This is a genomic window from Bacillota bacterium (assembly GCA_012842395.1).
GTDB lineage: Bacteria > Bacillota > SHA-98 > UBA4971 > UBA4971 > UBA6256.
Window position 1 is genome coordinate 1 of sequence record DUSX01000001.1, and the last position, 57,671, is coordinate 57,671.

Consider the following 57,671-nt stretch of genomic DNA (forward strand, 5'->3'; position numbering starts at 1 on the left):
ACCAAGGATCCCAATGAATTCGACTGCGAATCCCTCTGACCCAGTAAGAAGGTTGGCCCTCCCACCGGGCATCTCCTCCTGGTTCCAAGATACAGGTGAATTCCGTGATTGTCCCGTGGGTGAATTCCTTGACGCTTTTGCGTCTCAGATGGGGGAATTACTTGATTGTCGACACGGCCCGGAGCGTTCTTAGCCTACCTATGAGGAATGGAAACTAGACCGGCCTGAGGACCAGAAGCCCTATGCGGAGACTCGTTCTTAGCCTACCTATGAGGAATGGAAACATGCAGGAAGCGGAAGAGAGCAAAACAGGAGAGCACGTTCTTAGCCTACCTATGAGGAATGGAAACCCGCCCTGGAAGCCGCGGGCGTGTCATACGATGAGGGTTCTTAGCCTACCTATGAGGAATGGAAACTGTTGTTCTGCAATATCTGATACTGCTGGCTCTCCGGTTCTTAGCCTACCTATGAGGAATGGAAACTACCGGAAGGTCGCGACATTGAGCTTGCCAGGGTCAAGTTCTTAGCCTACCTATGAGGAATGGAAACACACCCAGGTCGAAGGCAAGAGCACCGGGACGATGCAGGGTTCTTAGCCTACCTATGAGGAATGGAAACTCCGAAGTCCGGAAAGGGTAGGTTCGTGCTGCACGAGTTCTTAGCCTACCTATGAGGAATGGAAACCGAATTCCGCGCTTCGGTGGGACATCGAGCAGGCCATACAGGTTCTTAGCCTACCTATGAGGAATGGAAACCCTTGGTCGGGAGTGCAGGACCCCACGCCGCGACCCATAGTTCTTAGCCTACCTATGAGGAATGGAAACACGCGCCACACTACATACCTGGGGGCAACCTCAAGACCGGTTCTTAGCCTACCTATGAGGAATGGAAACGCGCCGGTGCGAGGTTGCGAACCGGTCCGGCGCGGCGTTCTTAGCCTACCTATGAGGAATGGAAACCAGGACATAATCCGGGGGATCCTCCAGGACGAAGAGGGTTCTTAGCCTACCTATGAGGAATGGAAACAGCTGCTCCCCGCGGCGATAAACGAGCGACCCGAAGGGTTCTTAGCCTACCTATGAGGAATGGAAACTGCGCCCTCACCGTCTTCGCCCTCGGCTGCCTTGCGGGTTCTTAGCCTACCTATGAGGAATGGAAACCCTGATCCACGGCGTGGGACTCTATCTCACCTGCCAGTTCTTAGCCTACCTATGAGGAATGGAAACATTCCCGCCTCGCGTCCGGACTGCGGGCGGGCGGCCGGTTCTTAGCCTACCTATGAGGAATGGAAACTCATCACGGGCGACCCTTACGCGGACGATCTTGACCGTTCTTAGCCTACCTATGAGGAATGGAAACTACGGCCCGCCGCCGGAGCCGGAGGCGAAGGCCGACGGTTCTTAGCCTACCTATGAGGAATGGAAACAAGGCGACGGGCCGGACGGCGCTCGTGGAAGTCAAGGTTCTTAGCCTACCTATGAGGAATGGAAACGCAGCATCCTCAGCCCTCCTCTCCCGCACCCATCTCGGTTCTTAGCCTACCTATGAGGAATGGAAACTTCTTCCCCGAAGATGTCCTCCACCCTACACTGCAAGGGTTCTCTTGTTGGAGGTGAGGATGATGCTCCCGCGGGTGTATCGCGCGCTGACGAGTCGGAAGGACAGCGTTGCCCCCAGCGAGTCCATTGTAAGGTAGCCCAGCTCGTCGATGATGAGAAGCTTCGGTGCCGTGGAGAGTCAACCGTGCGGAGGCGAAACTCGCAACCTCGCAACAAAAGCTCCGCGTGGGGAATCATAGAGGAGGTGATCTAGAATGCTGAAAACCATGAACAAGATCCTCGACCTCAGCCTCGGGGCTCTCCTGCTGACAAAAGAGAAGATCCAAAAGGTCGCGGACGAGTGCGTAAAGCGTGGCGAGCTCGGTCGCGCCGAGGCAGAGAGACTCGTCTCCGAGCTCACGACAAAGGGCGAAGAGGGGCGCGCGCGTCTCAGCGAGCTGGTCTATGGCGAGGTTCGCAAGATAGTCGATGACCTCGGCCTCGCTACGAAAAAGGACCTCGCCGATCTCGAAGCACGGCTGCGCCACCCGCAAGGCTGACCCTGCCTTGGGCCCAAACCGGGAGAGCAGGCTCAGGCCGCCGAGGCACGCGAACCGCCCCGGTCGCCCGGGGACACACCACAAGCGGAGCACGCGCGCCGGCGCCGCTTGAGCCTCACCTCCTCCGGGGGGTCTCGACCTGATGGGAATTCTTCGGAGCTACGCGCATCTGGTTCGCTACCGCGAGATAGCCCGCGTCGCTGCACGCTATGGGTTTGGCTTTCTGGCCGACCTTGTGGGGCAGGCCGCTGGCTTCGCCTTCCCGCGGCAGCGGCTCGAGCCTGCCCGCCCCGGCGTGTACCGACTGTCACGCTGGGGACGTGTGCGCTGCGCGCTGGAAGAGCTCGGTCCAACCTTCGTCAAGATCGGGCAGATCCTAAGCACCCGCCCGGACATTGTGCCGCCCGCCCTCGCCGCAGAGCTTGAGAAGCTCCAGGATCAGGCAACGCCTTTCTCGTTTTCCAAAGTGGAATCGGTTGTAGCCAGCGAGCTGGGAGCAGTCCCTGACGAGGTTTTCTCCACCTTTGATCCGGAGCCTATCGCCGCCGCGTCCCTCGGTCAAGTCCACACGGCCCGCCTGAGAACCGGTGAAGAGGTTGTAGTGAAGGTCCAAAGGCCGGGTGTGGAACGCGTGGTCCGCACCGACATTGAGATCCTCAGGGAAGTGGCGTCCGTGGCTACCCGCCGCTCCCGGCTAGGACGCGTGTATGACCTCGTGGAGATCGTCGATGAGCTGGCAGCCACGCTCTTTCAGGAGCTCGATTACACAGCCGAAGCCGCCAATGCGGACCGCCTCGCCCGCGCCTTGAGCACGGACCCGCGCATCGTCATACCTCGATTATACTGGGAATACACCACGAGGCGCGTCCTCACTATGGAGCGAATTCACGGGACGAGGCTCACGGAATTGGGCGCAGCGAAACATGCGGCGAAGCCCGGTGCCGACACCGAGGCCGCCGAGGCCGCCGGTCCGCCGGAGGCCGCCCGCACGGGACCCAAGACGGCGGGTGCGCCGAGGAGGGCCGGGGAACCGCAACTCGACACGCGTGCCATATCCAGAGCGCTTGCCAATACCATCCTTGAGCAAATCCTGGTCCACGGGGTGTTCCACGCGGACCTGCACCCTGGGAACGTGGTAGCGCTCCCTGACGCGCGAATCGCCCTCCTCGACTTCGGGATGGTGGGAGTTGTCCCGGACGATTTGAAGGAACAGTTCGGCGGCTTTCTCCTCGCCGTCGCGGCCCGCTCACCCGCGCGCCTTGTGGCGGTCCTCCTGAAGCTGGGTCTCGCGCCGGCCGGAGTAGACACAGGGTCGCTCACACGTGACGTGGACGCGCTCTTGCGAAGGTATTACGGTGTGCCCGTCTCCCAGCTCTCAGTCGCCGAGCTCACAAAGGACGTGCTCGATGTATGCGCCAGGCATCACATCAGAGTCCGACGTGACTTCGCTTTAGTCCTGAAGGCCCTGACCGCAGTTGAAGGAACCGTTCGCTACATCGACCCATCGTTCAACCTGGTGGAGGCGGCCGAGCCTTTCGCGAAGCGTCTCGTGCGCGAGCGGATGAAGCCTGCATCTGTTCTGAAAACCCTCGGTAAGGCGGGTGCCGACTACGCAGAATTCCTGGCGCACCTGCCCACAAGACTTGATCGAGTGCTGGACCTTGCGGCAAGCGGACAGCTCAAGGTCAAGTGGGAGTTGGAGGGCGCGCGCAGGGTTTTCAAAGAACTGACCCTCCTGGTCAACCGGCTCGCCCTGAGCGTGGTGCTGGCGAGCATCATCGTCAGCACCGCTCTCATCGCCCAGTCCGCGCCTGCGGTGCTGATATGGCGATTTCCTTTGGCCGAGGCAAGTTTCGTGCTCGCTCTAGTCTTCGGGGTTTGGCTTGTTGTGTCCATCCTGCGGTCGAGACGATTCTGATGCCTGTCCCCCTCTGCCCTCGCTCCTCGTCCGCTTCTCATGCGCTCATGACGCTCTCCTCAGGGTCTGGGATGAGTTTCCGGGCGAAACATCCGATAATCCATGTCAATTCCCCTGGACATAAAGAGTATAATCTTATATATTTATATTGTAGCCGTTCTCTCATTCAGCGATGACGGCATGGCACTCTTGAGTTTTCCCACATCGTTCATGTGGACCCGGACCGGTTGAGACTCCAAAGAGCGTCGCCGCGCCGCCGCCGCTGCAGGAATTGACGGCTGCTCTTAACCGGCGTGCCTCTCGCCACAACGAGAGTCCTTGCTTGACAGAGGGGGTTCCAGTGTGGTTCACCCGGGCATCGACAGGGCAAAGCCCGTGCCCCTATATCATCAGTTGAAAGAGTCTCTTCGCGAGCGAATAGAGGCCGGGGAGTGGTCTCCGGGGTCGCAAATCCCCACGGAGAAAGAACTTGCCGCCGAGTATGGCGTGAGCCAGATAACTGTGAGGCAAGCCCTCGCGCGCCTCGTCACGGAAGGCCTGGTGGAGAGGTGTCAGGGGCGGGGCACATTTGTGTCACAGCCTTCGCTCGTGCAAGACATCCTGGACCTTGGAGGTTTCTCGGCGGGATTTGCCAGCGCCGGCGTAGGGATCGAGACCCGGTTGCTCGGTGCCGGCATCGTTCCTGCAAGCGAGGGCGTCGCCAAGCACCTGAAGCTGAACCAGGGCAGCCCCGTCATCGAGGTCCGTCGCCTCCGGCTCACGGGCAACGGTGTGCCCATATCCCTCCAAACGTCTTACATGCCCAGCGACCTCTGTCGCCCCGTCCTGGAGCGCGACCTTGCGCGTGAGTCTCTCTTCACCCTTCTCACCGACGTGTGCGGTCTTGAGCTTGCGCGGGCAGAAGAGGTGCTCAGCGCGGTCGCGGTCGACGAGTACGAGGCGAAGATCTTGCTCGTGGCCCCTGGGAGCCCCGCCTTCTTAGTGCGAAGGACGACGTTCGACAAGAACGGAACCCCGGTTGAGTTCGTAAAATCCGTGCTGCGAGGTGATAGATGCAAGTTTACAGCGACGCTGACTCCGAGGGCAAACGGACGAGCAAGCGGAATGCGGGTGGAAACGGGGATGAGCGCGAGCCCCGCGGAAAGAGGAGAGCAGACGATCGGGATCAAGACGCAGGTATCCTGACAGTATTCACGTTTCGGCATGTTAACCTTTCGGTCGGTTCTGACGCAATGCCCACAAGGACAAGGAGGAAAGGCCAATGGGAACGAACCCCAAAGTTGAAGGTGACCTGCGCAAGACTTACTGGACTCCTAGGCGTGTCGCTCGGATGGCAATATTCGTGGCGCTGAGCGCCGTAGGCTCAATCATCAAGATTCCGAGCCCGACCGGCACGGTAGCGCTTGACTCATGCCCCGGCTACTTCAGCGCAGTGTCTTTCGGCTGGCTCGAAGGCGGGATCGTCGCCGCGATCGGGCACATCTTCACGGCAGCCACGACCGGCTTCCCGCTCAGCGTGCCCGTTCACATCCTGGTCGCCGTTGAAATGGCCGTCTTCGCCGCAGCCTTCTGGTGGATCAACAAGAGGCTTGGCATCATACCTGCGATAATCGCGGCCACGTTCCTGAACGGGGTGGTGGCTGCCTTCGTGATGGTCCCGATCGGCGGCATGGGGCTTGCGGTCGGGCTCCTAGCACCGCTCACGGTGGGGTCCGCCGTCAACATCATCATCGCAGCCGTGGCGTACGCGATCGTCAAGCGCAGCAACATGATCTGACGAAGCATTCGGCCACAAAACGAAATACGTAACGGCGACAAGCACGATGCAATTAGCGGTACTCGAACTAGCGGTATTCGTAGGTGACAAGAAGTCATGCCAGAATCAAGTCCGCGTGAATTCGAAATGTCTCAGATAGAGCGAGAGCTGGCAGAACTGGCAGGGTTCGCCGGGGCAGGCCCGAGAGACATCGACCTGCCCCCGGATTCTTCGCCCGAAGCGGCAGGAACGATCCTTCGGCACCGCGTCGCGAAGTGTCGCGACCTGACGCTGGTTCGGCTTGCAGGTCCTTATTACATGGTGATCGCGTGCGACTCGGACGGCGGGATAGGCCCGAAACCGCACGACACGGTGAAGGTACCGGGCTACCTCGTCGGGCGGTTCGCGGCGCGCGTGCCACTCATGGAGATGCTCGCCAGCGGCGCGCGCCCGCTGGTGATTGTGGATGCCCTGAGCGTAGAATTGGAGCCTACAGGCAGGGAGATCATCGGAGGCGTGAGGTTCGAAGCTAGTCTTGCAGGAATCGAAGGCGATGGAGCGGTCACCGGTAGCACAGAAGACAACGTGCCCACGGTCGCAACAGGCGTCGGGGTTACGGTCATAGGACTTGCCGAGGAGCGCCGCTTGAGGCCAGGCACTGGTCTCCCAGGCGACATCGTCGCAGCTGTCGGGATCCCTAAGAGTGCACCCGGAGATGCCGTGACGGTCGATGATCCTGAGATCGCAGACGTCCCCACAGTGATGAAGTTGGCACGCTTGGCGCAGGTTCACGACATCCTGCCTGTCGGCTCCAAGGGAATTGAGTATGAGGCGCGCCAGATGGCGGCATCGGCCGGCCTTTCCTTGGTCATGACCCCAGACCCCGGCCTGAATACAAAGAAATCCGCGGGTCCCTCCACGTGCGTCCTGGTATCAGTCGCCGCCAGCCGTGGCGGGTACGCGCAGATGAATACGGACATGGATACGGACGCGCACGCGGAGGCGGAAGCGGAGGCAGAGGCAGAAGAGGCGGACGCGGAACGCGCGGCGCTCCGTGAGATCGCCCGGGCGGTGGGGAAGCCCGTGGCCCTTGTCGGCCGTCTCGTTCGTACCTGACCGCGCGTGAGCGTCCCTGAGTGCACACGAGTGTGCCGTCGTGCTCCAAGGTGCGTCTCAGTACGGCACAGCGCGCGCCAGAGCGCCGGCGGCAAGGCGGCAGGGCCGACGCGCCGACGGCATCCGAGGGCTCGGCGGGCCCGGCCCGGGGAATCCACCCGGCCTCCACGCAAACTCACACCAGGCTGGGCTTGCCCGGGGCGTAGCACGGCAGGTCGCCGCCCAACACGAGGATTGGGGAGTGTATTGCAGCACATGCCAGAAGCAACGATCACGCAAAGCTCAGGGTCAGGGATCGTCCAGGTCGAATCCCTTTCGTACAAGTATCCGAAGGGCAAGGCCCCTACTCTCAAGGGCATAACTTACGGAATCGATTCCCCGCGCTTCGTCGCCATCATGGGCCCGACAGGCGCGGGCAAGACCACGTTCGCCATGACGCTGAACGGCCTGGTCCCCCAGCTCTTTGAGGGCGACATGTCAGGCCGCGTCGCGGTAATGGGCATGGACACGCAGAGATTCCGCATCCAGACGCTGGTCTCAAAGATCGGGCTCGTTATGCAAGACCCCGAGACACAGATCTTCGGTATCACGGTACGAGAGGATGTGGCCTTTGGCCCAGGCAACATGGGGCTTCCTCCCGCCGAGATCGAAGCGCGGATAGCTGAGTCTCTCGGCGCTGTCCGCCTCGCCGGGTACGAGGGCCGATTCACGAGCGAGCTCTCGGGAGGCGAGAAGCAAAGGCTCGCGATAGCCGGGGTGCTTGCGATGCGTCCGCAAGTGCTCGTGCTGGACGAGCCCACGTCAGAGCTTGACCCGCTGGGTCGGGACGAGATCTACGCAGCCGTCGACCGGCTGCGCCGCGAGCGACACCTTACCATCCTAGCGGTGGAGCACTCCAGCGAGGATATAGCCGAACGTGCGGACGAGGTAATCGTCATTAACAAGGGCGAGGTGGTCTGGCGCGGGCGACCGCGCGACCTTTTCTGCGACGTGCCGCTCACGATGCGCTTGGGCATCAGGCCGCCCCAGGTATGCGAGTTCGGGTGGCGCCTGCATGAGGCGGGGCTCATAGGCGCGGGCGACGTCCCTCTCACCGTCCGGGAGGCGGCGGGCCTCGCAAGACGCATCCTGCGAGGGCGAAGGATTCCCGCGGCGCATAAGGCCTCGAGCACGCGCAAGACGTCGAGCGACGACGGCAAGGCGCCAGTAAGCCCGCCACCGTCGACGTCGAGCCCGGACGTTGCGCATAGCGGGCCAGACGCCGCGTCTGCATCTCCCATCGCGATCAAGGTCGTGGGGCTCGAGCACAGCTACGGCCCGGGCACCCAGGCCCTTCGAGGCGTGGACCTCGAGATACGTCGCGGCGAGTTCGTGGCCCTCGTCGGACAGAACGGGGCAGGCAAAACCACCCTCGTCAAGCACTTCAACAACCTTCTCAAGCCCACGAAGGGCCGCGTCGAGATCGATGGCGTCGATACCAGGGGCGAGACCGTGAGCAGCCTCTCGCATCGCGTGGGATACGTGTTCCAGAACCCTGACCACCAGATATTCTGCTCCACGGTGGAAGAGGAAGTAGGGTATGGCCTGCGCAACCTCGGGCTTGCGCCCGACGCGGCACGCGAGCGCGTTCGCGAGGTGCTGAGCTTCGTGGGCCTCGAGGATGTGGCAGACCGCCACCCGTTCATGCTGGGCAAGGGAGAACGCCAGCGTGTGGCGGTGGCGTCCGTACTGGTCATGAAGCCGAACATCCTCGTCATCGACGAGCCCACCACAGGTCAAGACTGGGCCGGAGCTGAACAGATGATGCACCTCGTCCGCGACCTCCATCGGGCGGGACATACCATCGTCATGATCACGCACGACATGCGGATCGTTGCAGAATACGCCGAGCGGGTCGTCGTCATGCACAAGGGGAGGATCGTGGCGGATGGCACGCCGCGAGAGGTCTTCCGCCAGCGTGACGTGTTGCGCTCAGCATATCTCGCGCCGCCGCAAATATCGCTGCTTGCGGAGGAACTGGGCGACGTGGGCATGCCTGCCGAGGTGACCACGGTAGACGAAGCGGTTGGGCTCGTCATGGCGGCTCTGGGACCGCTGGGACCGGCGCCTGCGAATACCGCAAGCCCGGACGACCGCAGCCGCGACCGCGCCTGCGACCGCAGGCCGTAGTCCAGCGGTCCGTGCGAAACGCTTCAAGGCACCCGATGCTCGTCTGATTCCGAGGTTGGCCATCGATAAGGACCCACATTCACCCTTTCGATGGCGGCGGCAGCCGGCCGCACCTAAAGAACACACCTAAAGAACACATCGCAGGAGGAATCACATGTTTCTCGAGTACATCCCGGGCCAATCAATCGTCCACCGCCTCGACGTCCGAACCAAGGTCGTGGCGTTCATATGCCTGATGGTAGTGCTGTTCCTATTCAGGAGCCCTATATACAACGCTGCTCTCGTGCTCGTCGTGGCAGGCGTCGCGGTCGCAGCGCGCCTTCCCGCGCGGAGACTCTGGGGGGTGCTGGGCCCGCTCATGCCGGTGTTCGTCATAGTGATGGTCATTACCGGCTACACGTACCCGGTCTCGGCCTTCACTACCGATGCCGCGCGCAGGGTCCTGTTTTACTCGTGGCCCGGAGGCCACCTGCCCGTGTCCGTGGGGGGCGTCCTGTACGGCGTGACCCTGCTCCTCCGGATCCTTACGATGGTGGTTGCATCGTCAGTTCTCACGCTCACGACGCCGTTGGACGACTTCCTTCAGCTTCTTCGGGCCATGCGGGTTCCGTATGAGATGTCGTTCATAATCACAACCGGGATCCGTTTCGTGCCCACGATGGAAAAGAAGGCGGCGATGGTCCTCGACGCGCAGAAAGCACGCGGCGCAATGGTGGAGACAGGCGGCATGATACAGCGCATCAAAGCATACGTTCCGGTCATGGTGCCGATGATCGTCGACTCGATCCGGATGTCAGAAAACCTCGCGTGCGCCATGCTCAACCGTGGTTACGGAGCCACGCGCAGCTGGACGACCTTGCGCAAGATGATGATGCGCCCACGCGATTACGTCGTCCTCGCAGTGTGCATCGCCCTCACCGCGGCCGCCGTCGCGGCAGCGCGAGCCGGTTATGGAGCACTTTGAACTTGGAGCCGATAACTACACAGGAGGTTACTTCGATGAATCACGCTCTATTCGAACGCGCATACGGATGCCTCATGGGGGTCGCTGTAGGCGATGCGATGGGAATGCCCTCCTCGCTGATGACACCGCAAGAGATCGCAAGCCAGATAGGCCGCATAGACCGCTTCCTTCCTGCCCCGCGCGGCCACGTCATCCACGACGGTCTCCCGGCCGGAAGCACGACCGACGATACCGCGCAGACCGTTGCGGTGGCTCGTGCCATCATCGGCGATGGCGGCAAGGTGGTGCCTGAGAGCGTGGCACGGGAGATCCTCGCCTGGGCTGAGTCCGTCGGGGCCCTCGACGAAGGAGCCATGGTGCTCGGTCCCAGCTCGCGGGCGGCCCTGGCGCTTCTGCGCGCTGGCGTTCCTCCCGCAGAGGCCGGGAAGTCCGGTGAGACCAACGGCGCGCCCATGCGAATTAGCCCGGTCGGCATCATTCATCCGGGCGACCCCTACGGCGCGGTCGCCGACACCGAGCTGGCCTGCCTACCGACCCACGGGACGAGCATCGCCATCTCGGGTGCGGCCGCGATAAGCTGCGCCATTGCGTGCGCCATGGGTGGCGAAACCACGCTCGAAAACGTGGTCCGCGCGGCGATGTGGGGAGCCGATCTCGGGGCTGCCCGCGGGCGGCTCGTGGCTGCGCCATCTATCGCGAGGAGGATTGAGTGGGCCGTGGACCTCGTTCTTTCAGCACGTGACGAGTCGCGGGCGTGCCGCGACCTGTACGAGCTCGTGGGAACCTCCGTCGCCACCGCGGAGACTGTGCCGGCCGCGATCGCACTCTTCGTGCTTGCCGGAGGCGACCCGATGAAGACCGCCATCCTCGCCGCGAACACCGGCGGAGATTGCGATACCGTGGGTGCCATCGCAGGCTCGGTGGCCGGCGCGTTCGCGGGAATCGCGGCTTTCCCAAGCGATGTGATCGAGACCATCGAGCGCGTGAACAGGCACAACCTGAAAGCAGTCGCAGCCAGCCTCGTCGAGACCATGAGGTCCTGACCGACGCTCCCGCCCGCATGGGTGTCATCCTCGCACGGACCTCGTGCCAGCCACGCGCCAAGCCAGGCGGCAGCTCTTCGACAGACGGAGGCAACTGCTGCTTGGAGACCTCGCGCCGGCCATACCCCAAGCCACACCACGGCCACATCTGCCGCGCGGCCCCTGCCGAACGGGGCCGTAGCGGCTCTGCGGCGCCGTGACCACGCTGTGCCTGCACAATACGTCACAAGTGCGGGCGGCCGCGCTTCAGGCCTTTAGCCCTCTTTTAGTCCTTTCGGGAGACCACTCGGGAGACCACCCCGGCAAGCCGCTCGAATGCCGGCTTGAGCCACGGATAAAGCGCCCGGTACAGGTCATGGTACTCGTCATAAACGGCTACCACCGGCGGGTTGGGCTCGGTTACGCCGTCGGTCTCTATTGCCAGGTCACATGCCTCGGGCACGCTGGTGAAAACGCCCGTTCCCACCCCGGCCAAGAGTGCTGCGCCGTACGCGGGGCCTTCAGCGACCTTCAGCATTACGAGAGGTGTCCCGAGCACGTCAGCGATGATCTGCCTCCACAGCGCGCTTCTCGCTCCGCCGCCGGAGACCCGTACCTCCCCCATGGAAACACCGAGGGCCTTCACAAGCTCGAGGCAATCCCGCAGGCTGAAGGCCACGCCCTCCATGACTGCCCGCGCCATATGGGCCTTCGTGTGCCGCAGCGAAAGCCCGAAGAACACACCCCGCGCATTTGGGTCAGGATATGGCGTCCTCTCGCCAGCCAAGTACGGAAGGAACACGAGTCCCTCGCATCCGGGCTCTGCCTGTGCGGCTTCGGCCGTGATGAGCTCATAGGGGTCGATGCCAGCACACCGGCCCACCTCCATTTCGGATTCGCACAGCATGTCACGGAACCACCGCATCGAACCGCCGGCCCCGAGCGTGACCCCCATCGCATGCCACTTGCTTGGGACGGCGTGGCAGAACGTGTGGAGCCGCCCCTCGGTGTCGAGGGCGGCCTCGTCCATATATGCAAACACGACGCCGGAAGTGCCCACAGTCACGGAAATCGCTCCGGGCCTGACTATGCCGCTGCCGACGGCCCCGGCAGCCTGGTCGCCGGCTCCCCCAACCACCGGCGTGCCCTCGGCAAGGCCGGTTTCGCATGCTGCCTCCCGCGTGACCCGCCCCGTGACTTCCGGGGATTCGTAGCATCGCGGGAGCCAGTCCTCGGGGATCCAGAGCGTGTTGAGGACATCCCGCGACCACCTGCGGCCCCTCACGTCAAACAGGAGGGTGCCCGAAGCGTCCGAAACCTCAGTTGCATATTCCCCGGTAAGCTTGAACCTGATGTAGTCCTTGGGGAGAAGGATCTTGCGGATCTTCCCGTACAGCTCGGGCTCGTGGTCTCTTACCCAAATAACCTTCGGCGCCGTGAAGCCGGTCAGGGCGGGGTTGCACGTAAGCTCGCGAAGACGCGCCGCCCCACCAACCGCCTCGGTGATCCGTCGACACTCATCCGCCGTCCGCTGGTCGCACCAAAGGATGGCCGGGCGAAGGACTTTCCCTTCCCTGTCGAGCAGCACGAGACCGTGCATCTGTCCGGTGAGCCCCACGCACCCGATGTCGGCCGGCCTCACGCCACCGCTCGCGCATGCGCCGCGTATGGCGGCGCAAGTGGCGGCCCACCAGTCGTGCGGGTCCTGCTCAGCCCAGTTGGGATGCGGGGTCTGAAGGGGGTAAGTTTCCGTCGCCGAGGCCACGACGCGCCCAGCCTCGTCCGTGATGATGACCTTCGTGGCGGAAGTCCCGATGTCGATGCCCAGCAACAGGGGCAAGACTCACACCCCCATCCTCTAAGCAGCATTACGTTTGAGTTTGGTTCTCATGAGTTCAGTCCAGTTACCACTCAGCAGTTCATTTCTGCCGGCACAGTCTCACAGGCTCTCTCAGGCGCTCCATGGTTGGCCTTGTGACGGCCCTCCGCTTGCCGGCTTTGGCACACCAACCATCCCACGTCGTCCGATCGGCCCAAGCCCGTACCACTGGGGGCATGGCGATCCCCCGCACCTCCGGCTACCTGGGGTGACGACGCTTGTGTCCCGCAGGGAGAAATCGCCCACCTGCTCTTGAAGACCAACGGAGCTTCGAGATGAAAACCAGGTCCAGCGTGATAAGCCCGAAGCTTATAGCTACCTGATGGCAAAAGCGCTCGTTTTGTTCAGTAGGAACGGCCTGTAATAGCCTAGTATGTCGGACATTGGCAAGACATCGTCAGCCAGCCCAATCCCCAATACGTCCTGCAGGTAGTGCCGGCGGCGCTCAAACCGCGTCCATACACTCGGGAACTTGGCCTTGAGGACTGCTCGTAGTTCCTCATCAGCCAAAACAACACCATCTTCAAGGTTTGCTCCGAAATACGGAGGTTTGGGACAGATGATCAAGTCATACTGAATGTAGTTGCCGCTTTGCAGCCTTACACTAGACCCTTCCATAAACGGCGTTGACACCCATTCGTCGGCTGCAATGAAGTGGCCAGGATTTAAACTCCATCCAAACTTGGACCTAGGCAAATGAGTTTCGACCATATCCCAAATTCGGCTGCCTTCAATGCCGATCCGCACGGTTTGAAACCATCTGACCGCTGTAGCAAAATAGGGTATTGCTATCTTCTCCAGCCAATCATGAGCATGAGGTGGAATATCCCTCTCATCACGGGCGATGTACGCGGCCCTACACGAGAGTGCGCCTTCGATCCCGTATGCTGCTGTCAGAAACTCTCCCAGTTTCACCTGCCTGTCCGTGGGACTGACAAGTCCGAAACGTGCTTTTTCTCCCGTGGAAAGCATTGGATGAACAGAAAGGGGCACTCCTCGATTCTGAAACTGGGCGGCAAGTTCTAGCTCTGTCTTCCCTAAGTCTACGCAATCCATAAGGGCCAACATCGAGCGGGCAACGAGACACGCCGCGTACTCAAAGACGACGATCTGTTCTGGCTCCAGCACTACCCGCAATCCACCATAGGGCGACATAAACAGTGATGTGGCATTTTTGACCCGGCTACCTCTATCTGCTCCACAGCTGTCGCACGAATCCTCTCCCACCACTTCCCATATAGCTTCAACTACGTAATGGGGTATCTCTATAAGGTCAGCGCCGCGCCCTTCGTCCGCCTCAAAGCACTTCCAGCCCACGGTTCCTACTGTCATCCCGTGTTGCAAACCAGCGGCCCTTAGGATTTCCGTGAGTGACTTAACGTCCTCCCGTGGTTGACCAATTAGGCTAAAGCTCGGGAAATGAACGCCTTCTAGGTCTACCACTGTGTATCTGATCATGTCGATGTTTTCGTTTCCCAAGACTGCTTGGGGCGTGCCGGACAGACCCACGATGAGTAGTGCCTCTTCAAACCGGGGGCCAAATCCTGCCAGATAGGCGAAATTGGCCGCATGCTCCCGGTCGGCATAGACAATGACCTTATCAAGCCCCAAGTCTTTCATTTTCCCTCGTAACCGCTGAAGCCTTGCTTCATAGACCTCTGGACGCAACTGAGGAAACCCGACGGGGATTGCACTGACCGGTGGCTTCAATTCAAGTAGCTTTACCTCAGTCAACACGCTGTACCACACCCCATAGTACAGTCCATGGTATGTCCACGCGTGACTAACGCAGCCAAAGTTCGCTGTACGTGCTAAGGAGAGCCGCACGCCAACCCGCAAGCTGGGCTTCCCGCCACAGACTCGTCGTGCTTTACCATTCGAATTGAAACAACCGCCTGGATTTCCTATCTGGATTTGACATCCATCAAGACCGCTACCATTAAAATGAGACCCTTGATGATCTGTTGCCAGAACGCCTCGACATTGAGCATACTCAACCCATTATCTATACTTGCCATGACAAGCGCCCCCAGCAAGGCGCCGGGAATGCTGCCGGAGCCTCCTTGAAGGCTCGTTCCGCCAATAACACAGGCGGCTATGGCATTGAGTTCAAACTGGTTTCCTGCATTGGCGGTAGCTGCATTGAGTCGCGCAGTCAATATGACCCCTGCTATGCCGCTCAAGGCTCCCATCAAGGCAAAGATCTGTACTATTACACGCCGCACATTGACACCTGATAGACGTGCAGCTTCTAGATTGCCTCCGATGGCGCAGGTATAGCGGCCCAATTGGGTCCTCTTGAAAACGAACGAACACAACGCCGCCATGATGATCAAGAATATCACCGGAAGTGGTACCCCACGATAGCGATGCATAATAACGACAAATCCGACAACCAGTACGCAATAGATCGCTGTAAGCAGGGCCTCTGACCACAATGGCCTCGCCGGGAACCCATACTTGATCTTGTTTCTCCTCGATGCAACGGTGAACCAGACGATCAGGGCCACGGCCACAGCAGCCAAGGCTATACCGGCGGTGTGTGAGAGATACGCCTGACCAAGGCTTTGAAAGCTTGGGTCCATGGGCCCGATGTTGATCCCTTTCGTGATACCCAGAATAGAGCCCCGGAAGACCAGAAGCCCCCCTAAGGTGACAATAAATGCCGGAACCTGGCCGTGGGCGACCCATACCCCTTGCCATATGCCAATCATCGTACCTATTATCAGGGCAGCCGCAACGGCAATGAGCGTTGAGGGCCAGCCCGGCTGCAACCATGCAACTCGAACATGTGCGCTCAATGCCGGTAGCCACTTGATCTGCAGCATTGCAGCGATTGCACCCGTCAGCCCTGCCAGTGCCCCCACGGATAAGTCTATGTGGCCAGCGGTAATAACGAAAACCATCCCGATAGCCAGATATCCGTTGATGGCTGTCTGCCGAAAAAGATTCGACAGGTTGCGCGGTTCCAAAAAAGTACCCTGTGTGGCAATAGCCAGGGTCACCCAGATGGCTAGGAGTGCAAAGACCATAGTATATGCCCGGAGATTGTCTTTGATCTTGCGTCTAGCAAGCTGCTCCGAAAGAGTCACGCCTACACCGATCTGAGCTCTCTCTAACTGCGCCCTTTCCACTCTACCACCGCCCCCTGTCACGAACTGCTAGTTTACACTTGCCCTAGCTCCCATGGTGGCCAGCGACATAATCTTCTCAGGACTAGCTTCTCTCGCCTCTACTATCCCCGCCATTCTACCTTCATGCATCACTAGGATTCGATCACTCATCCCTAGGATCTCCGGCAGCTCAGATGAAACCATGATAATCGCCATCCCAGCAGCGGCGAGTTGGTCCATAAGCTCGTATATTTGATACTTAGTACCTACATCGATCCCTCTAGTAGGTTCATCGAGCATAAGTATGCGTGGATTCGTCATTAGCCATTTGGCGACGGAGACTTTCTGTTGATTGCCACCACTTAGGGTCTCGACCTTAGCCTCGATCGATGGCGTCCTGATGTTCAGCTTCTCGACTAATTCCAGAGCAGAAGCGAGCTCTAGACTTGCGTTGACAACAGGACCGTTGCTGAGGTTTGGTAATGACGGGAGTGTCATGTTATGGCTGACAGAATGGATTGTGATCAGGCCCGTGTTCTTCCTGTCTTCCGTGACAAGACCCATTCCCAAAGCAATCGCGTCACGGGAGGAACTAATCCTACATTTTCTCCCTTCGATAATGATTTCGCCTGACGGCTGAAACCCATATTCACCGAACAGACTCTGCAGAAGCTCCGTTCTGCCAGAGCCCATCAGACCAGATATGCCTAGGATTTCCCCGGCCCTGACATCGAACGAGATATCACGAACTGCATAGAGATACTTCTTGTCGGGCTTTCTCACTGTCCAGTTTCTGACGGAAAGAACTACCTTGCCGGCTCTCCTAGTTTTCGGAGGAAACCTGCCGGTCTGGGCGCGGCCTACCATCATAGCTATGACTTCATCCTCGGTCAAATCGCTGGTTGGCTTTGTCCCAACGCACCTGCCGTCCCTAAGAACGGTGATCCGGTCAGCAATCTCAAAAAGCTCCCTGAGCTTATGGGATATATATATGCACGTTACACCGCTGTTTTTCAGCTCTCGTAACGTGCGCATGAGGTTCGCGACCTCCGCATCGTTCAAAGCTGAAGTGGGCTCATCTAGGATTAGAAGTCTGACGTGCCCCCGCAAGGCTTTAGCAATTTCTACCATCTGTTGCTGTCCTACCCCTAGGCTTCCCAACACAGCACTCCCAGGGATGTTCGCTCCTATCCTGTTAAGCAGCTGTCGAGTTTCGCGATGCAGTTTCATTTCATCGACGATTCCGTATTTAGCCGGTTCAGCGCCCAGGCAAATGTTCTCGGCCACGGTCAACTGCTTAACCAAGGCCAATTCCTGATGAATGATACGTATGCCTTCCGCCTCTGAGTCCCGTGTCCCCAAGAACCTGACCGGCTTGCCCTGGAAAAACACTTGACCTTCATAGGTTCCGTACGGATAGCTGCCGCTGAGTATCTTCATGAGTGTGGTCTTGCCCGCCCCGTTCTCGCCACAAAGCCCATGGATCTCTCCCTCCCATACTTCCATGGAGACGTTGTCAAGGGCTCTGGTCCCAGGGAAATCTTTGGTTACACTGCGGACTTCGAGAAGCGTGCTGGGTCGTTGTTGCACCGCTCTCCCCCCATTCCCAAAACGCCCCTACGAATCACCCCACATGAACCACTGGCTGCTCAGGCCACCTGTCAAGACAAAGACCGACTAGGGCCCGCCCTGTCGTCCACGGCAGGCTCCTAGCGACCCTCAAACAATCCTCACCCTCGGCCCGTCGCACGGGTCAGCCAAATCACAGACCACTGCTACGACGCCAGGGGTGTGGCACAGGTACCCGCAAGCCTTTGGCCGCGTTTCGAAGTGCTTTCAGGTACGCCTTTCAGTCGATCGTGGGGCGGCTCCTTGACGGCTGCCTCTTTCCGTATCCATCTCAGGGAAGTCGCCTGCTTCAACTCCGCGCTCATCTATCTTTGGGTTGCCGCGCCTTTCCCTCACATAGCCTACGAATCGGATTCGCGAGGAAAGGCGCGGCACCCCTTCTAGAACGTCTTATCCTTTCGGCCACTGATCCTTAGGGATATTGCGGTAGACATCCTCTAGCTTGTGGAAACCACCTTTGACGATGACTTCATACAGGTTGTCTTTTGTAACAGGCACCACGTCTACAAAGATGGCATCCTGTTCAATACCCTTCTTCTCATTGACATACTTACCATTGATTTTGGAAGGACGCTTCCCCTGTGCTAGCTCCATGGCGGCCTCTATGGCAGTAGAGGCCAATATCCGTACATCCTTGAATATCGTTACGGTCTGAGTTCCTTCTGCGATTCTCTGACAAGCTACGAGGTCAGCATCCTGACCACAGGTGGGCACCTTACCGGCAAGCCCCTGTTCCTTGAGTGCCTGTACAGCACCGCCGGCCGTGCCATCATTGGAGCATATGATAGCATCTATCCGGTTACCATGGGCAGTAAGGGCGTTTTCCACATGCTTGAGGGCTTCCTCCGGGCTCCATGCGTCGCACCACTGCTCTCCCAATAGCTGAATATCTCCCCTATCGATCAGAGGCTGCAGCACTTGGAAATGGCCCTTGCGGACAAGATAGGCGTTGTCGTCTGTAGGAGAGCCACCTATCCAGAAATACCGGCCTTTGGGGACGCGCTCTACAACAGCCTTGGCCATCTCATAGCCGACTCTCACACTGTCGAAGGAAACGTATATAGCATGAGGATGGTAAATTGCGACATCATATGCAATGCAGGGAATGCCCTCTTTGGCCGCCATCTCGACACCGTTGGCTGCCACATCACTATTTCTAGCGATGATGATCAGGACATCAACACCCCGGGCAATCAAGTTTTCGATCTGGGAGTTCTGCACGAATTCATCGTTATTGGCATCGGTGAAGATGATGTCTGCCCCGAGTTTTTTCGCTTTCTCCTCCATGAGTACTTTCTCTCTTGCCCAGCGCTCCTCAGAAAGACTTCGGATAGAAACCCCAATGGTCACCTTCTTGGCAGCAAACGCCGACCCGGTGTTGACCAACATCATTGAGAGCAAGAAGACGAGTGCCAAGCCACCAGTTACCAGTCGCAAACCTCGCCTAACCGTCATTCTTGTTCCCTCCCCATATTGGGATTTAGACTGACCGTTTTCTCCCACCGGAATGCTCACGACCACCACCTGACCATCTGGAAGCCGGCATGGACGACTCGTATGAAGGCGGCCTCACCTCCTTATCAGCCCGCACCTACCAGGCTGCAACAGCCACCCGTGAGAGTCTCCGAAGTTACCCAGGCCATCATAGGATACGTGGCACATCATGAGCTCTTTGACACACCGTCTCCGGGCTCAACGCTGCTTTGTGGGACAGTAGTGCTTTCGCTGCAGCTAAGTTCACGTTCCGCAACCCAATGCCGGTGTCTTGGCCTCGGCAGTTCTCGGTTTGCAGATCGTTCCCATCTATCGCAGTCGGGCCGGGAGCCGTTATCCCATATCCCACGAACTCCTAGGCATTCTCAGCGTTCTAGGATGCGCGCGCCCAAGAAACTGTGGCCTAGCACGTTCTTGCCCTCTCCACCTTACGCAGCCCGACCAGTCTTTCCTCAAACTCCTTGTCAAGGCCGAGCGCCTCGAATACCAGCTCGTAGCACGTCACAGCGTCATTCCGGCACTGAGCCTCTCGCAGCCTCCCTGAGTCGATTCTCTCGGCCAGTGAACAGATGAACTCCCAGTGCAGAATGCTCCGGCGTACCGCCGCAACTTGGTCCTCAGTATAGGGGAAGAGGTCAAAGCCTATTCGTTCGCCATTCCTGCCATAACCCACACGTTGCAGCTCCTTGGCAGCCGCAAGAGTTTCAATAAACACGAGTGCTCCGACCATGTTGTCATCGTCGAACGTGCCCCAACCACTGTTGGCATGCTGATGCCCGAGAAGGCCTTCCTTTGCAAGTATCGCAACGTACTCAGCCAGGTTTTCCCCGTTCATGATCAAGTGCTGCCAGTCCATGTTCAACTGAAGGAGAGAGGTATTGTAACCCATCTCTCTCAGCTTGTTGACCACATATATGGCCATCCCCATATTGCGCATGAGGATCTTCATTGCCGGCTCGCTATTCTTGTGCTCAAGAAACACCTTCACACCCTTCTGGGCTGCATAGTCAACGACTTCGCCAACTCCCTCCAGGAAATGCTGCCACAACTCATCGTACGCAGCCTGAAACGGGTAGTTATAGCCGTCGCCTCCTGGCCAGATTATGAAATGAGCACCAATGTCCGCCGCGAGATCAACGCCTGCCTTGGTGATTCGGATTACCTCCCTGCGTTTCGCAGGATCGGGATTTGTGAACGTTCCGAGAGCAAATCGCGGCTCTGAAAAGAGGCCCAGTGCGAGCGCGTAGATATCTTTCTCGCCAAGAGCGGCTTGGATTTGGGAGACATTCTGTTCGTTGAGCTCGCCGGGATAGTGGTACTCGAAACCGTCAACAAGATCGCCTAGCCCATCCACAGCGCGCCTGGTCTTGTCGACCATTGTCTCAGTAACCGCGTCAGGATGGTAGCCTCGGGGCATGAAGCGGGTCGCATTTCCTCCAAAGGCCCAAATTCCTACGCTGTTCTTGACCCTCGTGCCCATACCACAAACGCCTCCGTCCCATAGTTCTGTTCGCGAACCTCATCCGCAGACGTCAGACTTCATGATTTGGACTGTGCGGTCTACGTGGCCCGGCTCCACCCCGTGCCGACGCGCCGTCCCCTCCCCAACGTCCACTGCCATTCCCCAAGTATGGCTTTACAAGTTCTCGTCTCCTTCTTGGTGGCAGCGGGGTTGCCGGTGCTTGCACGACGGGGCGCGGAGAATCCGGCTGTCTCTCGCGTGGAATTCAAACGAAGCGTGCCGCAAGTGCACCGTCCTCGGGGCGCAACACCGACAACCAGCATGACCTTGCCGCCGAAAAGCAGCACGAGTTCTTGGCGATATGCTCAAAACGTTATCCTCGGCAAACTAAGAAAGTCGCTCAAAACAAGCGATACCCCCCCGATTGCGCACGCATCGGAGCCAAGCATGGCAGGCACAATCCTGACACCCCTAACAAGCTGAGACAGCCCCCGAGCCTGCATCTCCTTAGCGGCTTCGTCGAGTACCCATCGACCGCACTGCCCGATAGTGTTTCCGATGATAAGAACCTCAGGGTTGAACGCATTCACCAGGCCTGCAATTCCTATTCCGAGATACCGTCCTGTCTCCCTGAGCACACGCTGCGCTGCGGGATCGCCTCGTTCGCACGCTTCCACCACTAAGCTCACAGACAGCCACGCGCTTACGGCCCCCATGTCTCCTGAGATGTCGTTCGCTGTGGCACATTGCCTCGCTATGTCCGCTTCATCTTCGGCACCGGTTGCGCCAGCGCTGTCCGCGCCGAACCCAGAGTCACCCGCAGTGGCAGCAGAAGTATCTCGGGTACCAGCCTGGCGGCACTTTGTCTCAAGCAGTTCCCGGAGTATCGCTGCTTCGCCGCGTTCCACCGCTTCTCTGGCCCGGCGCAACGTGGCGAGCTCTGACGCGAATGTCTCCCAGCAGCCCCGGTTCCCGCAACCACAAACAGGCCCGTCCGGGTCAATGGTGAAGTGTCCGAGCTCTCCCGCGTAACCCGTGGCACCACGATAGAGCTCTCCGTTCAGAACTATCCCTGCTCCGAGGCCGATACCTACGCTCAGGTAGACCATGTGGCGTATCCCTTGGCCCGCCCCAAACCATTTCTCGCCGAGCGCACCCACATTGGCCTCGTTGTCCACATACACCGGGACATCGAACCGATCTTGCAGTATGTCTCTGAGGGGCACGTTTTTCCACCTGAGGTTTGGAGCGAACTTGAGAACGCCGTGCCCCGTTTCCACTAGCCCAGGGACGCCGACACCTACACCCAGAAGGCCACGGGGTGTTGCTGGGGCTGAGACCACGATATCGGCGATCCCGTCCAGCATCGCCTCAATGATCCGCTTCTCTCCCATGTCCGGCCTGATGCTCAGTCTCTTGCGAGCGAGCACCTGCGCCCTCAGATCGGCAAGGATGATCAAAATGTAATTGACACCGAGATCGACCCCGACGATTACGCCAGCCCCGCCGTTGAGTTGCAGCATTATGGGCTTGCGGCCCATGGCCGAAGTGCCAGTGCCTATCTCCTTCACCAAGCTGTCGCGGATAAGCTCGTCCACCAGCGACGACACCGTGCCCCGGGTCAACCCCGACACCCGCGCGATCTCAGCCCGTGAGATGGGCGCATGCCTCCATATTATGTTGAGGATGACCGCTTTGTTGAGCTCCTTTACAAGGTCCTGATTCCCTCTTGTGGGGCCTGTTTCTTCACCGAACGCCGTGTTTATCTTTCCTTTCCTAATTAGTTTGTTCGATGCCCAAACTTTCTGCTGTCATAATTCGCTGTCCCTCCCACAATTCCTTCTTTCCCTCCATACATTTTTGCGATTTTCCGGCAACACGGAGAAAAACCGCCCATTGCTCACAGGACTCCTGAACGGCTGTCAAGCCTACCTGTCTTGCCCAGCACCCGTCTTGAGCCGATGAGCTCGCGCCCGACGTTCCTGGGAGCCCAGGATTGCGACTGTTTGCATAGTGGGTGGTAAGACTTGGTCTCTCGTACACGGGGCCAATCTCGCCAAGCGCCCTCGGGAATACCGAGCCCAGAGACAGCATTGGTAGCCCGCTCGGGAATGTGCGGACCGTCGTCATTGCTTCAGGCCTTCCGGCCCATCGGCCCTCTGGCATTGCCTACACCGCAGACCGACAGACGTGTAGACCGGCAAGCTCAAAGCTGAACTCATGCGCGTCAACGGGCCCAGGACAAGCACTTGAAGCCTGACAGGAGCGGTAGTTGGCCACATTTCGGCCTGGCCGTTCATGACTTCGAGGTTTGTCGTTTATGCATGAGTTCGTTGAGCATCTCGCGGGACCGCCCGGATGGTGCCCGAAACTTCGACGTTCTCGGTACGCCCGTGCAGGAATGCTTGGTGTAGTGTGCGAATTCATAGTTCCAGGGATGGGACGGCGCCTGCTCCCGAGGGCCCGCGCCATCCTCGCCAGAGCGTCCTAAAGCTTTCCGAGGAGGTCCTCTCTTGTGACAGCGTCGGCGTCGAACCCTGCTCCAACGGTTGAAGCAGCCATATTTGATCTGGATGGCGTTGTGGTGGACACAGCGAAGTACCACTACCTGGCATGGAAGCGCCTCGCGAATGAGCTCGGATTCGACTTCTCGCCCGAAGACAACGAGAGGCTCAAAGGTGTCAGCAGGATGAGGTCTCTCGAAATCCTGCTTGAAATCGGCGGTCTCACTCTGGACGAAAGGGAAAAAGTCGAGCTAGCCGAGAAGAAGAACCGCTGGTACGTGGAATACATAAGCAGGCTCTCGCCCTCGGAGATCTTGCCCGGGGCTTCCGAGTTCATCTGTGGCCTGAGAAGACTGGGGGTAAAAACCGCCTTGGCTTCGGCCAGCAAGAACGCGCCCATCATCCTCAAGGGTCTCGGCATCGAAGCGCTCTTTGACACGGTCGTGGACGGCAACACCGCGTCCAAAGCCAAGCCCGACCCCGAGGTCTTCTTGCTGGCCGCCGCGCGACTCGACGCTGACCCGCGCCGATGCGTGGTGTTCGAGGACGCAGAAGCCGGCATCGAGGCCGCCCACAGAGCGGGGATGTTCGCTGTGGGGGTAGGCAAGCCGGACGTTCTCTGCCAAGCAGACCACGTGATCCCGGGGTTCGCTGGGCTGGATCCGGCGGCGATCATCGAACTTGCATCGCGGCGTCACGCCCACCGCGAGTCGTGGTAAGCCAGATGCGGGATGCAGTCGCGGCCGCCCGCCTCGCCGGGATCGCGGAGGAAACCGGCCCGCTTGCGGCGCGCCCCGTTCGAATAGGATCGGCGCTGGTCTCGGGCCGCTTTCAGAATTTGGGCTCCTTCAGGGCGCGCCGACGCAGGAATATCCAAAGCGCTACCAGCGCCCAGGGCACGGAGGCGATGACGCCGACCGGCATGGGTCCTAGTAGTGGGTTCGAGTTGCCTCTCGCAAACAGCGCCCCGATTCCTGCTATCCCGTTTATCGCGCCGTGTCCGATAACGGCGGGCCAGACGTTCCCGGCGCGGAGCGTCAACCATCCCAGGAACGTCCCCACCACGAGGGTAAACCACACCATTGCCAGCATCCCGAGCCAGGGCGCGCCGCGGTAGCTCAAACCGTAGTTGTGCCCCATCGCAATCACGGGCCAGTGCCAGACACCCCAGATGAGGCCCATGAGAAAGAGCGCCTTTCTGCCACCGAGCGGCATCAGCTTGGGCTGCAGGTACGCGCGCCAGCCGAACTCCTCACCGAACGTGAAGAGACCGTTGATGACAGGCGCTATGATTATCGCTTGAATCGTCTGGATCACCACGAAGGCCCAGGGGCTGAGGGGCACGGGGTGCCCGGATACGCTCTCAGCCTCTTGAAGAATCGCCTTGACCGCGGAAAGGGATCGGTCGAAGTAACCGGGAAAGAGCACGAAAAAGAGAGCGGCCCCAAGCAAGGTGAGGACGCCCGGACCCACCCACGCCGCTACCCAGTAGGGCCATGATCGCCTAAAGTGGGGCATCAGAGACGTGTCTTTCCAGCCCTCGCGCGTGAGCGCACGGGTCAATATGTGCGCGACGGCTGGCGCCCACATGTAGCCAGTCGAAAGAAGCACCACCGCAAGGGTGAATGGGGTGCCCGTTATAAGCTGCGGGCTGTTGTAGAGACCGCCCGTGAGGTAGATCACGAGCGCGACAGCCCAGGCTATCCCGAACGAGAACGCCAGGTAGATCGCAATCCGCCTTGTGTCGAGTCTCCCTCCGTCGCGCGCCACTCCAGTCATCTCCCTACCGCCCCCTCGGTCCTTCCATCGTGGCCCCATCTGTCATCCTATCATCCGGTCTGTCCCAGCTCGTGCCCGGAGGTTTCGCGCCGTGGCCGCTGCACCCGCATGCCGGTCCGCCTCGCCATCCCTCCGCCCAGCCTCGTCCGCCGACACATGCGCCCTGCGCATGCGCCCTGCGCATGCGTCGCCCGGGCGTGTTCGCGCCCGGGCATCCGTTCCTGGGAGTTCGCCGCATTTGTCGCTGTTCCTTCATTATTAGTTGCTTCCGGTAATTGCTTTCGATTCGTAATTGCCTCCTGTTCTTCGCCGCGTCCGCCCGGCTCCTCCCTGGATCACCGTAGCCGTGGTGGTTGTTTGCGCCGTCCCATCCTTTCTCACTCTCTCCCGCGCCCTTCACGCTCCTCAGCCCTTTACCGCCCCCGCGGTCAGCCCTTTGATGAACTGCTGAGACATGAGGAGGTAAAGAACCAGCAGCGGGACGCTTGCGAGGAGCATGCCTGCGAACACCACGCCCCAGTCCGTCTCGTATTGCCCGAAGAACACCGTCATCCCGAGGGGGATCGTCTTCAAGGAGTCGCTCCGCAGGAAAATCAGGGGGAAGAAGAAGTCGTTCCACAGAGGAACGAAATTGATCAGCACCACTGTGGCAAGCGCGGGCCTCACCAGGCGCAGCATGACCCTGTAAAACACCTGGAATTCCGTGCAGCCATCGATCCTTGCGGCGAACTCGAGCTCTTGTGGGAGCGCGCGAAAAAAGCCGGTGAGGATGAAGACCGACATCGGCATGCCGCTCGCCACGTACGTCAACACGAGCGAGCAATGGGTGTCCAGGAGGCCGAGATCCCTCATGAGCAGGAAAAGCGGGAGCACACCGAGGCGGATGGGCACCATCAACCCTACCAGAAAGTAGACGTAGAGAGCGGCGTTCCCCCTGAATCGATAGCGGGCAAGCGCGTAAGCAGCGAGAGAGGCAATGCATGCGATGAGCGTAACCGACGTGCCCGTGACCAGGAGGCTGTTCTTCATGTAGACCGGGAATTCGGCCCGTTGCCACACAACGGCGAAGTTGGCCAGGCTCCACCTGGACGGCAGCGCAAAGGGCGCAAAGAAGATCTCCCTGGTTGTCTTGAACGCCGTGATGACCATGAGGAAGAGAGGGTATGACACCACGAGCGCGTACAGGCCCATGAAGCTGTGCAAGGCCCACAACCCGAGCCCCTGCGCCTTGGAGGCTTTGAACGGTTTGGGTGTCCCGGATGCTTTAGCTGCTTTAGGTGCTTTAGATGCTTTGGATGAGTCCGCCGCTGCGGTCGGCGCGTTCACGGTCACATTTGCACCTCCTGCCGCCGCATGAGCGAGACCCCTATGACAGAGGCCGCGCACACGAGCAGGAACATGAGCACCGCGATGGCTGAGCCAAGTCCTACCTGGCCCACTTCGCCACCTGTCGTGGAGTCGCCGAATGCGGTGCGATAGAAGAATGTGCCCAGCACGTCAGTGGCGTAGAATGGGCTTCCGTTCGAGCCCTGCATAACGAAGATCAGCTCGAAGGCGTTGAAATCATAGATGAACGTCAGAACGCTCACCATGCCGATGGTGGGCGCGAGGAGCGGAAGGGTTACGTTCCTGAACACCTGCCACGGCGTGGCGCCGTCGACGCGAGCCGCCTCGTGAAGCTCCTCGGGGATCCCTTTGAGCCCCGCCAGGTACACGGTTATCGGAAACCCCAGCCATCTCCATGCGTTCACCAAGATTATCGCCGGAAGGGCCGTCGCCATGTCGCCAAGCCACGGTCGGGCGAAGCGGCCGAGGCCGGCGGCCGCGAGGATCTTGTTGACCTGCCCCCAGGTGGGATTGAGGAGGAGCAGCCACAGGAACCCGACTACCACTAAGGACAGGGTATACGGGGCGAAATAGGCTACCTGGCACGCGCGGAGGAACCTCCCGCCCCGGTTCAGCATGACGGCAAGGAAGAGGCCAAGAGTGGTCTGAATCGTGAAGGTGAGCGTAAAGAACACCACGTTGTGCTTGAGAGCTCCGACGAGCCTCTCGCTGTACGGGCGTTCAAAGAGGACCTTCTGGTAATTCGCCAACCCCGCGAAGCCCTTTCTAATGTACCCGTCCCATTCGAAGAAGCTGTAACCGAACGAGGACAAAAGTGGGTACACCATGAAGACTGTGTACACTATCAGGGCCGGCGCCAGAAAGAGCCACTGAGTCCTGCGGCGAAACAATCGTTGCAGCATGCGGATTCCCCCAGAAGCCTGCCCTCCGGTTCCGCGAATCCTCTAGCCGGGGCCCGGCGCCGGCGCGCCGCCGCCGGGCCGGGGAGAAGACACGTCGCTCCGTGCGCCGCCGGCCGCGCCCACAGATGGCACGGGTGGCAGGTGGCACCTACCCACCGGAGGTTCGCTCCGTCCTGATCCTTATCCTTCGCAGCCTACGCAGCCTACTTCTGGAACGGCCCGTACCATTTGGCGAGCCCGCTCTGAATCTCCTCAGCCACCTGCTCCGGGGTGAGTTTGTCTGAGAACATCCCCTGCAGGGTCGTCTGAAGCAGCGTCGACCCGCTAGGTTGCTCGAACCTGAATCCCACCAGCATGAGATGGGGGGTTGATTTCTTGTCCGCGAGAGCCAGCATCTCGGCCAGAACCGGGTGCTTCGGCTTCACCCCCGGCACCGCCGACGGTTGGGAGAGTTCGTCAGCGAACATCTGGCCGAACTCGACGCTTGCGAGGAAATTGATGAACCGCAAAGCCTGCTCCTTGTGCTTGGACGCGGCGTTTATGCCGTAGGAGCCGTCGACGTAGACCGCGACGTACCCGCCCTCCCCCGCCTTCTCGCCCGGGACCGGGAACACTCCTATTTTGATGTTTGGGTTGAGACGCTCGAACGTGCCAACCTCATACGAACCGGCTACCATCATCGCCGCCATTTCTTGGGCGAACATCATCTGCATGTCCGTATACCCAACGCCCATGAAGTTCGGGGGCATGTACGGCCTCAGCTCGAGCATCTTCCTTAGGGAGTATATGAAACGCGGATCATTGAACGTGGTGCGGCCCGCGATCACGGCGTCGGCAAAGTCGTTGCCCCCGTAGAAACTGGGCGCCACCCCGCCGAACAAAGTCTCGAGGGTCCAGCCGTCCTTGCCGCCATTGGCAAGCGGGATGTACCCGTGTTGCTTCAGGGCCGCCCCGAGCTTCAGAAACTCGTCCCAGGTCGCGGGCTCGTTGAGCCCAAGCTTGTCGAAGATGGTCTTGTTGTACAGCACCTGAATCGTCTGGATGGCGAATGGCACCCCGTACACCTTGCCGTCGCGACGGTTCGTGGCTCCCTTGAGAAGGTCCTCCGGAAACTTCGCCAGTCCTGGGACGCTGGTGGTGTCCAGTGGAACGAGATACCCCGCGTTTGCGAGGGCTTCCATGCCACCGTAAGACCGGAGTTGCACGATATCCGGGCCCGTGCCACCTTGAAGCGCGGTGGCGAGTATCGTGTTGTACTCCGTGTTTTTGAAGGCCGTGAACCTAACGCTGATGTCAGGGTTGCTCGCCTGGAACACCCTGATGAACTTGGCGTAAGCATCGATGTCCTCGGTCCGCCAGCTCCAAAACGTGAGCTCCGTCTTCTCGGCCGCTCCCGCGACCGGACTGACGAGAATGGTCAGAAACACCGCGCACGCCAAACATACGACTAGAAGTCTCGACGTCCTCATGGGTCTTCGCCTCCTCGCCATGTCGCATACGGTGTCTTTGCGAACGCCGAACACGCCCCTCCCCGTGTCCATCCGCATCCCGCCTACGAACCGCGTGCGCGAATTACATGCGCCCAAACGGGGCAAAGGGGGCAACCAGACGGGCGTCGCCCGCAGACACCGCTCCTATTATGCAATCCGCTCACCCGATTTCCTTCATACCGGGCTAGTCCTCTAGCGGGCCCGATTCGGCATCATGCTTTGCGGCCAAGTCCGTCACACTTATGGGTCTGTCGTTCGCGTCCAGACCGCACGCGACGACCGCGATGGTCGCACAGAGCTGCCCGTCGGAATGGCGAGAGAACGTACTTTTTCCGTGCCAGGGCAGGAGGAATTCCGCCGCCAACGTCAAACAGATGACTTAGTCAATCGCTTTAACATAGCACTTAGCAAAGTGGTGGCTATGAATTCTGCACCAGCACCCGGAGGTAACTCGATCGAGGTCGGCAGGCGCAACCGATGTCTTGTGCTGGACGCCGTTCGTGTCCATGAGCCGATCTCCCGCCCTGAACTAGCAAGGCTCACCGGGCTCACAACGGCGACCATAGCAAACATCGTGGGCAAACTCCAGAGGGACCACCTCGTAGAGGAGGTGGGGTCCGGCCGGTCGACGGGTGGTCGAAAGCCGGGACTATTGCAGCTCGAACGGACCTCGCGTCTTGCGATCGCAGTCGACCTTGCCGCTACGGACCTCATGGTCGCCTTGACTAACGTGAAGGGCGAGGTACTGCGGCGGTCCAAGAGGGAGATCGCGACTGATGTTGACCTGATGATAACGCGAATGGTGGACGCCATCCGGGAGATGATGGGCTGCCCCGAAGTCGGCGGGGCTTCGATAGTCGGGATAGGCGTGACCGCACCAGGGCTCATCGATCACGCGGCCGGGACTATCGTCAAATCCGTGAGGCTCGGATGGTACCAGGTCCCGCTCAAATCGCTCCTTCAGCGACACTTCGAAGTCCCGGTGTTCGTGGGTAAGGACACGACTTCGGCACTCCTCGGCGAGCAATGGTACGGCACCGCAAGAGACGCCAACAACCTGATCTACGTGTGGGTGGGCACAGGAATCGCCGTGGGGCTCCTCGTCGACGGGCGAGTCTACACGGGTGCCACCGGTATGGCTGGCGAGCTCGGCCACACGAGCATAGAGTGCAACGGCACTCCCTGCAGGTGCGGGAATCAGGGCTGCCTGGAGGGTCTCGCAAGCCTCGAGGCGATAGCCAGCAAGGTCTCCTCCCGGGTTTCCCCCGGTGAGGGCGAGGCTACGCTTGACGCCGCGCGCGCAGTCGACCTTCGAGCCCGCGAGATAGTGAGGGAAGCGGGGAAATACCTGGGCGTCGGCATAGCCAACCTCATCAACTTGTTCAATCCCGAGCGCATAATCATCGGCGGCCAGATCACGCAGGAAGATAAGGAATTCGTTGATGCGGCCATCGAGACGGCAAAGCGTCGTGCCCTCTCGGAACCCGCCAACAGTGTGACGATAACCATGGCTAGCTTCGGGCAGGACGCAGGACTGATAGGAGCGGCAGCCTTGGTCTGGCGCGAGCTGCTTCGCACCCTGTGACCGCGCCCCGCGACGGCGCGGCACAATTGGGGCGGCTGAGCACGAGGTCGTCAGCGTTCTCTCGTTTTCCGAGGCCGCGGGCTCCTAGTGCTCCACTCGGGGATGGGGACTCGGGGATGGCGACCCGACCGGGGCGTGTTGACGGAATCCGGTCTTGGTGGCGCTAGGGTTGCCGGTGCTTGCACGACGGGGTGCGGAGGATTCGGCTGTCTCGCGCGCCGAATCCGAGCAAAACCGGGGCACAGTCTGCTTGATTCTCCGAAAGTTAGGAGGGTTTGAGGTGAAAAAGGGCATAAACCAGTGGTCCTTTCCGTCTTCGTACACGGTCGAAGAGTGCGTGAGACTGGCGTCCGCCGCGGGTTTCGACGGCATCGAACTGTGTCTTTCGGAAACGGGCGAGCTCTCTCTCGACTCATCAACCCAAGACATCTCCAGAATCGCGCAGGCAGCGAGACAGGCCGGGATCGAGATACCGTCGCTTGCCACCGGGCTTTATTGGAAGTACTCGCCCACGGCTTCGGACCCGTCCGTCCGCTCGAAGGCGCAGGAGATAGCGAGAAAGCAACTCGAATTCGCTTCGCTGCTCGGGGCGGATACGATCTTGTACGTCCCGGGCGCGGTGAACGTGCCGTGGGATCCAGGTTCAGAGATCGTTGATTACGAGACCGCGTACCTGCGAGCAAAGGAGTCGCTGCTGTGCCTGGTGGGACACGCGGAGAGAGCGGGAGTGACTATTGCAGTTGAGAACGTTTGGAACAAGTTCCTCCTCTCGCCCTTGGAAATGCGAGCCTTCATCGACGAGGTCAACCACCCAAGGGTGGGCTCTTACATGGACGTGGGGAACGTGCTCGTTTCGGGCTACCCGGAGCATTGGATCAGGATCCTCGGCCCAAGGATACGCAAGGTCCACGTGAAGGACTTCAAGCTTGAGATCGGCAACATCCAAGGGTTCACCGACCTGCTCCGCGGCGATGTCAACTGGCCTGGAGTCATCTCGGCGCTCAGGGACGTCGGGTACGACGATTATCTCATTGCCGAGATCATGCCGCCGTACCGCTATTATGCCGAGAAGATGATCTACGACATCTCGTCGAGCCTGGACAGGATCATGGCCAAAGGCCCGGCGACCTCGCACCGGACTCGCGCTGAAAAGTGAAAGTATCGGAGATTCGTGGCGGTCTACCTGGAGCCCTTTTGGGTCCACATGCTAAGCATACAAGGGAGGGTTGAACTTGGTACGGATTGGGATTCTGGGATGCGGTTTCATCGGCAAGGTCCATGCCAAAGCATTCGCACACATACCCAACGCGAAAGTCGTAGCGGTGGCGGATCACGACAGCGGCCGCGCGAGGGAAGTGGCAGACGGGCTCGGCGCTGAGGTGGTCGCGACCGCGGATGATGTCCTGCATAGGCAAGACATCGATATGGTGGATGTGTGTCTTCCCACTTACCTCCACGCTCGTCACGTGATCGCCGCGGCTCGAGCCGGAAAGCACGTGCTCTGCGAGAAACCAATGGCTATGAACCTCGAGGAGGCCGACGCCATGATAGAGGCCGCCGAGCGTGCGGACGTCGCGTTCATGGTGGGCCACACGCTCCGGTTCTGGCCAGAGTACGTCACTATACGGGATCTCATACGTCAGGGTGAACTGGGACGGCCTGTCGCACTCGCGGCCGCGCGCCTCGGAACACAGCCGATGTATTCGTGGGACGGATGGCTTCTGGACCCCGGCCGCGGCGGAGGGGCGGTCCCGGACCTCCACATCCACGACATCGACTATATCGCGTGGCTCCTTGGGCGTCCCAAATCGGTCGTGGCCCGAGGAAGACGCTCAGCGAATGGGTGCTGGAACCATGTGTTTACCACACTGGATTACGGAGGCGGCGTCGCAGCGTTCGCTGAGGCAACCTTCCTCGTCCCGCCGAGCTTCCCGTTCACAATGATGCTCCGGGCCGTCTGCGAGAGCGGGACGGCGGAGTTCATGTCGAGGTCAGGCGTCAACATCGAAGCCCGTGAAGGGTCCGCAAAGACGCTTACGGTGTACCGCAAGGACGGCACGGTGCTCCGTCCGGACGTGGCGCGGCAAGACGCATATGAAGCGGAACTCGCGTACTTCCTCCGGTGCATCGAGGATGGCAGACGACCAGAGACAACAACCCCGGCGGATGCAAGGCTCTCACTAGAGATCGTGCTTGCTGCCATCCGTTCCCTGGAGACTGGTGATGTAGTGGGCATGTAATGCCCCGCAGAGCAGACAGGTGGTTCTCGGACCGTTGCACCTACGCAACACGCGGTACCCTGAAGCTAGGTAGGCTCGAAATGGCCGAAGCTTCAGGGTACCGACAATCAGGTCGCAAAGCTCCTCCCGAGTCCCAAAGGGCACGACGGTCTGCTTGTTCGCCGGCATCCTCTTTCGTCTTCGCAGAACGCTGCTCGCAAGACTCCGGCGGATCAGGCTCCTGGCCCGCACGCAAGCTCTATGACTGATAGTCCCAGCACGGCCACCCCGAGTGCAAGAGCCTTCAGGTTGAATTCACACCGGGGATCGTGAAGACCAGGGGTGAGATCGGCCCCGAGGCCGACGTAGGCCGTCTTGAGTTGAGGCTTGTACTGCCTGTAAGAATGGAAGTCCTCAGCTCCGGGCGTGGTTATTCGATCGATCACCCCGGGCTCGCCTAAGATCTTGGAGATCGCTCTCTTCACCGCTGCCACGGTTCCCGGGTCGTAGGCAGCCCCAGGGGTATGTTTGACTGATACCTTCTCCGCCACGGCTCCGCTAGCCGAGGCCGCGTGCAGCACAGCGCTGTCTACCCTCTTTAGCAGCTCGAACGCTACACCGTCATGCTCGGCCCTTATGTTTACGACCATCGTCCCAGACTCCGGGATTATCCCCGCCGGGCCGAGTCCTGCCTCGAGACTCACGACGTTTACGGTGGCGCACAGCAGCGGGTCTGGCTTGACGCTGTTGACCGCGAGGACCGACGCCGCGACAGCATCTGCCGCGTTCACGCCGAGGTGTGGTCTCCCGCTGTGAGCGGCCTTGCCCGTCACCTTGTATCGAACGGTAAGGCTTGCCGAGTGCTGGAGGCATGGGGTTGCCTTGCCCAAGGGGCACTCACTCGCGGGCCGCAGGTGTATCCCCAGCAACACCGCCACGTCGTCCACCGCGCCGGCCTCAGCCATCCTTCTGGCCCCCAGCCCCGTCTCCTCGGCGGGCTGGAATATAAGTTTCAGGTGTTCCCGGGCTTGCGGATAGCACCTGGCAAGGATTTCGCCCGCCCACAGAACCATCGTCGAGTGCGCGTCGTGGCCACACGAGTGGATGAAAACCTTCTTGCCGTCGACTTCGTGTTCCAGCGCATCCATGTCAGCCCGCAAAGCGACTACGGGCTCCGTGAGTCGGCCCAGTGTAGCTACGATACCGGTTTCCGCGACGCCAGACTCCACCCGGAAGCCGGCAGCGACAAGCCTGTCGGCTATGTACGCGGAAGTCTTGTGCTCCTCGAACGGCCCTTCGGGCATGGAGTGGAGGGTTCGATACGTTTTCACGATCTCGTTTTCGCATGCCCGGATCTCCTCGAGGATCCTGCTTTCGTCCATCATTAGTCCTTCCCCTCGCACGTCGCTTCCCCCACATCCCCCACTGGAAGCCCGCATTCGAGGCAGCCCCTTGCCATGTTCGACAGCACCGCACCGTCCACGACGCGGCCGGACCTCCGAAGCGCGATCATCAAGGCCCCTATCACCGCCGGAAAGCGTGGGCTCACTATCCTCGCCGACGGAGCTGCCCGGAGTAGCTCAGACCTAAAGGGACCGACCACGAGTTGGCCTGCCTTGAAGACGCTCCCGCAGGGCGCCACGTCGAATTCCTCGTCTTCCAATCCAAGCGCCTTCACCACGGCAACGGCAGATAGGCCGAGTTCCCTCCCAGCAGTCTGGAGGATGTCCACCGACGCAGCGTCACCTTCACATGCTGCCGCGACCACAAGCGGCGCGAAAGACGCGATGTCCTTCGCCTTCGTCTCAGAGCGATACAGCACGCTTCTGAGTCCGTCGAGCGTGTCCAGGCGATAGTGGGCGAGCGCCTTCTCCACGAGGATGGTGTAGTTCCCCCGCCCGTCGTGTGCCCTCGCAACCGCTGTGAGCCCCCTCCTTCCGATGTCGTAGCCGCTGCCCTCGTCCCCTATGAGGTAGCCCCAGCCTCCCGCTCTTGCCCTTCGCCCCTCGCGGTCGATCCCCACCGCAATGCTCCCCGTCCCGGATATGACGACTACTCCCCAGTCTTTCGCGGTGGCGCCGACCAGCGCAGCAACCGCATCGTTTTCGAGCACGATGTCGTCCGCCGGCACAACCTCGCATGCCACCCTCGCGGCGACCGGGCTCCGCCCGTCAAGCCCGACTCCCGCCAACGCGAGACAGGCCGCGCTTAGCCTCGGGCGCCCGATCCCCGCCCGCGAAAAAGCGTCTTCCACCACGTCCCTCAGGGCCTCTCGGAGAGCCTCCTCGCCGCGCGCAAGTGAAAGATGATTTGACGGCCCCCCAACGGAAAAGCCGACGATGAGACCATCCTCATCGCACAGCGCGCACGCGGTTTTCGTGCCCCCGCCATCCAGTCCAAGGAAAAAGCGCATATCTGCAGCCCCCATGCCCACGATTCATTCCGCTTCGGGGTATACCCTCCAAGTGCCAGGTGCGACATCCGCCCGGGTGTGACACCACAGAAGAAGGTGGCACGTTGCGAGCGCGCCGTCCCCGGAGGGTAACACCGGTAGCCTTAGCTAGGACCCGTGCGCCGACTCCGCCGAAAAGTGGCGCGGAGTCTCGGTGATTCACCTAAACGTAGTTCAACCCCGGCACCGGGAGCGGCACGGGGAAGGCCTGCTCCAGGAAACGCCTTGCCGCGGTTCCGCCACGCGGGACAATGCTCTCGAGGTCTTGCGGGGTCATCCCACCGAAAACCAGCCGGGTCAGATGCTGACGGCTCGGTATTTCCACTAGTTCGCCACCCACACGCAGGTTCCAACGCGTTTCCTGACCCTCGGATACGCCAGGGGCCTCCGCGATGAGTACTTCCTTGCCGACCTCCATGCCGGTTCGCTCTTGGATGTATGAGGACAGCTTTGCGAGGAGGGTTCCCGGGTCGGTTATGTAGAGCGTGTGTCCGGGCAGTGTGCATCGCGTTCCGGAAAGCCCGTCCGCGGTCAGGAGGTCGAGCAACTGCCCGTCGTTCGCTGGCACAGTAAACGTGATGACCGAAGGAGAGGTCTCGCCAATGATAGTGCCGATCGTGTCAATCACCGCGTCGCGGACGCCCGCGTACTCGACGATGTGCAGCCTGGTGAGGCCGGCTTGGACAGCCCGCACCCGCGTAATGACGTAAGCCGACACCCGCTCCGGACGCTCTCTGTATGCTACAACGATCCGCTCATCTCCAAGCAGCCGCTTCAATCGGGGGTGTTTCCAGACAAGCTTGTCAAACTGCTCCAGGCTGCGGAAGAACCTCACGGGCTCTCTGCGGTACAGCTCATGCAGGACGGGCAAGTCGCGTTCCTCAAAGGGGCGGCACGATACCTCATCCCGCAATGTCCTTCTCCGCTCACGACTCGTCAGGAACCTGGCCCAATCGTCGCCGGTGAGCTCGAACCGCTCGAAGCACCCTGCCTCGACGCACCCGAGCTGCTTGTAGAGACCTCGGTCCCCGGATATCAACGCCACGGGAATCCCTGCTGCCCGGAGCCGCCCAAACACGTCAGAGACCAGCCTCCGCGCTAGCCCATGACCTTGGTACTCGGGCCGCGTGCATACCGACCCTATTGACCCGACTGGCAGTGGATGACCCTCTACCAGGATCGTCTGGTGGAGGCATCCCACGAGCGAAACAAGCCTTCCGCCCTCAGAAAACACCCGCAGCTGCCCGACGTTATCCGGGGCAAACAGCAGCGGGAACTGGAGCCCCATGCTTGTGCCACCCGGATAGAAGACCTCGGTTGAGAGCTCAACTGCTTGCGCCAACTCCTCGATCATAAGGCTCCGAGGGCCGTCGAGCCTCGGGATGCCGCCTTCCGAAGCCGAAGCGTCTGCCACGGACTCATCACTCCCTCATGTGCACGCAGCGCGTGCACGCAACTTGGCTAGGACATTCTGCAAATCAGCCCAGGCTCCTCCTCGACCGCACCCTCATTCACGCCCGTGCGCGCGGAGGAGCCCGGGTTTAAGGAGCCTGAGCGTGGCGAGCTCGATCGTTTACGCCGTGTCTGAAAGAGCCCGCAAATGTGGACAGGTCGCCAGATCTCAGCAATTCTGTCCTGGTAGCCTTATCGGAAGGCCCAACAAAACGCGACCAGCGCGGCCCTGCTCTTCCCGAAATCCATTAACCGAGGCACGTCTGTGATGCTTGCTCAGAGTCACTCAGAATCGTATTGCCAATGACAGGCGATGCACATCGGGCAACACCTCATGGGTCTGGTACGCGTAGTCGAACGCGAAGGCCCCTGACCTGACCCCAAGGCCAGCAGTTAGGCAGGTTTCACCGTCCCTGAACATCGCGCCACCGCGGAACGTGAGATTATCCAGGACATACTCAGTACCAACCCGGGTTGTTCCGTCACTCTCGTAGTCCGCCGCGACTCGGAAGTTCTTAAGGACATCCGTAGATGCTCCGATAACGAAGCTCCTCTCGAATGCATCGTAGCTTCCATCGGAGTAGCCAACGCCCCCCGCAAGGTTGCGCCCAACCGCTGCAAGCCTTACTTTGTTACCCACGTACAAAGCCCCCACGTCCGCTGTAAGTCCGGACCCGCTGACGTCGGCAAACCGCTGAGAGTACTGCTTCAGGGTCACACCAACCGCAAGCCCCTGAAACCTAGTAGCGCCGGCCAGTAGGATAGCTCCCTCTGACGCGCGAAAGAGCTCAGTGGGATTGCCAAACTCGTCAGTGCCCTGTATATCGCCGGATGAAAGCGCGAGGATGGCCGCTCCGAGGTTGTGCTTTGCATAGCCAATGCCGAAATAGCCCGCAACGCCAGATTGAACGTGATAAGCTGATACGAGGCCTGAAGTACTAAGGTACGCGAGACCGGCCGGGTTGTAGTAGACTGCCGTTGCATCGTCTGCGAGACTTACAAAAGCGTCAGCCATCCCGGCAGCACGGGCTCCAAGCCCTAGCTTGAGAGATGCGCCCGTCCCTTCATAGCCACTGCTCTGGGCCGCCGCATGGACTGTGGAACCCACGACGAGAAGACACGTTAAGAGGATAGCCGGAACCCATCTGGTTTTCATCCTCGCACCCCCAGACCAGTTATGATAAGCACATATCCGCTGCTCGTGGCGAACCGTTGTGGACAAAACGCAGCTTCCACTACGATGGCCGTGCTACGGGCGGATCGCCAGACGCTGCGGCCTCGACGGCGCCTCACCAGGGACCACAACAGTGAACACGTAGACCCCAGGCGCAAGCCGCGCCCCGCTTGACGTAGTCAGATTCCACTCGATGGATCCCTTGCCCGATGCGAGCTCGGCGCTGTATACAAGCCGACCAGCGATGTCATAGATACATAGAGTGCCGGCTTCGGGGATGTCGTACCAAAACGTGACCCGTTCCGATGCCGGGTTCGGACCAACGGTGATCCTTTCATCCAAGGTCACCCAGGGGCCGATTTCACCTAGCGCCTGATTCACGGCGTTCCACTCTTCGCCGCTGATATCCCCATACTTGAAGAGCACGAAGCCATCTGCTCCCGACAGGCGGGCGGCCTTCACAGCCTCAGCCAGGTCCTGAGCTGTGACCTTGCCGTAGGCCTGAACGCCGGCATAGACTCTCGGTTTTCCGTTGCTCTCCGTAATGGCTCCCTGAGTCACGGTCCCCACCCAGGCAGGTGTTTTGCCGTAGTCAACGTGATAGGCCATGGGACAAATGAAATCGTAGAGCTCCGCGTCGCAGTACCGCTGCCCGTAGTGGCACAGCGCAAACGTCTTGGAATCAGCAAGCGCGCCTTCAGGCATGAGGCTTGCCGAGAACGCAGCGTTCGGCTTGACCTCTTTCACAATATTCCGCATGCTTTCTACGGCTGCCCTGATCTCGTCGGCGCGCATGTCAATCCACGCCTTGACGTCGCGATGCTCCGGGTAAGCCTCGTTTTCGTACGCGTCGAATATGTATTGAGGATCGGGGGCCCCCCATGGACCGCTATAAAACGTCTTGCCGAGGGCTTGTCTCACACGCTCGATGTCGATGCCCAGAGCCGCGGCCTTCTCGTAATGGTGGGGGCAGAAACAGTACACCGCGTGTCCATACCGTATGTAGTCCAAATGGATGCCGTCCACATCGTAGTTCTCGAGGACTTCTCGGATCATCGCCTCGGTGTATTCGAGGTGGTCTTGAGAAGCGGGACACACTTTCCCATCGGTCATCTCATAGGGCTTATCCCCTGAATCAGGTTTTCCCCGGTGCCAGGCGCGATCCTCGGGATGCGCATCTGTGTATGCCTTATCCTGGTTGAAGACAAACCATGCGTGGACCTCGATCCCTCTGGGATGGCACGCAGCTATCATCTCCGCAAGCACATCTCTAGAGGGATCAACCATCGGGGCAAGGCCGCTATTATAACCCGCCGTCCCAGCGGTCCCTCTCACCAGCAGAAACACCACGTTCACATGGTTTGCTTCCAGATCCCTCGCTATAGTCTCGGCGCCCACGTCTCGCACAGTGCTTCCCCACAGCCACACCCCTCTGACCCCATATTCCTGATGGCTTCCGGCAGCGGATGCGGTCATGCCTCCACCCAACACCACAGCCAAGAGAACCGCCACGAGGATCACAGAGCCTCTCCGAAGAACCCCTGTCATAGCATAGCACCCTCCCTTTCAGAAGTATGGTGTCGATGAATGTGCGCCACGCGCAATCTTGTGTGGAGGAACCTGGCTTCTACACTACCCTCAGGCTCATGCGTCATCCTGAGGACACGCCTGACTATGTGAACATGACCCCGTCCGGACGACGGCGCATCAGAACCGCATTCCATGCCCTCTTGGGTACAGCCCCGGGATTGCCACCGGAAGCCTGCCCTGGGGGCGTATCTCACCGAACATGACTTCCGCAGCTGCCCGTATTGAGCAATCGCGATAACCGTACGTGACCAGGTAGGTCTCCACCTCGGGATATGCTCGCAAGTCGTATGGGTTTCTGATGGCGAGAGCCACAATGGGTTTACCGGTCTCCATGAGAGCCTTCACCAAAGCTCCCTGAGCCATCTCGTCAGCCGGGGTCTTGCACGACGTTGCCACGATGACCACGTCAGCCTCAAGTGCCGCGTCCACAGCGCGACGGATATCCTCGGCGGCAGGCCGTAGAGGAACGTCCACCTCTCTCGTCCGAGGACAACGGGTTCTGATAGCTTCCCCAAGCACGCTTACCTTGTCCCGAGCGTCTTCTTTTCGGAAGAGCGGCATCGTTGAAGGGTACACGACTGCGTATGCGTTGCTGGTGGACGGGGCTAGAGGCAATATGCCCCGGTGATCTCTGACAACTGTGATGGACGCCCGAGCAACTTCCTGCTCTATGAGCCTGTGCTCCCTGCAGCCAACCATCTCCAGCCCCTTGCCGTACCCGGCCTCGGCCCTCTCGAAATCGCCGAGCCAGGCCGCCTTGGCACGGAGGATCCTGCGCACGGATTCGTCGATCCGCGCCCTCGGGATGGTACCGTCTTCGACGGCCGTTATGAGAGCATCGATTGCCTGTCTCTGAAGAGCCAACGTGTGACACATCAGGACGATGTCGGCGCCAGCGTTCACAGCTGCCACGGCAGCCTGCCCGGGCCCGTAGTTGTCTTTGATCGCCCGCATCTCCAAGCAGTCCGTTATGACGACCCCCTCAAACAGGAGCTTGCGGCGGAGAAGCCCTGTCAGGATGTCCCACGACAGCGTCGCAGGAACACCGCGAGGGGCGCCGAGTGCAGGGTATGCGATGTGGGCAGTCATTATGGCCGGCACTCCGGCCTTGATGGCTGCGGCGAATGGCGCGAGCTCCACTCTTGCCAGGTCTTCGCCGGGGAAATCTATCGTCGGCAGGTCCTCGTGGGTATCGTACCTCGTCCTTCCGTGACCTGGAAAGTGCTTGGCCTCACAGACCACACCCGCGTCTCGGAATCCGCGGATCATCGCCTCCGCGAGCCGCGACACCTCGTCGGGGTCATCCCCGAACGAGCGGACCCCGATTATCGGGTTGTCCGGTTCCGCGTTCACGTCCACAACGGGCGCCGATACAATGTTCATGCCCATAGCGAGAGCCTCGCAGCCCATCGCATATGCCGCTTCATAGGCGTGCCGCGTGCTGCCCGTTGCACCGATAGCCATGGCGCCTGGAAACGTGCAAGCGCCCTCGGTCACCTGCATGACTATACCGCCTTCGCTGTCCCCGTGGACGAATAAAGGCGCAGCGGCTCCTGCGGCACGGGCTGCTCTTTGCAGCTCGGTAGTGAGAGCTCTCATCGACTCCGGGGTCCTTGCGTTTCTTGCAAGGACCGCAACTCCGCCTATGCCGGGATCCCTAAGGAGTCCGGTGACCCCCGGCGGCAGCTCCCCGTGAAAGGGCTCCGGGAAGCCAACCATCATCATCTGGCCGATTTTCTGCTTGAGGTCCATGGAGTCCAGGACCGACTCAATGTTTGTGCAATTGCTTGCGCTCTCCACAGGTCTCAGCTTCCACCTTTCTCACATGTTGAGGCTCAACCCTTTATCGAGCCGATCATAATGCCCTTTTGGAACAAGTTTTGCATCGACAGGTACACGATGACTATCGGCAGAGTTGCAAGAGTCATCCCGGCACACAGCGTCCCCCATTGTGTCACATTCAAGCCCCTGAACATCGTCAGAGCTAGCGGCAGCGTCTTGAGCCTGATGTTGTTGATGATGAGAAGGGGCCAGAAGAAGAGGTTCCATGACCACATTGCCTTGAATATTGCCATGGTGGCCGTGACCGGCTTCGCGAGAGGAAGCATTATGGACATGTATGTACGAAACGCAGAGCAGCCGTCCACTCGTGCCGCATCCTCGAGGTCCTGAGGGATCGTCTGAAAGAACTGCTTGAACATGAAGATGCCGAAACCGCTGGCCAGGAACGGCACGATCATGCCTTGATATGAATCCAGCCACCCTAATCTCCGCACGACCAGGTACAACGGGATGGCGATCACGTAAAACGGAACCATCATAGTTCCCAGGGCAAGGTAGAACAGAAGATTCTTCCCGGGGACCCTCCTTCTGGCTAGGACGTAGCCTGCAAGAGAGTCTATTATCAGCGCCGGCCCTGTGATGAGCACGCTTACGATGAGGCTGTTCCAGAAGAACGTTCCGAGGCTTACGGATTCATCGAAGCTGCGGGAGAAGTTCCATGCCTTCACGTAATTGGCCAACGTGACATCTGTCGGGATCAGCTGGTACGATATGATAACCGAATCAGGAGCAAGTGAAGTCGAGATCATCCAAAGAAACGGTGCCGCCATCACAAGTGCGCCGAGTATCAAGGCTGCATACTTGAGTACTCCCAAGATGTATCCCTGAATTCGTCCGCTGCGTCCTCTAGTCAAAGCATTTCACCTCCGACCTATTACCGGAAAGCTAATACACGATCTCCTCCGCCCGGAAGGCTCGGCGCATCACCCAGCTCAGCAGCAGCAGCCCGAGAAACAACGTAACCGCGAGCGCGCTCGCGTACCCCATATCGAACTCGAAGAACCCCTTTGTGTACAGCAGGTTAATCAGCGTTGTAGTGCTGTAACCTGGCCCGCCGCCCGTCATGACGTACGTTTGTGTAAATACCTGGAAAGAACCGATAACCTCGGTGACCAGGATGAAGAAGGTCGTCGGTTTGAGCAGGGGGATGGTTATGAACCGGATCCTCTGCCACCCCGTTGCGCCGTCGATCGCCGCGGCCTCATGCAATTCTGGCGGGATCCCCTGAAGGCCCGCAAGGAAGATGGTCATGACGTATCCTAATTCCTTCCACACGCTCATTATGCATACGGAAAACATTGCAAGTCTGGAATCTGCAAGCCACCCCTTCGGAGGAAAGCCCAACGCCTTGAGCATCTGGTTTGCGAGGCCGGCCTCGCTTGCGTTGAAGACCAGCGACCACACGATCGAGGCCGCAACCATCGAGGTGACAACGGGCAGGAAGTAAATCGTCCGGAGGAAGTTCTTGCCGAACAAATGCTTCTGGTCTAGCAGAAGCGCAAGAGCAAGACCCAACACCAGGCGTGCAGGCACGGTGCCCAGGCTGTAACGCAGGGTGTTCCAGATTGCGACCCTGAAAACGCTGTCTTTGAACATTTTAATGAAATTAGCGAGCCCGGCAAATTGGGGCTGCCTTAGAGACAAGATGCTGTAGTTGAACAGGCTCAGGTAGAAGCTCCACGCCACTGGTATGAATATGAACACAAGGAAGACCATGTAGGCGGGAGCGATCATGGAGTATGACTCCAGGAGCTCGCCAACTCTGTACACCACTGCCCTAATTCTTCTCTTTCGCCTAGCCATATCATGAGCCACCGTTGTCTGAACGCTGCCACCTGGCGTTGTCGCCGTCTGCTTCACCCGGTATCCCCCGCTTTCTGGGCTACCGCCTCCGCCGGGCCCAAGCCCGGCGGAGGCTCCACACACCAACGGTTATTCGAGCCTATCGAATCTCAGGGCTGTTTCAGTATCTCTTCCAGCTTCTTCTGGAGGTCATCCATGGCCTGTTTTACCGTCTTCTTGCCTTCCATCGCCTCTTGAACCTCTGCGCGTATCGCGCTTGAGAAGCTCGAAGCTTTGGGATGCTTGAAGTAGAAATACCCGCCCACCTCAAGCTGCTTGGCAAACGCCTGCTTGATGGGATCCTTGAAGTACTCGTGACCCACGAGAGACTTCCTCGCCGGTGAGAATCCGGAGAGCTTGCAATACTCAGCCATCCACTTCGGCGAGAGGAAGAACTCGATGAACTTCCACGCGGCTTCTTTGTTTTTGGACTGCTTCGACATAACGAGCACGTCAGCTCCTGCATAAGCCGCGTGCCCTTTCTTGTGCGGCAGCAAGCCGATCCCGAACTTCCCTGCAAGCGCAGGCTCCTTGGAGAAGGTGGCGGCAGTGTCCTCGCCGTCGAAGAAGAGGGCCACCTTGCCTTCGGCGAACATCTTCTGGATCTCTTGCAGGTTTATCGTGGTTATGCCGGGTGGTGTAACCTTGTGCGTTCTGATGAGGTCCACGTAGAACTGCATGGCCTCGATCACAGCAGGATTGTTCGCAGTGGCCACGTTCCGCTCTTCGTCAACGAAGTCGACGCCATTCTGACGCACGAACGGCTGGTACTGGGAAACGTAGCGCCCGGAGGTCCCGAACCCGTACTGATCGATCACCCCGTCGCCGTTGAGGTCGCGTGTCAGCTTTTTGGCATATGTCAAGAACTCTTCCCACGTCCAGCTGGTCGTCGGCTCAGGGACGCCAGCGGCCGCCAAGAGGTCCTTCCGATAGAACATCGCGCGCACAGTGCCAAACCACGGGAGGGCATACAGCTTTCCGTTATACGTGCATCTCTCAATGAACTGCGGGTAAAAGTCGTTTTTCACCGCCTGCGGTATATATGCGTCAAGAGGTTCCAGCGCGCCCGCCGCTGCCAGCACATGCTCGAAGGGATCACCAACGGTGAACACGTCCGCGATGGTGCCCCCTACTATGGCAGCTTGGAACTTGGTGTGGGGGTCTTCAGCCCACGGGATCGCCTGGAAATTTACCTGTATGTCCGGATTCGCAGCTTCAAACTCGTCGATTAGCTGGCGCACAAGTGCACTGGTCTCAGGGGTACCACCAGCCTGCCAGAAAGTGATGGTAACCTTCTTGGCAGCGCTCGCTAGCGGAACAGCTATCAGCATGATCGCGAGACACGCAACGGAGACCAAGGCAAATCGCTTTAGTACTCTCGAAAACCGAGGCATCTCCTATTTACCTCCTCGTATTCATGATTAGGTCCCGGCAAGAACAGCACACCAAAAGACCCGTCTCCTACCTTTCCTAACCTCGCCTACCTCGCCTGAGTCACCCGAGTCCGTCCCATCCGTCCGATCCCGTGATCACCCCCCATCTCCTGGCACTTGGCGCAAGTTAACGGAAGACTCAGTCTGTCTAACCATGGCCTCGATCTCTTGCAGGTACCACGCGGCGTCCGAAAGCGTGCTGTCATCCCAGTCGCACCATGCGAGATCTGCCGTGCGAAGGAACCTTTTCATGGCGTCCAGGGCACGCGCGTCGGAGGTATCGTACCCTTGCGTTGCCGCTTCTGAAGGACGCAGTCCGCACCCGCAGCGCCCGTAGCGCCAGGCGTTGTACGCCTCGCAGAACGCCAAGAACCTGTTGAAGCCCTCTTCCAGCTCCGAGGCAAGGCGCTCGTTCTGCAGTAGCCTCTTGACGACAGGAATGAGGGTTCTTATGATTCCTGCGGCCATGAGAAGGTCCTCGGAAGCTCGCTGTGAGCTGGGGTTCGCCGCCACATCGCAAGCATAGTCGCGGGTATCTCTAAGCGCGTCATAGTACCTCGTGTAGGCCTCGACCAGCAACTTGAGCGGCTCCCGTGCCTCAGCCCCCGCGACGACTGCAACTGCCTCTTGCAGCGCCGCTTCAGGTCGGTACGAGGCAGGGTCCCAACAGTACTTTCCGATGGTCCACAGAGGAATCTTGGACGCCTCCACCTGCCGCATCGGGTTAGACACAAGACCCTCGATCCAACGGGGCAGCTCCGTGCATGATAGCCTCACGGGCTCGAGCAACAAACGCCAGGGGTACGGCGCGAGGTAGTCATTCACCGGGTAGTTCAGCCACAGAAACGGCTTTCTGCCCACCAAGGAGGAGAAGAACCGGGCATCTTCCCCGGTGACGATCGTTGAATTCCACTCGGGGCCCGTCCAAAAGACATCTACATCCTCTGGCAGACCGTGCACCAATGCTTCTGTGTAATCCTTCCTTTCAAGTGCATAGCGGGTGAAATACGTAGTCGGACAGAATATGAGCTTGTTCTCAGAGTCGAGACTCCTCAACGCATCGTCGAGGCGCCTTACGAGATCTACATGCGCGTGGCCCAGCCCCGCATATGCGCGCCTGTCCTCCGGGTGTGTCATCTCGAAGTTGATGTCATCAAGGGCAAGCGCGAAGGTCCTCACCCCGAGGTCGTATGAAGCCCGGAATTTCGCAACAAGAAGCGCCAGGTCCTGTTCGCTTGAGTAACATATTGGAGGCTCACTTCGAAGGGAAGGATTGACAGCAACGCATACACGAATGTACCTCTCATTGCAGCGCTGCACTATTTCTGAAATCGCCTGCAGATGTTCGTCTGAATACGGCATCCGCCACTCGCGGCAGTGCTCTGGCACCATTCCGTAGCACATCATCAGGAAATTGAACCGACACGCAGGCAGGAAATCTATGATCGATAGGTAATCCGATGGGTTCCACCGCAGTCCTTTTATCCCGCGCACAGCCATGGCAGGAGAGGACGAGATGTCGAGCACCGGGACCTCAAGCACACCGTTTTCGAACCTTGACCGCATCTTCAGTTCCTGGACGCCGTAGAGCAGGCCGGCTGGCGACGCTGCAACGAGCCTGGCCTCGACGTGCGGCCCCTCGCCCCCCGGTGAGACGGTCAAACGGTAGCCTTCCTCCGACGCCTGCCCGAGCGCCTCAGGATTCAAAGCCAGCGAGATTATATCTCCCTCGCCTCTCTCGACGGACGCACCTTGGCGGCGGTCAGGCCTGTCAAGCGCTACAGGGATATCCACCCCGAAGACCATCCGCAGGAAATCCTTGAGATCTCGGACGGCTGCGGAGCGCTTCCGCTCGGGGGAATCCACCAAAATGGAGCATGTCCTATGAATACTGGCCTGGCCAGTACTGCCTGCACCAGTCAATGTCCTCAGCCCTCACCTGTCGTTGGTCGTTGCCGCACCTTCCCGCTCGGCCCCACGCGGGCCGAGCGCTGATCCATGCCTGGTCCTCACCTTCTGGTCCCGTATCCACCCGCAAACCTCGGCTCCCATTGCTGGTTGTGCTCGTCTCCGCCCTCCACGTTGGAGCTTATGAAGACAGGCGGCTTTATCCCCGCCCGAAGCAGCCTCTCCACGACTTCCGCGACAAGTGTGTTGATGATCGCGGCTCCTGTGACAGTTGATGTGGGACTTACCTTGGTCGAGAGCCCACCCACCTCAAGGATGGCGTCCCCGAACACCCCGCAGTTGTCTATGACTATGTCGGCGACCTCGAATAGCCGCTTACCGCTGCTGTGGCGCGACGCAACCTTGCTCGAGTGAGCCAGCGACGTGAGGGCGATAACCAGTGCACCGCGGCCCTTCGAGGTAAGCGCCACTTCCACAGGCACGACGTTTCTCCCGGAGTTGGAGATCACCATGACCGTGTCGCCCTCTTCGATACCCGCGTGTTCAACGATGATCTCTGCGTAACCCTCGAGGCGCTCCATCGCAGTCGCCTTAAAAGGTCCTTCGTGCAGCATTAACGCGGGTTCCAGGATCGCATTGACCGGCACGAGCCCTCCGGCCCGACAAAAGGCCTCTTCAGCCATCATGTGCGAATGACCTGTGCCGAAGAGGTGAAATGTCTTGCCCCTGCTGATCGACTCGGCCACAGCATCCGCAGCCTTGCATATCGCCTCAAACTGCGTTTTCTCCACTGCGTCCAGGAGTTCACGGATGCTTTCGAAGTATCTCTTGCCTAACACCTATCCGACATCCCCTTCACCACCAGATTCGCGATCTCTTCTTCGATCAAGCGCGCTGCCTCAGGCGTGACGCGGCTCATCAGCGCTTCGTATGAAGAAGGGTCGGCCCCCCGCGCCTCGTCGGTGTCCGCAATGTACCCGAGATGGCCGTTGGCGTAGCCTATCAGCCAGACCCGGTCTGTCGCAAGCCCTCTGATCTCGGCGATCCTCTGCGTTACGCGGCTTCCTGTTCGTGCGGTCGCCTCCCCGGGGACAAAAGCCATAATGGCAGACTCCAGATCCAGCACACACACCTCGCATGTAAGGCCCTCACACGCGCTTTCGACGAGCTTGACGCCTTCGCGCTCAGCAAAGTTTGCAGGGCTCACGGGAACCACGGGGTCCGGACGAGCCACGGGCTCGGATGCCTCAAGCCCTTCTTTCTTCCTCCTAGGGTCCCGGCTTCTCTCCACGACTATCTGCCACGCCAGCACGGCCGATTCCGCGCGCCTCACCTCGGCAGGCGACGCGTCAGCCCTCGCCTTGAGTTCCGCCAGTTCCTCCTCGGCTTCTCTGAGAGCCTGAGAAGCGGATTCGGGCGATACGGGCGGTTTACGAGGTAGCGTGACCCTCTTGCGCAGCACGCGTATCTCATGCGTCGGTACGTACTCGATCTGGCGGGCGGCACCAAGCGCGCCGTCGGCCACGATCCGGCCGAGCCGCTGTGCTTCGTCAAAACTCGAGGCGCGTCTCGTGTAGCGAGTGCTCACGTCGGCAGACGCACCGTTGAGAAACAACACCATGCCTATGGGGTCGCGTGAGGCCTCCATCATGTCTTGGGTGTACCCAGGCCAATCACGAGAGAAGAGAAGGTTCTCCGGACCCAGGACCGTCGGATGGCACCCGTAATTGATGACGCACGCAATGGGGCTCCCGCTCACGTCCTCGAGCTTCATCAGCCTCAATAGTGGGTCGAAGCTGGACGATGAATCTGCCCTGTTGCACGCGACCCCTTGAATCCTGCACGAGCCGAATCCGATGCGCCCTAGGCGGCGAGTCTCCCAGGCGACAGCCGCAGCCTCTGCGGCCTTGCACACGATCGCGCCCACGAGCTCGCGGTCGTGGTTTTCGGAATTGGAGAGAATCCCGGCCGGCCCCGCGTGCGTGTGCGTGGCGCAAACGATCACATCTGCGCCTCCTGCGGGCATTCCGCGAAGGCGCGACATAGTCTCCCGCCTTATGGCGGCGACGAGGTCCTCGCCCGCCGCCAACAAGTCTAGAGCGACCAACACAAGCCCGCGCCCGCCATCGTCAAGCGTGACCGCCCGCGCAAACAGAGGGTCGTGGACGCCTTTGGCCACTCCAACCCGTGCTCGATAGCCTGCCATCGGGATCCGGGGAGCAGGAGTTATCTCCGTTTTGGCTGCGCCGACGTAAAGCATTCAGTACTTCTTTCCCTTTACCGCTTCGCCGGTCCGCTCGATGAACCGGACCGCGCGGTCGTAGATCTTAAGAGCAACTCCAACAAACAAAGCGTCTACGACGCTGAGCTGTGCCATCATGGACGGCATGCCGCCGCTGCCGAAGGGTGTCTCCTCCGATGCGGTGAGCAGAAGGATGTCTGCAAGCTTTGCCGCCGGAGACCTTCCGCGGTTGGTTATGCAAATGACGCGAGCGCCTTGCGCCTTGGCAAGTGACAGCGCGTCCACAACATCCTTCGTGCTCCCCGAGTGCGAGAAGCCGATGGCCACGTCTTTATCTCCCGTGAGGACGGTGGAAATAGCCTGCATATGAGGGTCCGCGAAGAAGTTAGCCGGGATCCCGACTCTTACCAACTTGTAGTACGCGTCCTGAGCCGCCAAGGCGGAGGTGCCAACTCCGTAGAGGTACACTTGCCGGGCAGCAGCGACAGCGTCGACCGCCTTCGCCAGGGACTCCATGTTAAGGAGGTCTAGCGTATCGTTGATCGCCTGGGCGTTCGCTTGAAAGGCCTTCCTGACAGCCGTTGCCAGATCATCGCCGGGGCCGATATCTTCGTGAATGTTCTTGCTTGGGGATACGAGCTCCCTAGCAAGCGCGATCTTGAGCTCTTGATAACCGCTGTAGCCCAGGCGGTTGCACAAACGTATCACTGTGGCATCACTAGCACCCGAGTTAGCGGAAAGCTCGGTGATGGACTGGTAGATAACCTGCGCCGCGTTATTGAGGATGTAGGATGCAACCTTCTTCTCTGATGGACGGAGCGTTCCAAACATCTTTCTAAGCTTCGGAAGGCAGCCCCCAGAAGGCATAACGTTTTCGACTGGGTTTACGTGCTCCAGCACTTTCGACAAAGTTGAAGCACCTCCGCTCGCTGCGCCGAATGCCGCCGCCAGATGCATGACGCATGTCGCAGGCATCTGTTGGACCTACACCTGTAGAGCAGGTAGGGAACCTTCACGCTTTTGCCCGCCGCATGGAAGTTTTTCGACATGAAAGGGAGAATTCCTTCATACTTGAAGGGATGTACAAAGAGATTCTCTTCACATTGGTCGCGCGTTACCTGGCACCCATGGATATCCGTTCGAGCAGCCATGGGAGGATGCGATAATCCTTACCCCATTGGCAGCAATTGTCAGTCTACCCCTGTTGTAATTGACGACGACCAAACGGGGCCCACTTCACCAGAACCCGGTCCGGCAATCCGCTCGCCGGATTTCCACACCTCTCTCGTGATCGCCGCCACCTACCAAGGGCCCGGAGCATTTCTGCACGACACCCGCGACATTGCTGAGATTCAGGTAACCTTAGCGCCGTCAAACGACGAGACAAAACCTATGGTGCCACACCCAGACATGTCAAGATCGGTAGCCGGTACCTGCCGCGCCACACCCGGTGAATTCCCCACAACCGAAGAAGGATTTCGGGTAAAGACGGAGAATATGTGTGTTGACACGTGAATGTGTGTACACGTACAGTGCCGTTTAGCAGGCACTACGCTGCGAGCGCCGAGGCGGACACCCTTTACAACAAGTCCTTAGTTGGACCAGGTCGACGAACGTTCGTGGTCACTCAGGAGCACGACTCAAAGGTATGCAGGAGGGCGCTATGCTTCAAAAAGAGAGCTTTGTTCCACTTTACTACCAGCTCAAAGAGGCAATCAAAGAGAAGATAACTTCGGGCGAATGGAGGCCGCACACTTGCATCCCGTCAGTCCGCGAGCTGTGCGCCACGTATGGAATCAGCACAACCACCGCAAAGCAGGCGATATCCGAGCTTGTCCACGAAGGGTTGCTTTATTGCTTGCAGGGCAAGGGCACGTTCGTGGCATGCCCGCAGTTTCCCATGGAGTACAAGGAGACTACCTACATTACGGACGAAATGAGACTTGCGTCCCGTATCCGGGCGCTTGGGCACCACTTCGCGGCAGAGGTGCTTTCAGTGGACCACGTTAAGGCATCGAAACTCGTGGGGTCGTACCTTGCCGTCAAAGAGGGTGCCGACATCTTGCGTGTGCGCCGACTCAAACGAGTCGACCAACGCCCAATGCTCGTAGAAACCACGTTCATCTCGACAGACACGGCGCCTGAGCTCGAGAAGTCTGACCTCTCACAGTCGCTTTTCAGGATACTCGCTTCAACATACGGCATTGTTCTCAAGAGAAGCGATGAAACCTTCAGACCGGTTTTCCTGGATTCGCTCGAAGCAGAGCTTCTTGAACAACCCATGGGTGCACTTGCTCTCCTGAACGACCGAATATCGTATGCTGACGGCCCACGGCCGGTGCTGTACGCCAAGTCTCTCATACGAGGTGATATGTGCAAGACCTACATTGATCTTACCAACATGCGGTCCGTGAAGGAAGCGGTGACGAACGCTTCATCCTTCTAGTTCTGTAATCCGCCTGCAAATAAGGAGGTAGCAGCATGACCAAGCCGAAAACCGTGGTCTTGACAGACGGGGAGCACTACCCAGCGGTCACTCACGATGCGCTCGCAGAGCTCGGGGTGGACCGCGACATCGTGGCAGCGGTATTCATCGGGGGGACCGAGAAGATCGGCTCAGATGCCGATCTGGCGAAGCTGGGAGTGCCAGTCATCAAGAAACCCGATTACCTTCAGGCAATATGCGAGGCCATAGACACGTACCGGCCCGATGAAATCGTGGACCTGAGCGACGAGCCTGTTGTAGGTTACCGGGAGCGTTTCGCCATAGCCAGCACTGTTCTTGCACGAGGGGTGGTGTACGAAGGCGCGGACTTCAGGTTTGCTCCGCCCAGGGAGGCGGCGCGCGTCTCCCGCCCGTCCATCTCTGTGGTGGGCACAGGCAAGCGGATAGGTAAGACAGCCGTTGGAGGATTCGTGGCACGAACTCTTTCAAGAGAATTCCGGCCTGTGATTGTCACTATGGGCCGGGGAGGGCCTGCAGAGCCCGAGCTCATCCGAGGTGCGGAGATCGAGATAACCCCAGAGTACCTGCTTTCTGTAGCAAAGCAGGGCCGCCATGCCTCCTCGGACCATTTCGAAGATGCGCTGACCTCTCGAGTCACGACCATAGGCTGTCGAAGGTGCGGCGGAGGAATGTCAGGGCAGACATTCACCTCGAATGTGGAGAAGGGAGCAAGGCTCTCCGAGACAGTGGACGCCGACATAGTAGTCTTTGAGGGAAGCGGGTCCACCATCCCGTCAGTGCACACAGACGCTAGAATCCTCGTTGTCGGCGCGAATCAGCCTCGCGAATACCTGTCATCCTACCTGGGCCCGTACAGGGTACTCACTTCAGACCTGATAATCCTCACGATGTGCGAAAGCCCCATAGCTGACCAGACCAAGGTGACGGAGATGGCGGACACAATCTCCAAGCTTAACCCAGAAGCTAGGGTAATCAGGACTGTCTTCCGGCCCCGTCCTCTGGGTGAGATCTCAGGCAAGAAGATTGTGCTTACTCTCACGACTCCGCCGTCCATGGCCAGAACGGTGGCCGAACACCTTGAAGCGAATTACGGGTGCTACATAGCGGGAATTAGCTGTCATCTTTCGAACAGGCCTCTTCTTAGAGGAGATCTCGCCTCGTTTGAGAGGCTAGCACCGGAGGTGGTGGTCACAGAGCTCAAGGCAGCCGCGGTGGATGTTGTCACGGCCTGGGGAATCGAAAAGGGTTGCAGAGTCGTCTACATGGACAACGAGCCGGTACCGTTGGATCCCTCCGAGCGTTTGGACGAAGAGGTGCTCTCTCTGGCACGACGCGCGTCAAGCAATCGAAAGCGATAGGTCTTGTGAGAGGTAACCGATTCAAAACTAAGGAGGCGTTTCGGCAATGCATAGGACTGTGACCTGTCTTCTGGCTCTGGTGGTTCTCCTCTCCATTGCGACACAGGTATCAGCTCAGTCGAGACTCCTGCTCTACACCTCAGTTCCGCTTGAGCTCGCAACCAAGTTCGTAGACGAATTCACGCGCACGAACAAAGACATCAAGGTCGAAGTGTTTCGGGCAGGCAGTACGGATGTAGTGAACAAGATCTGGGCGGAGAACGAGGCAGGCGGCGTCAAGGCTGACGTGGTGTGGCTCGCTGACGCAGCCAGCTACCACTCCTTTAAGGCCAAGGGACTCTTATACCCATACAAGTCTCCCGAGGCGGCCAAGGTACCTGCCGAGCTCAGGGATCCTGATGGCTATTTCACCGCCGCCCGGCTGATCAACATGGTGATCGGAATCAATACCTCTCTCGTCAAGCCGGACTCAGTTCCACGGACGTGGAACGACCTGCTTGCCATGGGCCCGAAGGCTGCTATGGCCAACCCGCTTTACTCCGGTTCGAACTTCATGGTGACCGCAGCTTTCGTGAACAAGTATGGGGGCTGGGGCTGGCTCGAGCAGGCGCGGAAGAACGGGGTGCAAGTGCTGCGGGGGAACTCAGACGTCTCGCGCGGGCTTGGAGCCGGTGAGTTCGCTGCGTGTATGGTCCTGGATTACATGGTCTACGAACTCAAGAAAGCGGGGGCGCCCGTTGACGTAGTATGGCCGGAAGACGGCACTGTCTCCATCCCAAGCCCGGTTGCCATAATATCCGGCACTAAGAACCTCGCCGCCGCAAAAGCGTTCATCGACTTCGCACTGTCCAAAACGGGACAGGAGTTCATGGTACGCGACGGCGTCATGCCTGTGAGGCCCGACGTAGCGCCCCCGCCCGGCATGCCTACGCCCGACCGAATCAAGGTCATGCCGATCCCGTACGAGTGGGCAGCGGATCACACCTCGGAGATAAGGGAAACGTTTGAGAAACTGATGCTCAAGTAGCGAATGGCGCCCGCATGGGAGGCACGCACGGGGACATGTACAATCAAGTGCGCCCCCGTGTGTGCCCCTGTCAGAACGTTCGGCCGCGGACGCGCCATCATGCACACGGACAGGAGAGAGGAGGGTACGTTTGAACAGCGTAGTTCGACGCTCCTTTGACGCGAGGTACGCGATCACAGCCGCGATCGGCCTCTTTTTCGCAGTTGTGATCATCTACCCATTGTCCCTTGTGATCGCGAAGAGCTTCAGCTCAGATTCGGGCCTGAGCTTGGCGCACTATGCTCGGGTATTCAGCGACGCCGCGAACCTGAAGGCGTTGTGGAATTCCGTGTGGGTGTCTGTGCTCAGCACGATCATGTGTGTCGCGGCGGGAGCCCTCCTGGCGATGCTGGTGGTCAGGACCGACATCCCGGCGAAGTCGTTCCTCCGTTTGCTGTTATTGCTGCCCTATGGAATACCGCCGTTCATAGGTGCGATCGCCTGGGCTCAGCTGTTCGGGCCCGCGGGCTACGTGACGAAGCTTTACATGAGCGCCACGGGCGCCGGCTCGGCACCATGGAACGTGTATAGCCCTTCAGGAGTTGTCCTCGTCCTTTCGATATACCAGCTTCCCGTGGTGTTCATTACGGTGAGTGGCGCTCTAGGTCGGATAGACACATCGCTTGAGGAAGCCGCACGAATGTCGGGAGCAAGCCCATTCAGGACCCTTCTCGACGTTACACTCCCCCTAGTCACTCCCGCCATCGCCGCGGGAGGGCTTCTCGCGTTCGTCGGCTCCATATGCAACTTCGGCATCCCAGCGCTTCTCGGGTTTCGGGCGAGATTCTTCGTTCTTACCACAAAGATATACTCAGCACTGTCCATACCGGACATGCCCGTGGCAGCTGCCATGTCTGTTATACTGGCCCTCGTTTCAGGTGTTGCACTTATACTCCAGCGAAGACTTGAGCGGAAGCAGCACAGGTATGCCGTAATCTCAGGTAAGAGTGTGCGACCGCAGACAATGAGGTTGGGCCCTGCAAGGGTACCTCTATTCGTCGTGGTGATCGCTGCAGCTCTTTTCGCTGGCGTCGTACCGATAGCTTCGATGATCCTAACGTCGTTCATCAAATACTGGGGTGCTCCGCTGACTTTCAAGAGCATGACTCTAGACCATTACAAGTACGTTTTGCGCATTCCGATTGCAGCGCGCGCCTTCAGGAATAGCCTTTTCCTTGGTGTTTGCACCGCGACCATCACTATGACAGCAGGGGCCTTCGTCTCATACATGTGTATCAGAGCCAAGTTTGCTGCGGCTCGTGTGCTAGACTTTCTTGGGACCATCCCATATGCGGTCCCGCACACAATGATCGCCATAGCGATGATATTGGCCTGGTCGCGTCCGCCTGTTGTCCTTTACGGCACAATCTGGGTGTTACTCGCTGCCTATCTGGTTACTTACATGCCCTTCTCCATCCGCACGACCAACGCCACCCTCCAGCAGGTGCACATATCGCTGGAAGAGGCCGCAAGGATGTCGGGGGCGAGATGGAGCGACACGGTGCGCGATATAGTCCTACCACTGATTAAGCCCGGACTTGTATCCGGCTGGGTCCTGGTATTCATGCCTGCCTTTCGTGAACTTACCATGTCTGTGCTCCTTTGGTCGCAGGGAGCAGAGACGCTTGGTGTCGCGATCTACAATATGCAAGACGCCGGTTATAGCCAGATAGCGGCTGCGCTCTCAACAGTTGTCCTTTTGATCATTTTTGCTGGTAACGCCCTGGTCCGCAGACTGTCGCGGGGTGAAATCGGATTCTAAGCGGAGGTGGCGCTAGATTGGCAGATCGGCTCGAAGGAATACGAGTGCTGAAGCTTACGAAGAGATTCGGCTCTTATGCCGCTGTGGACGGCGTGACCTTCACGGTACGCAAGAACGAGTTCTTTTCCCTCCTCGGCCCGTCGGGCTGCGGGAAGACTACGACGCTTCGGTGTATCGCCGGGCTTGAGCAACCGACGTTCGGTGAGGTCTATGTGGGTGGACGCCTTGTCTCGTCGGTTGAAAAGGGTGTCATGGTGCCCCCTGAACGCCGTGGTATAGGGATGGTCTTCCAAAACTATGCGGTATGGCCGCACATGACAGTGGAGCAGAACATAGTCTATCCCCTCAAAATAGCGCGGGCTTCAAAGGCGAGAATCCGGTCAACGTTGTCGAACATCGTAGACCTCCTGAAGCTCTCTGGCCTTGAGAAGAGATACCCCGCGGAACTGTCCGGTGGCCAACAGCAAAGGGTGGCACTCGGGCGGGCGCTTGCCATGGACCCTGAGGTCATGCTGCTGGACGAGCCGCTTTCAAACCTTGATGCCAAGTTGCGTGAACAGATGAGGTTCGAGCTGAAAGATCTTCAACGGAAGACGGGAATAGCCATCCTATACGTGACGCACGACCAAGTAGAAGCCATGGCTATGTCCGACAGGGTAGCAGTAATGAATTCCGGCATGATTGTCCAGGAGGGAACGCCCTATGAGATCTACAAATCTCCTGCCGACAAGTTCGTCGCGGACTTCATAGGCACAATGAATTTCCTGCCATGCGAGGTCCTAGAGTGGCGAGACGGCCTCGCCACCCTGCGCCTTCGCAACGGCTCGGTGGTGAGGATCAACAGCCCCGAGGTGGGTCGCGGTACTTACAGCTTTGCCGTGAGACCGGAGGACTTGCTCTTGAACCGAGAGGAAGGTGTCGAGTGTCAGGTTGACGTAGCCGTCTTCCTTGGAAATGTTGTCGACTACAGGGTCAGACTTGGCGACGACGTCCTGCGTGTTCAGACCAGCGCTGACAACAGATTCGAGCCGGGCGAGGGCGCAAGACTCGCAGTGCAAAGAGGTGTTCTTTTCCCATGACTTTCCCGGCGAAGGAGGAACGCACCATGAAGACCACGGAGCTGTTGGCCAAAGCTCTTAGGAGACGCTACGAAGCAGGTGCTGTAGACTATTGGATGAACCCGCTGGTGCGGGGGCAGGGCGGCGTCCCCGTCGGACGAATACGCGATGGAGACTGCGTAGTGTTCTGCTGTAGGCGGGGAGACCGAGAGGCCCAGCTTACTGACGCTTTCACCGACCCTTCTTTCGACAAGTTTGCGGTGGAGCGTATGCCAAATCTCGCTTTCATACCATTCGTTCAGTATCATGAGCGCTTCTCGCACCTTCCCACTGTCTTCCCCCTTTTGCGCCCCGAAATGACTCTAGGGGAGGTCATAAGCCGGGCTGGCCTCTCACAGCTCCGGGTGGCAGAGTCCGAGAAGTCCGCTCATGTAGGCTTCTTCTTCAACGGGCGAAGGGCCGAGCCGTTCCCTGGTGAGGAGCGAATGGTGGTACCGAGCCCCCCTTCTTCTCAGCTCACCAACACTCCGGAAACAAGCACCTGGGAAGTCTCGCAAGCAGTGGCCGATGCGATGCGGGATGGCAGGTTTAGCTTCATTCTCGCGAACCTTGCAGCAGGGGATATGATCGGGCACCTAGATGACTGGAATGCGAACGTCAAATGCGCGGAAGCGGTTGACAGAGCACTCGGTGCCATATGCAGCGCTGCAGCAGAAACGGGGTACACGGTGGTTGTAACTGCAGACCACGGCCTTCTGGAGCAATTCCGAAATGAAGATGGCAGCCCCAGCCTGGGACACACCACTGCCCGGGTGCCGTTCGCCATTGTGCCACCTCGTGAGGGGCAGTTTCGGGCGAGCACGGTCGCATGTGACGCGTCTCTCGCCGACGTCGCTCCAACAGTCCTCGAGTTGCTCGGGCTGAGAGTGCCAGGCGAGATGACGGGAAGGCCGCTTTTCGTGAGCGGTGGAAGTAACGCCCCACGCAAGTGCGCGCTGGTGGTGCTTGACGGATGGGGTGTGGGAAAAGCAGACCCATCCGCGAATCCTATCGCCGCCGCAAGAACGCCCACCATGGACAGGATAAGGAAAGGATGTCCCTATACCACACTCTTGGCTGCCGGGCTGGCCGTCGGGCTCCCGGAGGGACGTCCGGGAAACTCTGAGACGGGGCATCTCACCATCGGCGCCGGCAGAACGATCCCCCAGGATGAACTGAGGATAGCCAAAGCAGTCGAGTCTGGCAACTTCTTGGACAACCCTGCGCTCATATGCGGGTTCAAGAGAGCGTCGGCCTTTGGAGGTAGAGTCCATATCATCATGATGTTGTCGGAAAAGAGCTCCCACGGGAACATCAATGAAGGAGTTGCCGTGCTGGAGGCCGCGCGCGCCCACGGGGTTACGCCGGTCGAGCTTCACCTAGTCCTGGACGGCAGGAGCAGCCCGCCTCAGGGAGCGGCGGACTTGCTGCAGGTGCTCGAGAGGCAAGCCTCTGACAGAGCGGACTGGGATGTGGCGACCGCCATTGGCAGGGGGCTGGTCCTTGATAGGAGCGGGAGCTACGTGGAGAAGACCCGCGT

The 57,671-nt window shown here is 59.5% G+C and carries 43 protein-coding genes and 1 CRISPR repeat array (1 of these 44 running past the window's edge); of the genes, 18 read left to right on the forward strand and 25 right to left on the reverse strand.

What is annotated here, in order from left to right; genetic code table 11:
* Nucleotides 1-185: 185 nt before the first annotated feature.
* A CRISPR array of direct repeats spans nucleotides 186-1,559; the repeat unit is 30 nt; unit sequence GTTCTTAGCCTACCTATGAGGAATGGAAAC.
* A gap of 25 nt (nucleotides 1,560-1,584) precedes the next feature.
* Nucleotides 1,585-1,713 (reverse strand): ATP-binding protein, encoded by a 129-nt coding sequence (locus GX515_00005; GenBank protein ID HHY31393.1) that lies wholly within the window; start codon nucleotides 1,711-1,713, stop codon nucleotides 1,585-1,587.
* Between the two features lie 100 nt (nucleotides 1,714-1,813).
* On the opposite strand from GX515_00005, the gene GX515_00010 reads away from it, so the two are divergent.
* The 8 genes from GX515_00010 to GX515_00045 all read left to right on the forward strand — a co-directional run bounded on the left by GX515_00010 (nucleotide 1,814) and on the right by GX515_00045 (nucleotide 11,064).
* Nucleotides 1,814-2,098 carry a hypothetical protein gene (locus GX515_00010; protein ID HHY31394.1) on the forward strand — a complete coding sequence of 95 codons (285 nt, stop codon included), beginning with the start codon at nucleotides 1,814-1,816 and terminating at the stop codon, nucleotides 2,096-2,098.
* A gap of 142 nt (nucleotides 2,099-2,240) precedes the next feature.
* Nucleotides 2,241-4,016, forward strand: a complete 1,776-nt coding sequence (locus tag GX515_00015) for an AarF/ABC1/UbiB kinase family protein (GenBank protein ID HHY31395.1) — start codon at nucleotides 2,241-2,243, stop codon at nucleotides 4,014-4,016.
* Nucleotides 4,017-4,358: 342 nt separating this feature from the next.
* Nucleotides 4,359-5,201, forward strand: coding sequence for a GntR family transcriptional regulator (locus tag GX515_00020; protein HHY31396.1), 843 nt, complete (start codon nucleotides 4,359-4,361; stop codon nucleotides 5,199-5,201).
* Nucleotides 5,202-5,277: 76 nt separating this feature from the next.
* Nucleotides 5,278-5,793, forward strand: a complete 516-nt coding sequence (locus tag GX515_00025; protein HHY31397.1) for an ECF transporter S component — start codon at nucleotides 5,278-5,280, stop codon at nucleotides 5,791-5,793.
* Between the two features lie 96 nt (nucleotides 5,794-5,889).
* Complete coding sequence (locus GX515_00030; GenBank protein HHY31398.1) at nucleotides 5,890-6,888, forward strand: selenophosphate synthase; 999 nt, start codon at nucleotides 5,890-5,892, stop codon at nucleotides 6,886-6,888.
* Between the two features lie 255 nt (nucleotides 6,889-7,143).
* On the forward strand, nucleotides 7,144-9,057 hold the full coding sequence (locus GX515_00035) for an ATP-binding cassette domain-containing protein (protein ID HHY31399.1): 1,914 nt from the start codon (nucleotides 7,144-7,146) through the stop codon (nucleotides 9,055-9,057).
* A gap of 154 nt (nucleotides 9,058-9,211) precedes the next feature.
* On the forward strand, nucleotides 9,212-10,021 hold the full coding sequence (locus GX515_00040; protein ID HHY31400.1) for an energy-coupling factor transporter transmembrane protein EcfT: 810 nt from the start codon (nucleotides 9,212-9,214) through the stop codon (nucleotides 10,019-10,021).
* Nucleotides 10,022-10,056: 35 nt separating this feature from the next.
* Nucleotides 10,057-11,064, forward strand: a complete 1,008-nt coding sequence (locus GX515_00045; protein HHY31401.1) for an ADP-ribosylglycohydrolase family protein — start codon at nucleotides 10,057-10,059, stop codon at nucleotides 11,062-11,064.
* A gap of 265 nt (nucleotides 11,065-11,329) precedes the next feature.
* Here GX515_00045 and xylB read toward each other — a convergent pair whose 3' ends face one another.
* The 7 genes from xylB to GX515_00080 form a co-directional block, all read right to left on the reverse strand.
* Complete coding sequence (xylB, locus tag GX515_00050) at nucleotides 11,330-12,883, reverse strand: xylulokinase (GenBank protein ID HHY31402.1); 1,554 nt, start codon at nucleotides 12,881-12,883, stop codon at nucleotides 11,330-11,332.
* Between the two features lie 354 nt (nucleotides 12,884-13,237).
* Nucleotides 13,238-14,659, reverse strand: a complete 1,422-nt coding sequence (locus GX515_00055; GenBank protein ID HHY31403.1) for a hypothetical protein — start codon at nucleotides 14,657-14,659, stop codon at nucleotides 13,238-13,240.
* 167 nt (nucleotides 14,660-14,826) lie between these two features.
* Nucleotides 14,827-15,954, reverse strand: a complete 1,128-nt coding sequence (locus GX515_00060; protein HHY31404.1) for a sugar ABC transporter permease — start codon at nucleotides 15,952-15,954, stop codon at nucleotides 14,827-14,829.
* 129 nt (nucleotides 15,955-16,083) lie between these two features.
* The gene (locus GX515_00065; GenBank protein ID HHY31405.1) at nucleotides 16,084-17,541 is read right to left on the reverse strand and encodes a sugar ABC transporter ATP-binding protein; all 1,458 of its coding nucleotides are present in this window, start codon (nucleotides 17,539-17,541) and stop codon (nucleotides 16,084-16,086) included.
* A 513-nt stretch (nucleotides 17,542-18,054) separates the two neighbouring features.
* Nucleotides 18,055-19,119 (reverse strand): substrate-binding domain-containing protein, encoded by a 1,065-nt coding sequence (locus GX515_00070; protein ID HHY31406.1) that lies wholly within the window; start codon nucleotides 19,117-19,119, stop codon nucleotides 18,055-18,057.
* A 442-nt stretch (nucleotides 19,120-19,561) separates the two neighbouring features.
* Nucleotides 19,562-20,638: a TIM barrel protein gene (locus GX515_00075; GenBank protein ID HHY31407.1), complete on the reverse strand. Its 1,077-nt coding sequence runs from the start codon at nucleotides 20,636-20,638 to the stop codon at nucleotides 19,562-19,564.
* A 347-nt stretch (nucleotides 20,639-20,985) separates the two neighbouring features.
* Complete coding sequence (locus GX515_00080; protein ID HHY31408.1) at nucleotides 20,986-22,254, reverse strand: ROK family protein; 1,269 nt, start codon at nucleotides 22,252-22,254, stop codon at nucleotides 20,986-20,988.
* 881 nt (nucleotides 22,255-23,135) lie between these two features.
* On the opposite strand from GX515_00080, the gene pgmB reads away from it, so the two are divergent.
* Nucleotides 23,136-23,843 carry a beta-phosphoglucomutase gene (pgmB, locus tag GX515_00085; protein ID HHY31409.1) on the forward strand — a complete coding sequence of 236 codons (708 nt, stop codon included), beginning with the start codon at nucleotides 23,136-23,138 and terminating at the stop codon, nucleotides 23,841-23,843.
* 112 nt (nucleotides 23,844-23,955) lie between these two features.
* Here pgmB and GX515_00090 read toward each other — a convergent pair whose 3' ends face one another.
* The 4 genes from GX515_00090 to GX515_00105 all read right to left on the reverse strand — a co-directional run bounded on the left by GX515_00090 (nucleotide 23,956) and on the right by GX515_00105 (nucleotide 28,621).
* Complete coding sequence (locus tag GX515_00090; protein HHY31410.1) at nucleotides 23,956-24,903, reverse strand: CPBP family intramembrane metalloprotease; 948 nt, start codon at nucleotides 24,901-24,903, stop codon at nucleotides 23,956-23,958.
* A 405-nt stretch (nucleotides 24,904-25,308) separates the two neighbouring features.
* Nucleotides 25,309-26,094 carry a carbohydrate ABC transporter permease gene (locus GX515_00095; GenBank protein ID HHY31411.1) on the reverse strand — a complete coding sequence of 262 codons (786 nt, stop codon included), beginning with the start codon at nucleotides 26,092-26,094 and terminating at the stop codon, nucleotides 25,309-25,311.
* Nucleotides 26,095-26,231: 137 nt separating this feature from the next.
* Nucleotides 26,232-27,152, reverse strand: a complete 921-nt coding sequence (locus tag GX515_00100) for a sugar ABC transporter permease (protein HHY31412.1) — start codon at nucleotides 27,150-27,152, stop codon at nucleotides 26,232-26,234.
* Nucleotides 27,153-27,355: 203 nt separating this feature from the next.
* Nucleotides 27,356-28,621 (reverse strand): extracellular solute-binding protein, encoded by a 1,266-nt coding sequence (locus tag GX515_00105; GenBank protein ID HHY31413.1) that lies wholly within the window; start codon nucleotides 28,619-28,621, stop codon nucleotides 27,356-27,358.
* 442 nt (nucleotides 28,622-29,063) lie between these two features.
* On the opposite strand from GX515_00105, the gene GX515_00110 reads away from it, so the two are divergent.
* The 3 genes from GX515_00110 (at nucleotide 29,064) to GX515_00120 (ending at nucleotide 32,467) form a co-directional block, all read left to right on the forward strand.
* Nucleotides 29,064-30,227, forward strand: coding sequence for an ROK family protein (locus GX515_00110; GenBank protein HHY31414.1), 1,164 nt, complete (start codon nucleotides 29,064-29,066; stop codon nucleotides 30,225-30,227).
* Between the two features lie 280 nt (nucleotides 30,228-30,507).
* Complete coding sequence (locus GX515_00115) at nucleotides 30,508-31,383, forward strand: sugar phosphate isomerase/epimerase (GenBank protein ID HHY31415.1); 876 nt, start codon at nucleotides 30,508-30,510, stop codon at nucleotides 31,381-31,383.
* A gap of 76 nt (nucleotides 31,384-31,459) precedes the next feature.
* Complete coding sequence (locus GX515_00120; GenBank protein ID HHY31416.1) at nucleotides 31,460-32,467, forward strand: Gfo/Idh/MocA family oxidoreductase; 1,008 nt, start codon at nucleotides 31,460-31,462, stop codon at nucleotides 32,465-32,467.
* A gap of 212 nt (nucleotides 32,468-32,679) precedes the next feature.
* Here GX515_00120 and GX515_00125 read toward each other — a convergent pair whose 3' ends face one another.
* From GX515_00125 to GX515_00185, 13 genes are all read right to left on the reverse strand, one after another.
* Nucleotides 32,680-33,831: an amidohydrolase gene (locus tag GX515_00125; GenBank protein HHY31417.1), complete on the reverse strand. Its 1,152-nt coding sequence runs from the start codon at nucleotides 33,829-33,831 to the stop codon at nucleotides 32,680-32,682.
* Nucleotides 33,831-34,859, reverse strand: coding sequence for an ATPase (locus tag GX515_00130; protein HHY31418.1), 1,029 nt, complete (start codon nucleotides 34,857-34,859; stop codon nucleotides 33,831-33,833). Before GX515_00130 ends, GX515_00125 begins: the two co-directional genes overlap by 1 nt.
* A gap of 202 nt (nucleotides 34,860-35,061) precedes the next feature.
* The gene (locus GX515_00135; protein ID HHY31419.1) at nucleotides 35,062-36,312 is read right to left on the reverse strand and encodes a GNAT family N-acetyltransferase; all 1,251 of its coding nucleotides are present in this window, start codon (nucleotides 36,310-36,312) and stop codon (nucleotides 35,062-35,064) included.
* Nucleotides 36,313-36,636: 324 nt separating this feature from the next.
* Entirely contained in the window at nucleotides 36,637-37,506 is an 870-nt protein-coding gene (locus GX515_00140) for a hypothetical protein (GenBank protein HHY31420.1), read from the reverse strand.
* Nucleotides 37,507-37,599: 93 nt separating this feature from the next.
* Nucleotides 37,600-39,072, reverse strand: a complete 1,473-nt coding sequence (locus GX515_00145) for a family 10 glycosylhydrolase (protein HHY31421.1) — start codon at nucleotides 39,070-39,072, stop codon at nucleotides 37,600-37,602.
* Between the two features lie 159 nt (nucleotides 39,073-39,231).
* Complete coding sequence (locus tag GX515_00150) at nucleotides 39,232-40,914, reverse strand: glycoside hydrolase family 3 protein (GenBank protein ID HHY31422.1); 1,683 nt, start codon at nucleotides 40,912-40,914, stop codon at nucleotides 39,232-39,234.
* Between the two features lie 35 nt (nucleotides 40,915-40,949).
* Nucleotides 40,950-41,810, reverse strand: coding sequence for a carbohydrate ABC transporter permease (locus GX515_00155; GenBank protein ID HHY31423.1), 861 nt, complete (start codon nucleotides 41,808-41,810; stop codon nucleotides 40,950-40,952).
* Nucleotides 41,811-41,841: 31 nt separating this feature from the next.
* Nucleotides 41,842-42,729 carry a sugar ABC transporter permease gene (locus tag GX515_00160; GenBank protein ID HHY31424.1) on the reverse strand — a complete coding sequence of 296 codons (888 nt, stop codon included), beginning with the start codon at nucleotides 42,727-42,729 and terminating at the stop codon, nucleotides 41,842-41,844.
* Nucleotides 42,730-42,908: 179 nt separating this feature from the next.
* Complete coding sequence (locus GX515_00165) at nucleotides 42,909-44,192, reverse strand: ABC transporter substrate-binding protein (protein HHY31425.1); 1,284 nt, start codon at nucleotides 44,190-44,192, stop codon at nucleotides 42,909-42,911.
* Nucleotides 44,193-44,327: 135 nt separating this feature from the next.
* Complete coding sequence (locus GX515_00170) at nucleotides 44,328-46,100, reverse strand: hypothetical protein (protein HHY31426.1); 1,773 nt, start codon at nucleotides 46,098-46,100, stop codon at nucleotides 44,328-44,330.
* 140 nt (nucleotides 46,101-46,240) lie between these two features.
* The gene (locus GX515_00175) at nucleotides 46,241-46,978 is read right to left on the reverse strand and encodes an SIS domain-containing protein (protein HHY31427.1); all 738 of its coding nucleotides are present in this window, start codon (nucleotides 46,976-46,978) and stop codon (nucleotides 46,241-46,243) included.
* Nucleotides 46,972-48,399, reverse strand: coding sequence for a hypothetical protein (locus GX515_00180; protein ID HHY31428.1), 1,428 nt, complete (start codon nucleotides 48,397-48,399; stop codon nucleotides 46,972-46,974). The genes GX515_00175 and GX515_00180 overlap by 7 nt, the downstream gene beginning before the upstream one ends.
* Nucleotides 48,400-49,290: a MurR/RpiR family transcriptional regulator gene (locus tag GX515_00185; protein HHY31429.1), complete on the reverse strand. Its 891-nt coding sequence runs from the start codon at nucleotides 49,288-49,290 to the stop codon at nucleotides 48,400-48,402.
* 754 nt (nucleotides 49,291-50,044) lie between these two features.
* Here GX515_00185 and GX515_00190 point away from each other — a divergent pair.
* From GX515_00190 to GX515_00215, 6 genes are all read left to right on the forward strand, one after another.
* The gene (locus tag GX515_00190; GenBank protein ID HHY31430.1) at nucleotides 50,045-50,827 is read left to right on the forward strand and encodes a GntR family transcriptional regulator; all 783 of its coding nucleotides are present in this window, start codon (nucleotides 50,045-50,047) and stop codon (nucleotides 50,825-50,827) included.
* A gap of 35 nt (nucleotides 50,828-50,862) precedes the next feature.
* Nucleotides 50,863-52,206 (forward strand): 2,3-diphosphoglycerate synthetase, encoded by a 1,344-nt coding sequence (locus tag GX515_00195; GenBank protein ID HHY31431.1) that lies wholly within the window; start codon nucleotides 50,863-50,865, stop codon nucleotides 52,204-52,206.
* A gap of 46 nt (nucleotides 52,207-52,252) precedes the next feature.
* A complete protein-coding gene (locus tag GX515_00200; protein HHY31432.1) occupies nucleotides 52,253-53,233 on the forward strand; it encodes an ABC transporter substrate-binding protein in 981 nt (326 codons plus the stop codon).
* A gap of 130 nt (nucleotides 53,234-53,363) precedes the next feature.
* Nucleotides 53,364-55,034: an iron ABC transporter permease gene (locus tag GX515_00205; protein HHY31433.1), complete on the forward strand. Its 1,671-nt coding sequence runs from the start codon at nucleotides 53,364-53,366 to the stop codon at nucleotides 55,032-55,034.
* Between the two features lie 17 nt (nucleotides 55,035-55,051).
* Nucleotides 55,052-56,113, forward strand: a complete 1,062-nt coding sequence (locus tag GX515_00210; GenBank protein ID HHY31434.1) for an ABC transporter ATP-binding protein — start codon at nucleotides 55,052-55,054, stop codon at nucleotides 56,111-56,113.
* 26 nt (nucleotides 56,114-56,139) lie between these two features.
* Nucleotides 56,140-57,671, forward strand: the 5' portion of a protein-coding gene (locus GX515_00215) for a phosphoglycerate mutase (2,3-diphosphoglycerate-independent) (GenBank protein ID HHY31435.1). The gene runs 43 nt beyond the window's last position; only the first 1,532 of its 1,575 coding nucleotides appear in the window; its start codon is at nucleotides 56,140-56,142; the stop codon falls past the right edge of the window.

Coding starts and splice junctions, on each gene's coding strand:
- GX515_00010 (HHY31394.1), top strand. CDS start 1,814: ATGCTGAAAACCATGAACAAGATCCTCGACCTCAGCCTCGGGGCTCTC.
- GX515_00015 (HHY31395.1), top strand. CDS start 2,241: ATGGGAATTCTTCGGAGCTACGCGCATCTGGTTCGCTACCGCGAGATA.
- GX515_00025 (HHY31397.1), top strand. CDS start 5,278: ATGGGAACGAACCCCAAAGTTGAAGGTGACCTGCGCAAGACTTACTGG.
- GX515_00030 (HHY31398.1), top strand. CDS start 5,890: ATGCCAGAATCAAGTCCGCGTGAATTCGAAATGTCTCAGATAGAGCGA.
- GX515_00035 (HHY31399.1), top strand. CDS start 7,144: ATGCCAGAAGCAACGATCACGCAAAGCTCAGGGTCAGGGATCGTCCAG.
- GX515_00040 (HHY31400.1), top strand. CDS start 9,212: ATGTTTCTCGAGTACATCCCGGGCCAATCAATCGTCCACCGCCTCGAC.
- GX515_00045 (HHY31401.1), top strand. CDS start 10,057: ATGAATCACGCTCTATTCGAACGCGCATACGGATGCCTCATGGGGGTC.
- GX515_00060 (HHY31404.1), bottom strand. CDS start 15,954: ATGGTCTTTGCACTCCTAGCCATCTGGGTGACCCTGGCTATTGCCACA.
- GX515_00065 (HHY31405.1), bottom strand. CDS start 17,541: ATGGAAGTATGGGAGGGAGAGATCCATGGGCTTTGTGGCGAGAACGGG.
- GX515_00070 (HHY31406.1), bottom strand. CDS start 19,119: ATGACGGTTAGGCGAGGTTTGCGACTGGTAACTGGTGGCTTGGCACTC.
- GX515_00075 (HHY31407.1), bottom strand. CDS start 20,638: ATGGGCACGAGGGTCAAGAACAGCGTAGGAATTTGGGCCTTTGGAGGA.
- GX515_00090 (HHY31410.1), bottom strand. CDS start 24,903: ATGACTGGAGTGGCGCGCGACGGAGGGAGACTCGACACAAGGCGGATT.
- GX515_00095 (HHY31411.1), bottom strand. CDS start 26,094: ATGGGCCTGTACGCGCTCGTGGTGTCATACCCTCTCTTCCTCATGGTC.
- GX515_00100 (HHY31412.1), bottom strand. CDS start 27,152: ATGCTGCAACGATTGTTTCGCCGCAGGACTCAGTGGCTCTTTCTGGCG.
- GX515_00105 (HHY31413.1), bottom strand. CDS start 28,621: ATGAGGACGTCGAGACTTCTAGTCGTATGTTTGGCGTGCGCGGTGTTT.
- GX515_00110 (HHY31414.1), top strand. CDS start 29,064: ATGAATTCTGCACCAGCACCCGGAGGTAACTCGATCGAGGTCGGCAGG.
- GX515_00125 (HHY31417.1), bottom strand. CDS start 33,831: ATGATGGACGAAAGCAGGATCCTCGAGGAGATCCGGGCATGCGAAAAC.
- GX515_00130 (HHY31418.1), bottom strand. CDS start 34,859: ATGCGCTTTTTCCTTGGACTGGATGGCGGGGGCACGAAAACCGCGTGC.
- GX515_00140 (HHY31420.1), bottom strand. CDS start 37,506: ATGAAAACCAGATGGGTTCCGGCTATCCTCTTAACGTGTCTTCTCGTC.
- GX515_00145 (HHY31421.1), bottom strand. CDS start 39,072: ATGACAGGGGTTCTTCGGAGAGGCTCTGTGATCCTCGTGGCGGTTCTC.
- GX515_00165 (HHY31425.1), bottom strand. CDS start 44,192: ATGCCTCGGTTTTCGAGAGTACTAAAGCGATTTGCCTTGGTCTCCGTT.
- GX515_00180 (HHY31428.1), bottom strand. CDS start 48,399: ATGCTTTACGTCGGCGCAGCCAAAACGGAGATAACTCCTGCTCCCCGG.
- GX515_00190 (HHY31430.1), top strand. CDS start 50,045: ATGCTTCAAAAAGAGAGCTTTGTTCCACTTTACTACCAGCTCAAAGAG.
- GX515_00195 (HHY31431.1), top strand. CDS start 50,863: ATGACCAAGCCGAAAACCGTGGTCTTGACAGACGGGGAGCACTACCCA.
- GX515_00200 (HHY31432.1), top strand. CDS start 52,253: ATGCATAGGACTGTGACCTGTCTTCTGGCTCTGGTGGTTCTCCTCTCC.